At 43.4% G+C, this 57,671-nt stretch carries 47 protein-coding genes (1 of these 47 running past the window's edge); 14 read left to right on the top strand and 33 right to left on the bottom strand.

Annotation, left to right across the window (positions count from 1 at the left end; all coding sequences use genetic code 11):
* The 19 genes from RDN93_RS06805 to RDN93_RS06715 form a co-directional block, all read right to left on the bottom strand.
* On the bottom strand, nt 1-650 hold the start of the coding sequence (locus RDN93_RS06805) for a DUF5689 domain-containing protein (protein ID WP_308744794.1). It extends 736 nt beyond the left edge of the window; the window shows 650 of its 1,386 coding nt (coding positions 1-650); its start codon is at nt 648-650; its stop codon lies off the left edge, out of view.
* Nucleotides 651-696: 46 nt separating this feature from the next.
* Nucleotides 697-3,471, bottom strand: a complete 2,775-nt coding sequence (locus RDN93_RS06800) for a TonB-dependent receptor (protein WP_308744793.1) — start codon at nt 3,469-3,471, stop codon at nt 697-699.
* Nucleotides 3,472-3,589: 118 nt separating this feature from the next.
* Complete coding sequence (locus RDN93_RS06795) at nt 3,590-5,530, bottom strand: fimbrillin family protein (RefSeq protein ID WP_308744792.1); 1,941 nt, start codon at nt 5,528-5,530, stop codon at nt 3,590-3,592.
* A 47-nt stretch (nt 5,531-5,577) separates the two neighbouring features.
* Nucleotides 5,578-7,167 carry a fimbrillin family protein gene (locus RDN93_RS06790; RefSeq protein ID WP_308744791.1) on the bottom strand — a complete coding sequence of 530 codons (1,590 nt, stop codon included), beginning with the start codon at nt 7,165-7,167 and terminating at the stop codon, nt 5,578-5,580.
* Nucleotides 7,168-7,647: 480 nt separating this feature from the next.
* Nucleotides 7,648-10,680, bottom strand: coding sequence for a hypothetical protein (locus tag RDN93_RS06785; protein WP_308744790.1), 3,033 nt, complete (start codon nt 10,678-10,680; stop codon nt 7,648-7,650).
* Between the two features lie 22 nt (nt 10,681-10,702).
* Entirely contained in the window at nt 10,703-13,003 is a 2,301-nt protein-coding gene (locus tag RDN93_RS06780; protein ID WP_308744789.1) for a hypothetical protein, read from the bottom strand.
* A gap of 50 nt (nt 13,004-13,053) precedes the next feature.
* Nucleotides 13,054-13,620 (bottom strand): DUF3575 domain-containing protein, encoded by a 567-nt coding sequence (locus tag RDN93_RS06775; protein WP_308744788.1) that lies wholly within the window; start codon nt 13,618-13,620, stop codon nt 13,054-13,056.
* Nucleotides 13,621-13,627: 7 nt separating this feature from the next.
* Entirely contained in the window at nt 13,628-14,689 is a 1,062-nt protein-coding gene (locus tag RDN93_RS06770; protein ID WP_308744787.1) for a fimbrillin family protein, read from the bottom strand.
* Between the two features lie 5 nt (nt 14,690-14,694).
* On the bottom strand, nt 14,695-15,768 hold the full coding sequence (locus tag RDN93_RS06765) for a fimbrillin family protein (RefSeq protein ID WP_308744786.1): 1,074 nt from the start codon (nt 15,766-15,768) through the stop codon (nt 14,695-14,697).
* 18 nt (nt 15,769-15,786) lie between these two features.
* Nucleotides 15,787-17,010, bottom strand: a complete 1,224-nt coding sequence (locus tag RDN93_RS06760; protein WP_308744785.1) for a fimbrillin family protein — start codon at nt 17,008-17,010, stop codon at nt 15,787-15,789.
* A 45-nt stretch (nt 17,011-17,055) separates the two neighbouring features.
* Nucleotides 17,056-18,387: a hypothetical protein gene (locus RDN93_RS06755; RefSeq protein ID WP_308744784.1), complete on the bottom strand. Its 1,332-nt coding sequence runs from the start codon at nt 18,385-18,387 to the stop codon at nt 17,056-17,058.
* Nucleotides 18,388-18,418: 31 nt separating this feature from the next.
* Nucleotides 18,419-19,720 carry a hypothetical protein gene (locus RDN93_RS06750; protein ID WP_308744783.1) on the bottom strand — a complete coding sequence of 434 codons (1,302 nt, stop codon included), beginning with the start codon at nt 19,718-19,720 and terminating at the stop codon, nt 18,419-18,421.
* On the bottom strand, nt 19,720-20,952 hold the full coding sequence (locus tag RDN93_RS06745) for a DUF3575 domain-containing protein (RefSeq protein ID WP_308744782.1): 1,233 nt from the start codon (nt 20,950-20,952) through the stop codon (nt 19,720-19,722). Before RDN93_RS06745 ends, RDN93_RS06750 begins: the two co-directional genes overlap by 1 nt.
* A 408-nt stretch (nt 20,953-21,360) precedes the next feature.
* The gene (locus tag RDN93_RS06740) at nt 21,361-22,653 is read right to left on the bottom strand and encodes a DUF4010 domain-containing protein (protein WP_308744804.1); all 1,293 of its coding nucleotides are present in this window, start codon (nt 22,651-22,653) and stop codon (nt 21,361-21,363) included.
* A gap of 55 nt (nt 22,654-22,708) precedes the next feature.
* Nucleotides 22,709-23,176, bottom strand: coding sequence for a CYTH domain-containing protein (locus tag RDN93_RS06735; RefSeq protein WP_308744781.1), 468 nt, complete (start codon nt 23,174-23,176; stop codon nt 22,709-22,711).
* Between the two features lie 106 nt (nt 23,177-23,282).
* Nucleotides 23,283-24,335 carry a porin gene (locus tag RDN93_RS06730; RefSeq protein ID WP_308744780.1) on the bottom strand — a complete coding sequence of 351 codons (1,053 nt, stop codon included), beginning with the start codon at nt 24,333-24,335 and terminating at the stop codon, nt 23,283-23,285.
* Between the two features lie 231 nt (nt 24,336-24,566).
* Nucleotides 24,567-24,701, bottom strand: coding sequence for a hypothetical protein (locus RDN93_RS06725; protein WP_308744779.1), 135 nt, complete (start codon nt 24,699-24,701; stop codon nt 24,567-24,569).
* Nucleotides 24,702-24,785: 84 nt separating this feature from the next.
* Nucleotides 24,786-25,902, bottom strand: a protein-coding gene (gene prfB / locus RDN93_RS06720) for a peptide chain release factor 2 (protein WP_308744778.1) whose coding sequence is annotated in 2 segments (ribosomal slippage) — nt 24,786-25,838 and nt 25,840-25,902 — 1,116 coding nt in all. Because the reading frame shifts where the segments join, the coding sequence is not laid out codon by codon here.
* Nucleotides 25,903-25,986: 84 nt separating this feature from the next.
* Nucleotides 25,987-27,798, bottom strand: coding sequence for an AMP-dependent synthetase/ligase (locus RDN93_RS06715; protein ID WP_308744777.1), 1,812 nt, complete (start codon nt 27,796-27,798; stop codon nt 25,987-25,989).
* A gap of 110 nt (nt 27,799-27,908) precedes the next feature.
* On the opposite strand from RDN93_RS06715, the gene RDN93_RS06710 reads away from it, so the two are divergent.
* A complete protein-coding gene (locus tag RDN93_RS06710) occupies nt 27,909-28,976 on the top strand; it encodes a M20 family metallo-hydrolase (protein WP_308744776.1) in 1,068 nt (355 codons plus the stop codon).
* Nucleotides 28,977-29,062: 86 nt separating this feature from the next.
* Here RDN93_RS06710 and RDN93_RS06705 read toward each other — a convergent pair whose 3' ends face one another.
* The 6 genes from RDN93_RS06705 to RDN93_RS06680 form a co-directional block, all read right to left on the bottom strand.
* Nucleotides 29,063-29,419 carry a hypothetical protein gene (locus RDN93_RS06705; RefSeq protein ID WP_308744775.1) on the bottom strand — a complete coding sequence of 119 codons (357 nt, stop codon included), beginning with the start codon at nt 29,417-29,419 and terminating at the stop codon, nt 29,063-29,065.
* A gap of 563 nt (nt 29,420-29,982) precedes the next feature.
* Complete coding sequence (locus RDN93_RS06700) at nt 29,983-30,894, bottom strand: hypothetical protein (protein ID WP_308744774.1); 912 nt, start codon at nt 30,892-30,894, stop codon at nt 29,983-29,985.
* A gap of 14 nt (nt 30,895-30,908) precedes the next feature.
* Complete coding sequence (locus RDN93_RS06695) at nt 30,909-31,646, bottom strand: bacteriocin fulvocin C-related protein (RefSeq protein WP_308744773.1); 738 nt, start codon at nt 31,644-31,646, stop codon at nt 30,909-30,911.
* Nucleotides 31,643-32,023, bottom strand: coding sequence for a DUF1573 domain-containing protein (locus RDN93_RS06690; protein ID WP_308744772.1), 381 nt, complete (start codon nt 32,021-32,023; stop codon nt 31,643-31,645). Before RDN93_RS06690 ends, RDN93_RS06695 begins: the two co-directional genes overlap by 4 nt.
* Before the next feature lie 389 nt (nt 32,024-32,412).
* The gene (locus RDN93_RS06685; RefSeq protein ID WP_308744771.1) at nt 32,413-33,213 is read right to left on the bottom strand and encodes a hypothetical protein; all 801 of its coding nucleotides are present in this window, start codon (nt 33,211-33,213) and stop codon (nt 32,413-32,415) included.
* A gap of 258 nt (nt 33,214-33,471) precedes the next feature.
* Nucleotides 33,472-34,107 carry an HU family DNA-binding protein gene (locus tag RDN93_RS06680; protein ID WP_308744770.1) on the bottom strand — a complete coding sequence of 212 codons (636 nt, stop codon included), beginning with the start codon at nt 34,105-34,107 and terminating at the stop codon, nt 33,472-33,474.
* A gap of 332 nt (nt 34,108-34,439) precedes the next feature.
* On the opposite strand from RDN93_RS06680, the gene RDN93_RS06675 reads away from it, so the two are divergent.
* Complete coding sequence (locus RDN93_RS06675) at nt 34,440-35,798, top strand: VapE domain-containing protein (RefSeq protein WP_308744769.1); 1,359 nt, start codon at nt 34,440-34,442, stop codon at nt 35,796-35,798.
* A 200-nt stretch (nt 35,799-35,998) separates the two neighbouring features.
* Here RDN93_RS06675 and RDN93_RS06670 read toward each other — a convergent pair whose 3' ends face one another.
* The 5 genes from RDN93_RS06670 to dut form a co-directional block, all read right to left on the bottom strand.
* The gene (locus RDN93_RS06670) at nt 35,999-37,129 is read right to left on the bottom strand and encodes an aldose epimerase family protein (RefSeq protein WP_308744768.1); all 1,131 of its coding nucleotides are present in this window, start codon (nt 37,127-37,129) and stop codon (nt 35,999-36,001) included.
* A 179-nt stretch (nt 37,130-37,308) separates the two neighbouring features.
* A complete protein-coding gene (locus tag RDN93_RS06665; protein ID WP_308744767.1) occupies nt 37,309-38,616 on the bottom strand; it encodes a peptidoglycan DD-metalloendopeptidase family protein in 1,308 nt (435 codons plus the stop codon).
* Nucleotides 38,613-39,179: a DUF4292 domain-containing protein gene (locus RDN93_RS06660; protein WP_308744766.1), complete on the bottom strand. Its 567-nt coding sequence runs from the start codon at nt 39,177-39,179 to the stop codon at nt 38,613-38,615. Before RDN93_RS06660 ends, RDN93_RS06665 begins: the two co-directional genes overlap by 4 nt.
* On the bottom strand, nt 39,176-41,020 hold the full coding sequence (locus tag RDN93_RS06655) for a tetratricopeptide repeat protein (RefSeq protein WP_374047368.1): 1,845 nt from the start codon (nt 41,018-41,020) through the stop codon (nt 39,176-39,178). The genes RDN93_RS06660 and RDN93_RS06655 overlap by 4 nt, the downstream gene beginning before the upstream one ends.
* Nucleotides 41,017-41,451, bottom strand: coding sequence for a dUTP diphosphatase (dut, locus tag RDN93_RS06650; protein ID WP_308744765.1), 435 nt, complete (start codon nt 41,449-41,451; stop codon nt 41,017-41,019). Before dut ends, RDN93_RS06655 begins: the two co-directional genes overlap by 4 nt.
* Before the next feature lie 124 nt (nt 41,452-41,575).
* Between dut and RDN93_RS06645 the strand changes: the two genes are divergently transcribed.
* Nucleotides 41,576-42,922 (top strand): deoxyguanosinetriphosphate triphosphohydrolase, encoded by a 1,347-nt coding sequence (locus RDN93_RS06645; RefSeq protein WP_308744764.1) that lies wholly within the window; start codon nt 41,576-41,578, stop codon nt 42,920-42,922.
* Here the strand turns inward: RDN93_RS06645 and RDN93_RS06640 are convergent.
* Nucleotides 42,894-43,907: a GNAT family N-acetyltransferase gene (locus tag RDN93_RS06640; RefSeq protein WP_022041598.1), complete on the bottom strand. Its 1,014-nt coding sequence runs from the start codon at nt 43,905-43,907 to the stop codon at nt 42,894-42,896. The genes RDN93_RS06645 and RDN93_RS06640 overlap by 29 nt on opposite strands.
* A 26-nt stretch (nt 43,908-43,933) precedes the next feature.
* Nucleotides 43,934-44,752, bottom strand: a complete 819-nt coding sequence (locus RDN93_RS06635) for a 1-acyl-sn-glycerol-3-phosphate acyltransferase (protein WP_055256167.1) — start codon at nt 44,750-44,752, stop codon at nt 43,934-43,936.
* Nucleotides 44,753-45,010: 258 nt separating this feature from the next.
* Here RDN93_RS06635 and RDN93_RS06630 point away from each other — a divergent pair, with 258 nt between their 5' ends.
* Nucleotides 45,011-45,514 (top strand): RNA polymerase sigma factor, encoded by a 504-nt coding sequence (locus RDN93_RS06630; protein WP_073346814.1) that lies wholly within the window; start codon nt 45,011-45,013, stop codon nt 45,512-45,514.
* A gap of 41 nt (nt 45,515-45,555) precedes the next feature.
* On the opposite strand, the gene RDN93_RS06625 is transcribed toward RDN93_RS06630, so the two are convergent.
* Nucleotides 45,556-45,834, bottom strand: a complete 279-nt coding sequence (locus RDN93_RS06625; protein ID WP_308744763.1) for a hypothetical protein — start codon at nt 45,832-45,834, stop codon at nt 45,556-45,558.
* Nucleotides 45,835-45,864: 30 nt separating this feature from the next.
* On the opposite strand from RDN93_RS06625, the gene mraZ reads away from it, so the two are divergent.
* The 10 genes from mraZ to murC form a co-directional block, all read left to right on the top strand.
* Nucleotides 45,865-46,335, top strand: a complete 471-nt coding sequence (gene mraZ / locus RDN93_RS06620) for a division/cell wall cluster transcriptional repressor MraZ (RefSeq protein ID WP_308744762.1) — start codon at nt 45,865-45,867, stop codon at nt 46,333-46,335.
* Nucleotides 46,322-47,236, top strand: a complete 915-nt coding sequence (gene rsmH / locus RDN93_RS06615) for a 16S rRNA (cytosine(1402)-N(4))-methyltransferase RsmH (protein ID WP_308744802.1) — start codon at nt 46,322-46,324, stop codon at nt 47,234-47,236. The genes mraZ and rsmH overlap by 14 nt, the downstream gene beginning before the upstream one ends.
* Before the next feature lie 6 nt (nt 47,237-47,242).
* The gene (locus tag RDN93_RS06610) at nt 47,243-47,599 is read left to right on the top strand and encodes an FtsL-like putative cell division protein (protein WP_007756538.1); all 357 of its coding nucleotides are present in this window, start codon (nt 47,243-47,245) and stop codon (nt 47,597-47,599) included.
* Between the two features lie 72 nt (nt 47,600-47,671).
* Nucleotides 47,672-49,801: a penicillin-binding transpeptidase domain-containing protein gene (locus RDN93_RS06605; protein ID WP_308744801.1), complete on the top strand. Its 2,130-nt coding sequence runs from the start codon at nt 47,672-47,674 to the stop codon at nt 49,799-49,801.
* A gap of 29 nt (nt 49,802-49,830) precedes the next feature.
* Nucleotides 49,831-51,279, top strand: a complete 1,449-nt coding sequence (locus RDN93_RS06600) for a UDP-N-acetylmuramoyl-L-alanyl-D-glutamate--2,6-diaminopimelate ligase (protein WP_308744761.1) — start codon at nt 49,831-49,833, stop codon at nt 51,277-51,279.
* Between the two features lie 54 nt (nt 51,280-51,333).
* Nucleotides 51,334-52,602, top strand: coding sequence for a phospho-N-acetylmuramoyl-pentapeptide-transferase (gene mraY / locus RDN93_RS06595; protein WP_308744760.1), 1,269 nt, complete (start codon nt 51,334-51,336; stop codon nt 52,600-52,602).
* Between the two features lie 115 nt (nt 52,603-52,717).
* A complete protein-coding gene (murD, locus tag RDN93_RS06590; protein WP_308744759.1) occupies nt 52,718-54,052 on the top strand; it encodes a UDP-N-acetylmuramoyl-L-alanine--D-glutamate ligase in 1,335 nt (444 codons plus the stop codon).
* A 79-nt stretch (nt 54,053-54,131) separates the two neighbouring features.
* Nucleotides 54,132-55,457 (top strand): FtsW/RodA/SpoVE family cell cycle protein, encoded by a 1,326-nt coding sequence (locus RDN93_RS06585; RefSeq protein WP_308744758.1) that lies wholly within the window; start codon nt 54,132-54,134, stop codon nt 55,455-55,457.
* 54 nt (nt 55,458-55,511) lie between these two features.
* Nucleotides 55,512-56,633, top strand: a complete 1,122-nt coding sequence (murG, locus tag RDN93_RS06580) for an undecaprenyldiphospho-muramoylpentapeptide beta-N-acetylglucosaminyltransferase (protein WP_308744757.1) — start codon at nt 55,512-55,514, stop codon at nt 56,631-56,633.
* A gap of 80 nt (nt 56,634-56,713) precedes the next feature.
* Nucleotides 56,714-57,671: Mur ligase family protein (gene murC / locus RDN93_RS06575; protein ID WP_308744756.1), on the top strand; the 958-nt coding region annotated here is incomplete at its 3' end.

Raw genomic sequence — 57,671 nt, 5'->3', positions numbered from 1 at the left:
TTGCCATGAGCATCTTTCAACGTTTCCTCTCCGAAACCGCCTGTTTTAGCAAATGTATTTTTCCCTCCATTTACAAAATGTACTCCTTCGAGTTGTACAAGACGATAGGTCATTTTGCTTACATCAAGATTCACCACACTTATATCCGTGATAACTTCTGGCTTTACATTATCAGCATATGGCCATCCATTTTTCTTCACCAACTCTTGGAAAGTAGCAAACGTCATACGATAAAGATAAGCGTCCGGCCAGCCTAATTGCTGTTCACCGCCATATACGGATACACACATGCCTTTCAGATTGATGAATACTTCCTGACCACGACGATAGGTAGTGTACACATTCCCTTGATCCAACTGTATCGGTAGGGCAGCCGTAGCATCTTGTACAATAATCTGCTTGTAGATATTACCAGATTCATCATTACCCGTAATATAGGCTTTCACTACATAATCCTCCGTTATCACTATAGGAGTTTCAGCAGTAGCCGCACTATATTTTTCTTTCAATTGTGCTAAAGTCGTATTGGGCTGCGCGCCAGTATAAACCGGTTCGTTCAACGGCGGAGCATCATAGTCACGTTCACAACTGGTTATCAAAACAGCCATAACCAATAGTGGCAAAGTATATATTTTCTGAATTAGTTTCATATCATTGATTATTTATTAATTAGTATATTTACATATCTTGATTTCCTTAGAACCGGTAGCTGACATTCATGAAGCAGTTGATTCCTTGCATATAATAATATTTATTAGGAAGAAGTCTTGGGTTCAACAAAGATTTCTTTCCATTCTTTACCGTAACAACACGTCCTTGCTCATAACCGCCAGTACGCACGTCTGTTTTATTGAGAACGTTGTTCACCGATAAATTAACATTGATAGACTGTCTATGTGGTAAATAGAATATCTTTCCAATAGACAAATCTACAGTGCAAGCACTACCGAAGCGCTCCTGAGCAACCGTTTCCTTATAGTACTGATATTGTACCGGATCGGCCACAGGATCAACTTGGTCATAAGTTTCCGCCAAACGCCGGCTAGGCGATACGTCTACATAGTTACGTCCAAAGGCATTCAAGTTTGCTCCCAAAAACCAATAATCAATAAAATAGCGAACGCCAAAAGTTCCTGCAAATTGAGGCATACCTCCTACATGAAGATTCTTCATGTAGACCGTACTACTTTTATCCTCGTTCTCAGGATCAGCTTCGTAATTCTCAACTCCCATCGGATTATTGCTATAATAATATTCGGATATTGTACCTGCCAAATCAAAACTCCAGTGATTATCCAGTTTATAAGTTGCACCCAACTCAATACCACGATGCACCTTATTCATATTATACAGCACATGATTCAAATACGATGTTCCATTGAAATAACTATTACGATCCATTTGATCATAGAAATTAGTTTGGAACAAAGACACCCGTCCAGTAAGTGAAGGTAGAGAGAATATATAATTAATATCAGCAGAAAATACTCTTCCACTCTTCAAATCCTCTTTTGATACAGAGGTCGTCGTATAATCGGAAATACGAGGAGAAAGATAGACATAATTAGGCAGAGGAGCCTCTGTCCCATAACTGATATTAGCTGTCAGAAAATGTCGGCCATTAATCTTATAAGTAAGTCCGGCCTTTACCGCCATATCAACGAAGGTGTATGTGCTTCCTTTTCCATATGAATCATTGGGATATCGTCCGTTTCTCATCTTTCCATCTCGATAAAAGCTCGTATAGTCTATCTTCATACCATAGTAAGCATCCAATTTGGCAGATGTATACTTATCTACTATCCATCCTCCTGCTTTAAAAATATTCAGATCGAAATTATAACCAAAAATTCCACCTTCATATACTTTACGATCGGGACGGTTCAAATCATTTTGTTTTCTCAACTTATCTCCGTAAAAATCTTGTTCGGCATATTTATCATAATCCCAGACATATGATGCGCCTAAAAGGTCGTTCACCGTTTTAAACTGCCGGGAAAGAGTAGAACGTGCTTCTATACCGGCAGTCAATGTGTGATGGTCATTCAGACGAGCGTTGAAAGTAGAGTTTAGAGTTGTCTCGAATAAGTCACTTCGACGTTCCTCTACCATATATTCTGCAGAACCGTCACCTAAGGCATTTGTCAGATACATATTATCCCAATTGATTTGAGTATAATTTGTATCATTTCTTCTCCAAAGCAGTTCACACTTATCAGCCCCCTCTTGGTTATCAAACCCTTCAACTGCATACTTGAAGTAAGAAGGAAGTTGGCGATAATAATCCGGACGTGGATCCGGAGCGTTATACCAATTCAGAGCAGTATTCCCATAACGTCCATAATGAGTACCTAAACCGGTAGTCAGTGTCATATCGTCATTAATCTTCCATATATGTGAAAGAATTAGAGTGGGATCGAAAGCTTTCACTACTTTCGCATTTCTTTTTTTACCGTCTTGGTATCCCCAGTTCGGATTATAGAGATAATTGTCCAGGTATTCATAAACCTGTTGATAAGAAGCACTCTGTTGTCCGCGCACTACTGGCGAACCGAAAGTTACAATAGAAAGGCTGTGCTTGCCACCTTGCCACTGTTTTTCTGCAGAAAGCGCATAAGAGAAGTTACGGTAGAATGTACCGTCTATTGCTCCTTCATGCGAATACCGACCACCGACAGATGCAGAAAATGCCCATCCATTATCCATCAGACCTGTGGAATATGTGACCATTCCACGCAAATAATAGTTGCGGTTGGTATAAGTAAGTGTAGCTTTAGTGCCCGGAGTATAACCGGATGCGCGCATATTTACATTTTCTGCTCCACCAATAGAACCGTAGGTAAAAGCAGACGGTGCATTATAATTTACTACGTCTCCGTTACGGGTCATATCGTTTAATGCACCAATAGAAGAGTAATTGAATACTCCTCTCAATTGGTCATTGAAATTGACTCCATTGATGTATTTTTTTTCATAAGGACTTTCGTACCCTCTGGCACGGAAGCGCATAGGTGATAACTGATAAGCCGCCTTATTCAGAAACACATCGTTAGAAAGGATTACTTTCGAACTAATCTCTTGCGAAGCGCCTTCTACATCATCATCTACCATGGCTTCATCAACCACACCAATCAATGACAAATCTTCAGTAGCAGTCAACTCGACAACTTCAATGGTGCCGACATCAGTAACTACTCCCTTAGCTATGTCAACTAAAATATTCTTTGGAGCAATGCCTACTGAATTAAAAATAAGTACATCCTTTCCAGGGGATATATTATTAAAGAAGAAAGCTCCTTTCACATCAGTTCTGGTCTGCCTGTTTTCTCCGTTCAGAGTCACAATAACTCCGGGAACGGGCTGCCTGCTTTCCGAACCAATCACACGTCCTTCTATGCCTGTCTCTGACTCCTGAGAAAAGAGGAGAGCCGGGAAAAGGAGTGTTAGTAAAAGCACAAAAGTTTGTTTCATAATTATCAGTTATTCGTTTATGTTTTAAAGATGAGCAGGTAATCCTAACATGTATTACCTGCTTTTCATCCCTCTTATACTTGCAATATTCTTCTGAATATTACATATAATACAAGTATTATTTGCCTACTCCCACAAGTTTAAGATTGTTAATGCGATAACCCTTTTCATTTGCTGTTGTTCCAGCTAATTGAATGAAAGTAATCCCATCCTGCAAAGTCAATTCAACCAATTGGTAAGTTTTAGTTGCAGCAATAGCCTTGCTTTCAACTACAACATCCCCCTTGTCTGTTGATACAGTAATCTTATTTTGATCTACTCCAGATGCTTCCGAAGTAATTCCATAAGAAAACTTCAGATTAGAATAGCCAGTTGTATTCAATTCTGAAATTTTAAAGAAACTTTCCTTCTTACTAGGGAACCAAAGATTTGCAAAACCATCAACCGATCTCACCGAAACATTATTTGCTGAATATTGTAAATCATGAGTATCTGTCCAACCTTTATAATCAGCAACCCATGGCCATTGAGTACCATCTTTTGCAGGTGTACCTAAAGTTTCTTCTAACAAAATGACTTCCTCACCTGGAGTTGGTTCCGGGTCAGGTTCTGGATCTACTGTTCCACCACCTTCACCATTCATACCAACTACCTTTACAGAGTTAATCTGCCAAGTAGCAGCCGCACTTTCTGTACTTACATATTTGAATGCTATTTGAACACTATTTCCAACATATGCCTTCAAATTAATTTCTGCCGTAACATACGTGTAATCATTTCCAGTTCCCCAGGTAGGAATAGTCAATTGATGCCAATCTGTTGTTCCTGCATTTGCAATCCAAACAGACATCTCATTCTCTTTAACAGCACCAAATTTATGACAATGTTCAAATGATAAAGTTGCATCACTTACATTACTTAAATTAACAGCAGGAGAAACTAACCAGCTTTCTGATGCCTTATTCGCATTATTGATGAAAGCACTAGCCTTCATATATTGAGTAGTTATTTGAGTATTCTTATCTGTATAGGTATTCCATTTCCATACATAAGTACTTCCCTCTGGCAGAACTTTGTCATCAATAGTAAACACACCTTGATTTGCATCAAACGGTTCATCCAACAATACTACTTCCGTAGGAGGAGTTACAGTACCACCACCAAAGTCTACATCAATATCACCACCCGGTACTTCAATCCAATCAGTTATAGTAGCAGCTTCCATAACAATTACAGGCTGGCCATTGCTATCACTCAATTTTACCTTATGTACATATTTACGTCCTGCGTCCAAAACATTCTGTGGATAGTCAGCTGTATAAGACTTTCCATTCAAATCAAACACAACTTTTATATCGCTCAACGCTGTAGCCGGTAATACTATTGTAGTAGCAGTAGCACCATCCACATCTACATTAGCTGCAATATCAGCCACAGTTCCAGCATTGCCTAATTTACCATCAGCCAATGTAAAATCAGCCTTTGTATTCATGCCCTTAAATGTTACTTTAAGTCCATTCAATGTAGGAATAGTAGCATCTTTTTCAATATTAAATACAATTTGGCTCAGCATATGAGCAAACTGTAGTTGCGGTTTACTCGATGCACCTTTTGCAAAGCCTTTTGCATTATCTGAGTAAAGAAGATCGATAGCAGGCTGATCGGTCTGAGTGGTAACATCTACCTTATATGTAGTTCCTGCCAAAGAAGTTACATAGGGATAGTAAGCCACAAAGTCTACCGAGCTACCATCTGTCGGGTAATACAAAGCATTATCCGCATTAGAAGCAGTTAGATTTCCATTTTTGTCTGTTGTATGCAACTTATTCACAGCTGTTGCGGCGGACAAGTCTCCGTTAGCAGCTTTCATAAAGATACCTACCTTGTCACCAGCAGTCCACTCGGCATTAGCAGCCCTTGTGTTAAGTCCCTGAATTGAAGAAGTGAAGTTAATGGGCTGACTCCCGTCGTTCCACTCGCTTTTATCATCATTGCTCACGCATGCAGCAAGAGCAAAAAGTGATAATGAACCTGTAAATAAGAATTTCCCTAATTTCATAATTCGTTTAGTGATTAGTTAAACATTGATATAATAAGAACTAAAAATTATTGCCATTTCGATTTATCCAACTTTTTAGCCTGGGCATCTAAAGTCGGGAAGAAAGTAAAGCCTGTAAGTTGTTCCAACTCTTCTACAGATATAGCAGTACTCATATAATCCGTACCAGTATATTGCTTATTATCCATTTTAAAGGCTATCGTATAAAATGTTTTATTAACCTGACGAGCTAAAGCCTTAAAATAGTATGCCGGCACGGCCATTCCTTTCTGACGTTCAATAGTACCACTTGTCGGTGGCATTGCACCGGTAACAACAAAAAGCGTATCTGTTCCACTTACCCATCCACGTACCTTATCTTCAAGACTAGCCCAAATAGTCTGATTCAGTTTCTTTCCAATCTGAGGAGTCATATTTGAATAATAAAACGTTGTCCTATTAGTTGCGGCATCACAAATGCGATCTGCACTTGGCAACTGATGTCCGCGATCATATACCGCTCCTCCATTAAATCCACTTGATAAATTAGCCTGAAGACTGGAAGAAATACTAGGATCGTATCCCCATGCATCTGTCCTATTCGTCCCTTTCTTTATCACGTCCGCAAATAATGGATATGCCACCCAATAAGCAAACTTTAAATCTGTATCATACAACAAACAGTAATTCCGGAGCGATTTTTTACTAACCGGATCTTTCATGGAATTAGGCATATCATGAACAACGTACATAATATCAGGATCATCCAATTGGCTCTTCGTTATTACTGGGGTTTCTCTCCATTTTGCATATTTCGCTTCCGGATCGACTTGCCCTTCACCATTCTTGAAATTTATAGTATATGTATATACACTTCCTTTCTCCAGTTTAGCGTTATTCAATACCTGCTCATGTTTCTTTCCACCTTGCTGAAACACCAGTTTTACATCTGTCAAAGTACCTTCAGGCAAAAGAATAGCCTCTGCCATCAACCCTCCTCCTCTGACCATATGCATATCTACAACACCTTTTGAATCTGCATTGATATTCAAAGAGCCATCCGCCAGCGCAAATTCAGCTGTCGTCTTCACACCGGAAATTGACACATTCAGTCCATCCAATGAGGAACCATCAACGCTCTTTATATTTAACACTAAACGAGCCAATTGATGAGAAAAAGAAAGATTCAAAGCATTGGAACGTTCGCTAATCCCTTCCAACTTGTCTGCATATAATAAGTCAATCGTTTCGGGATCTGCTTGATTCGTAACATCAACTGGATAAATAAAGTTATTGATTGTTTCCTGATGTGGATAATATGCTATAAAATCGACTTTAGTGCCATCATCCGGAAAAGAAAGATAGGTTGATACCGGCAAGAAATTACCATCACCATTTTCTGTAAAGTATTCGACATTATCACCTTCACCAACAATGGAACTTGCACTTAGTTCAGCCCCATTTTTTTTCATATAAACACCGATAGCGTCACTTGGAGACCATGAAGCTCCGCTCGCTCTTGTGTATGTACCCTCAACCACCGAAGTGAAACGCACAAACTGCTGTTTCCCACTCTCTGTTTCTTGCTGCGCTTCCTTACTGCAAGAACCTAAAGCCAATAGTAACACTATGGCATACAAAACATGTCTTTTTCCCATCTGTCTCAATTTAAGTCGTCTATTAGAGCGGGCAAAATAAAGAAGAGTAGATTACATTCTCATTACAAGAACAATACAAGAATAATAATATACAATCCAAACTCTCCCTCTCTAAATACTTCAGTCTACTTTTGTTCGTTTAGAATAACAAATATAGAGACAAATATTTAAATAAGCAATCGAATCCAAAAAAGATTTAATAGAGAGTTGCAAACACTAAAAGTCAATTAGTAGTTAAACTTATAAAATATTAAGCAGAAAGAAATACTAATATTTACCAATATCAAACAAAAAGACAGTTAATCATTGATGCTTATATTCTTTTGAAAGACAGAAAAAATATATCCACCAATGATTAACTGTTATCCTTGCTTACTAAAAAGAAGGAAACCATCCAAATTTTCTCATTAAGAAACTATTTCTACACTGCAACAATTGAAATTCTTCACAACTCTATGAAAAACATTAATATATTGCAATTCAGAACCGATAAGAAGTCCCCACCGAAAATGCAGCATGCACAGGAGTAAGATCACCGCCTGCCAAAATATTCTTAGTATACATACGCATACGGGGTTCTGCAAATACTCCGAACCCTTTAACCAATTTATAATAAAAATGCAAGCCACCTTCTACGCCAAAGGTTGTCTTATTAGGTTCTGAGCCAAATGCCAGAACCGGACCTGCCAGAATTTCTACTCCAAATTTACGTTCAGGATTATAGCCACCCATGAAATGAGTTATATCAAAGAGGTAATCAGCCGACACACTAATCAGTTTACGTGCATCCCCACCGTTTCTACCCGGCAAGGCAGTATAATCCAAACCGACACGTGCTCCGGAACACGGGAAGAACTGCCGTCCCCCCGATACACCAATCAGCACTCCAAGACCTGCATTCGAATCATACTTTACACGATGGACGGGCATATTGGCACCTACATTCCATGAAGCAAAATAATAAGGTTCGAATTCTCTTCTGAGAGCCGCCAGTTCCTTCAATGCCTTACCACCCGCATGACGGAATTCCAGGCCTATCTGAACACTCATTACATTATCCGCTGCCGTAGTACGCGGACCAATATAACCGGACTCTACATTTACGTCTCTATAAGAATAAGGTATACGCGAGAAACGGGGCTCTATAAATAATGCCATATGATCGGAAACATAATATTTGCATTGTAATCCGGCCGTTACACCTGCATATGCCGCTCCCGCCGCACTAACTTTGGCTTTCTCACTCTGCCTACGGACTTTTCCCAGTTCCAAACCAAGCATCGGGACAATTCCCCATCGCCGCTCTTTATCATATTTCCAGAAAGAAAGGACATCAAACATACTTTCCACCCGTATTCCTCCCTGCATCGTCCGCTTGTCAGAAAGGGTTCCATATTCACTCAAGGCCTGTCCCCAACTGCTGATTCCCGCAAAACCGGAAAAACGTACTCCCCAATAAGGTAACAACCACTTACCGACAGACACACTCATCGTCGGACCCGCCGAAGCGAAAGCATCCATAGAACGACTTGGGCCGACCAAAGACTGGAAACCGACTCCTCCACTAATAAATGTATTCCCCCAGATTGTGCCATCCCCGAATCCGCTTTCCGTCAAATTCTTACGTAAAGCCGGACTAAACCGGTAAGATGTTCCCAAAGCAAAAGACAGTTGCAAAGGAGTCCCTTTCGCCCCTCCACGGGAATTCATATAGCGTTTTGTATAAAGCCGTAATTTAGACTCTGCAAAAACATCAAATTGCTCTCCCAGTCTCCAATAAGGGCGTACCCCGCCTTCTCCTCCTACATAAGTTTTCCCTGGATCGAAGCAACGGGTAATGACAGGTCCGGCAAAGACTTCCGTACCGAACTTGCGTTCCGGGTCGTAACCTATCACCCAATTGGATATATCAAACATATAATCCAAAGAAAGGCTCGTAAAAGTATAACGATCAGTCTTGTCATCTGTCGTACGGGTAGCCGCATTATTAAAATCAAGTCCCAGACGTACTCCGGAAAGTGAACTGAACTGACGTCCGACTGCAGCTCCGATTATAAATCCCGGACGTCGTGAAGTAGGCCGGTTCAATTGCTGCGGCATTGTCATACCGACAGCATAAGAGGTATAATAATAAGGTGTAAAATCCCCCCTCAGTTTTGCCAACTGTTGCCATTGCGGACGAGTAGGACGACGCAGTTCAACACCTACACTTACATTCATCAATTTATCCATGAAAGAATATTCATTCACCTTCCCGGAAATCGTCTTCTCCGTAAATGTATAAGGTACAAATGACATACGGGGTTCTACAAAGAAAGCGAGATTCTCTGTCGGATAGTACTTAAATTGAAGCCCGCCGGTCATTCCGGTATACGATTTGGATACAAGCTCACGTTCATCCTGTTTCTTCATTACCCCCAGCTCGACACCGAACATCGGGACGATTCCCCATTTCATCGAACGCACATCTTTCTTAAAAAAGGCGAAAGGATTCAGCATCACTTCAGCCCGTCCACCCGCATACAAAGTCATTCTGTCAATTCCAGTCTTTTGATTTGCTTTCCATACATCATAAGAGCCAAACGCAGACAGACGAAAACCGAATAAATCGAGAAACCACTTACCTGCCGCCACGCCAAAAATAGGTCCTGTAGAGCCTAACAACCCTTGTTCTCTGGCCAATGAGGAATTCTGCGCCTGCAATCCCATCCCCGCACTGACAAATGTATTATCCAGGAAATTTTCATCCCCGGCTTCCGTACTTCCACGCGGAGTAAAAGTACCTAAGCGATAATTCATACCCACCCGGGCATTGAAACCTATATCATAACCATGTGAGTTATTGTTTCCGGAAATATCAATTCCATCTGTATAAAAAGAAACTCCCGGCTCCATGAACACATCCAGACGGGTCCCGGTGGATATTTTCATTTGCAGCCCCAGATGAAAATCAACAGCTTTCTGCTTCTCTCCCGCCAATGAAGCGAGATGCACCCCAAGCCCCTCTACCGTAGAGAGTTCGAACATACGATAAGGGTTATAACCGGCAAAGGCAGTACTAAGATTGAAAATATGATCTATCCCAAGCGTATAGTTAGTCCACTTCTCATTATCACTCTGCCGGTTGGCAGACTGCCAGCTTCCATATAGCCGCATCCCGTTTTTAGAAGAAAAGAATTTTGATGCAGCCAAGCCGATTTCCGGTCCGCCGGAAAGATTCATTCCACCCTGAGGAATGATACGGTTATATCCACCCCAGAAACTGACAAAGAAGTTATCCAAGAACTTTTTATTGACAAACTCCAGACCTTGAGGCTGATAACGTTTCTGCATCGAATATTTCAAAGCGTTGTATTTCACACGATAGGCTGTGTCAGCCTGACTTCTTCGTTGCATAGCGGAATCCTGAGCAGCAGCGGCATCTCGCATTTTTGCAATGGAATCCTGCTGCTGAGCCATTACACTTCCGGCAAGCATTCCACCACAAACACACGTCAATATATATCTTTTCATCACCATTAATTATCTATTTAAGCTACTCATTTCCTCCTGTAGCCATTTCGTCTTCATAACCCATTTTGGCATATTTGAAACAGTCTTCACTAATATCCCCGTCCCATTCGGCTATCGAGATATAGCTGCTGTCTTTCTTGAAACAGTTTGTCAGTGCCTCTTCCGCCTGCATAGCAAAAAAGTCACCTTTCCGGCAATAAAGGACTGCTTTCAAATAAAGTGTTTTCGGATCGTCTGCCGGTAATTCTTCCAGCACTTTCTCTGCCTTCTCATTCCATGCATGTGTCTTCATTGCCAGACACATCACCACGTTATTAATAGGCGAACTATTTCTGACCAGTTCGAATGTCTCTAGTCGACGGGCAATTTCAGCGTCATTCAATCCGCTGGTTACTTTATAATATCCCCCCAGGCAGAAAGCAAATGCTTTTATCTTTTTATTCTTTTCATTATCAGGCAATAACTGAGCCAGACGGCTGGCTTCCGAGAAATCCCCTTTTTTCAGATACATGGCAAGTTGATTGGCCACTATCTCTTCCACATTATCTATTCCGATCACACGTCCGTCAAAAGTACGTTCTACGTTACAACCTCTTACAGAAAAGTCTACCAGTGGTTTCAGCACCTCGGTATCCACCGTATCACGTTTCAGATAAGATACAGCCAGATTATTGGCTGCCAGTACCCACGGTTTTCCGTTAGTCAGTTCTTTCGAATAGTTGTATGCACGACGATAAAGCTCCTCCAACTCATTGGGGTCTTTCACCATGTTAAACAAGTGCCAATATTCATATAAGGCGAAATTTTTCTTTCCCGAACGATAATCAGGATCATTCTGATAACGATTCAGTATTTCTTCTTTTGTCAGCGCACGATAAATTTCAGCAGTATATTCACACTTCATTGAACGCAATTTAGGAAGATGCGCTTTAATAATCATACTATAATAAGGCAGAGCCGCTACTTGCCGATACTGTAAATCCTGATTTTTCGGATACTTTTCAACAATCTCGCGAATGGCAGCAGCTTCATCGGGCAGAGTGTCCTGCTCCAGCAAATCTGCGACTTCCAGCCAGGTGGCTACCCGTGAGTCGTTCGGTGTATAAGTGTACAATCGTTTCATCGTATGCGCCGGAATGACTGAATAGACCAACGAACGGGCATATGCCAGACGACGTTGGGACAAAGCAACGTTAGACGCATAAGACCCTTCCGGAGATGAAACACTATACAGATGGAGTTCTTTCAAAGTAGAGCTTTCCCCATTCACCACTTCCAGCAGCTTTGCCTTCAGCTTATCCAGTTGCACTTCATTGTTCGGGTCTTCAGGATCCAGCTCCGCCTTTCCCAATAAGAAACTCAGAGAAATGTCCTCCACACCAGTCCGGCGTTCTACTTTCGGTTTTTCTTCGTACTTCTTAGGATCCAGTTCATATTGGTCGAGCGAATATTCCAGAAAACGTAACGGACGTCTCGGACTACGTGTAGAAAGTTCCAACAGACGTTCGTAATAAGGACGTGTATAGTCCTCCATCTGCATGAGGGCTAACACTTGAAAATTGTCTTGTGCATTGGAAAGCTTGATTGTATCGTTCCACATATAGGAAGCCTTTTCTGCAGAAAGCGGTTCATTCTCCACTATAAAATTAAACAGTGAATCGTGCTTTATATCATAGCCCATCCGTCTTTCTTGCGTCAGTGCATACTGAGCACCATCATATACACGCGGCAACCGATACATCTCCACTTTCTTTCCTTTGCTGTTATTTATCACATACGGTTGCACAATCATCCGGGCATTGTCTTTGCCAATCATCTGGGGTACAGCGACCTTCGCCCCGTTCAGGATAATCATATCTCCATACTGGTCAGGTGTTTCGGGCATGGACGTCACCTCCGTACGCTGTCCTACAACTGTTACCTGACTAATCATGTGCCCCATATCTACATATGTAGTAATCTCACGCCGGCCATTGATCGCTTCAAATACGGCAGGCGCCGTACTTACTTTAATAACCAACGAACCGGTCTCCGGTAAAGTAATCTGATAAGCTCCTGTAGCATCGGGCACTTCATACATGGCAGAAAGGGTAAGGCTGATATTGTCCTGGTTCAAGGCAGTTTCCATATCTTTTCCTTCCTGAACGGTATTAAAATAATAAATCTTTATGTCGCCAATAGAAGATAGATCAAACGGGACCGGTTTTCTTTTCTTCTCTGACGCTTCTTTGTCCAGTACACGTCCCATTACCAGCTTGGGTGCCTGCGCATTCATCTGAATACAAGCAGCTAAATAACAGATCAAAAGAAAAGCTATTCTCATGGCTCTGCTTATTCTTATCAAACTTACTTTCATATCCACAATCTTACTCTCTATCTAATAATATAAGAAATAGAAACCGCCAGTTTTGCCGGAAACAGTTTATATCCGTGCGCATTCGTCTTTCCCGGATTATTAATTGCATAATCCTCAAAGTTATCATTCTCGAAGTATTGCTGATGCCAGAAATGGACAGCTCCGAAACCAGCCGAAAATTCAAGGTTAAAACGTTTGCCCAGTGCCATCGAATATCCCATCGTTATGCCGATTCCTACTGCATCCCCTTCGTAAATATGTTTCCCCCAATGAATGTCATAATTCGCTCCCAAGGCTGATATACCGATATATTCGCGTACCATAGGACGACCATTGAACCAATAACGGTATTCCGGTTGCACACCGATGATTTTAATATCTGTTCCATAGGGTTTATATCCCCCATAGACACTTAAATCAACGCTGGAACGTTCACCCACTACCAGTTCACATCCCAAGTTGGGTATTCCTGCCAGAAGTGACAAGCCGTTGGTTTTTACCGCCACTTGCTGGGCACACAAGTTCTGTGCTCCTGCAAGAAGCAGAAAAACAAGGGAGAATAGATATTTTACGATTCGTGTCATGTCGTTATTATTGTAACTTTACATTTTCGTCTACAGTATTACCTCCCGTCCAGGAATCCACATTGGCCGGTCCGGAAAACGTGGCATCTTTCGGCAAAAAGTTAATACGCATTAATGTAGTCTTGCCTTTCTTTATTGAGATATCATAACCGTAATACTTGTAATCATAGATAGTATACTCACGCAAATTGTTACCGCCATCTTTTACCTGACAAGTAATCTTCTGTATCAAGGTCTGTTCAGGTGGAAACATAAACTTTGCGACAGACTCTCCCGGAGTATTATAAGTAATTCCGGCATTATTTGTCGAATGAAGACACACCAAATCCTTAGGAGAAAAAGAAAGTGCTCCATCTGTCAAAGCCATCCAGCCGGATTCACCTGTATTGCAATACACAGTTACCGACTGAATCCGATACCCTGCATCACATACCTGCTTACTGGTAGAATAGAAACAGAAATCCAGACGTCCGAATGCATGCTGGAAGTTCAACACGACCGGATTTGTTCCGACTTCCGAATACCATGTCGGTGCTTGACCTGTGAACATATAGTCTCTCGTTTCAGACATATCACGCGGATTCAGTTTCCAAGGTATGGCCCATTGTGCCACTCTGTTCACTTCACGCCATTCCGCTTCTTCTGTATAAGGGTAATAACCATACATCATCAAGCCCGCATTACTCGTATTAGGGAAAGTTGCCAATTTCTCCGTCTGTAACGTTTCATAACCCGGCACATACGTGTAGCAAGCATTAAATAAATTCGGCTGGAAATCACTCTCATTTTTTTTGTTGAACAAGTCACAATCTTCGTTACGCCCACCTTGAATGGCAGGAATCCCAAAAACACCCAATTGCGCATTTGATTCAAAAGCCGTTATCGGTGCACGAGTGCCCGGCCCTGTTACCTCAACCACAACAGAAGCGAAAATGTTGGAGCTGAAAGATACAACAGCTCCACCATTTACATTAGTATTATTTCCTGATTGAGGCGTATTATCGTCGTCTTTACTACACGATGCCAATAAAAACGACAACGCTACGCCTGCTATCATCCATTTATTCATAAGAATTAGTTTACTTCCTGATCAATAGTCTGGTCTGCATCCTTCCATTCTTCCAGTGTAGCATTGATATCAACCACACGCAAACCGTAAATTGTCAATTTAACTTTATAAGCCTTACCTGCTTCAAACGGTGACACCTGACCTTCTGCATTCTTATAAGTAATGGTAACCTCATTCTTCTGCGTTCTCTCCTGACCATTTACCATAGCAGCCAAAGTAACGTTAAGAATATAAGAACCGGATGCTGAAGGCAATAACATTACATTTCCTGCATCTTTTTCTACTTTTGTCTCCAAATCTACATTTGTTGTATATTTATTATCACCGAAATATGCCGGAATTTCCGAAACGATACCTGTAGCAGTCAGAGTTCCTTTGTTAGCCCCTGCAACAGCCAAAGAAGCTCCATTCGAAGAAGTTACAGTGATATTCTTAATGCTCACAGGCCAAACCTTACCATCTTCAACCAGTCCTTCGTCACCGCCAATACCCAAAAGCTGCAATTGGGTCAACAAGTGCTTGAACTTCAACTCCGGTGTAGTCCCCCCTTTACGGAAATAGCGGGCATTGTATCCGGAATAAGTTTTACCATCGGCAGAAAGAACATCTTCTGCTATTGCTTCTCCCCAAAGAATATCTACATTTCCAGCGATATTATAAGTAACAGCAGCACTATTTGATGACAAAGAAGGATTAGTCGGAATCGGACTACAAGCATAGAATGAGAAATTCACATCGCTATTCAAAGGATAAAAATAAACATCATTTTCACCCCCCAGCTTGACTTTTCCGTCCGCTGCCACTTTTCCATCTACATAATTAGCCGGTGAGAACAAGTTACCGGAAGCTGTATTCCAGCCGGTACCTGCATTGTCTAATCCCCACACACGAATCGGAGTATCCTGCCATTTACTAACAACGGCTCTTGTTTGAGTAATAGAGATATTAGAGCCGGCATTCAATGAAACTGCTCCGTCAAAAGGAATATTTACCTCTTCCTTTTGATCTACTACGTCATTATTCGAGCAACCCGCCAATATTGCTGCTGCTCCCAGTATAAATAGATATTTTTTATTCATATTCAGATATTTAATTTATTATTCTGTAAATGTATCGTCTGGATTAATATTGATATCACCACCATTTATCCACTCACCAAGTTCTGCTGTAAGTTCTATTTTCTTAATACCATAAACAGCAATTGTAACATTATAAGAAGTAGATGCAGCGAAAGTTGTAATACCAGCATCAGTGCCATTTTTAGTTACATCACTAGCTTTCAAAGTCAACTCGTATGTTGCTGTCTGCTGTGCAACAGGCACTGTATTACCTGATTCATCAATTTCTTGTTTAACAACAACCTCGATATCGTAAGTTTCAACACCCGGTTCAACCAACAAAGCTTCACCCACAGCGGTCGGAGTTTCTGCATCGGCTGCCGAAGCATAGTACGTTTTGTCTGTTAATGGCTGCATTACGTTACCTTTTCTTTCCTGAAGAGACAATAAAGTACCCTCATCATTTCCATCCCATTGGATACCTTTATTAGCATCGGCAGCATATACGAATACCAACTTTCCTGTAGTTTTTGATTTTACTTTAATAGACTGTACATATACATTCTCAGGTTTAGAGGTACCCATACCTTTGATATTGAATACAAGACGGGTCAACAAGTGTTCAAATTTCATCGAGGGCTGCACATCTCTACGAGCAGTATAAGAACCGAATGCTTTATTTATGTCTTCAGGAGCAAGTTTCGCCTTATCAGCATCAGAAAGCTCAGCTTTTGCAATCATCAAGTCTTGAGAACCATTAATCACAAAAGATTTATATAGCACATTTGTACCATTCATTGCTTCAGTTTTTGCTTCGCCAATTACTGCATCATCTCCATAATAACCAAAGAAATCATAAGCGCCACTACGTGGGAAATAACGGGATTCGTTATTTTTCCATTTAACACCTGAAATCTTAGCGCCGGTTTCAACCGTACCCTCTTCGTCACGCAAAGCATAAGTATTCAAATCTGCAATTCTATCGCTCATTGTTATACCAGTCTTAGAATCCTTCTGACAAGCATAGATATACAATTTCTGTCCACTCCATGTATTAGAGATAGTAGCACCATCACCTCCGACAGTACCGGCGCTTCTGGTAGCATTGACTGTAACAGAAGGAGCAGCGGCATAAAGCAAGATAGCGTCTGCGCTAGGTGTCAGATCCACAGGTTCATTTCCCGGTACACCCTCATTTTCGCTCTGCGAACAAGATGTCAACACTCCGGCTGCCACCATTGCATAAAGAAAAAATCGTTTCATAAATCACACAATTTTAAATTAATAATAATATGTAAGTTTCACTTTTTATTCATCCTCATATTTATCGTCCGGACTAATGTTTATATCTCCCCCGTTCGTCCAGACTCCACTTTCGACAGCAGAGCTGATATCAGACAAACTATTAATTGTCAAATAAATAGTATATGCTTTTCCCGGACTAAAGACCTTGTTATCATTTGTATTTTCCAAGTCTACCTCTACCTCCGTATATAGCGCTCCCGTTAATCCCTGCTCCGCGCTCAAAGTAATTTTCGCCCGATAAGAGTCAGCCGGTGCCACCAATAAACTTGTACCACTATCACGGTCGTTCTCTTTGTCTTTGTCAAGAACATAGCGATAACGCTTTTTATCATCATCCGTCACATTCTCATAGATAGGGCAATCAGCTACCAAGCACCATCCGGAATTTCCAATGAGTTCTCCGTTTTTCTTTTTCAGTTCAAAATACTTATAATCCTCACTATCAAAAGATATCCCTCTCTTGAGATTCGTCATACCATCCGCATCAGGAGCACTCACCGCCACAGTAAACCGTCCTTTATATTTTGAATTCAATTCAACCTTCTTTACTGCCAAAGTCGGATCCAAAGAAGGAACACCATTTCCCTTTTTATTTGAACTATCATCCGGCCTACAAACCACAAACCGGAGAAGAACCAAATGATGCTCAAACTGAAATACCGGATTTAAACCATGATTAGCAGAATATGCACTGAATGCACGACCCAGAATCTTATCACAGTACGGATTGCCCTCGTATTTATCTTTCTGAGCCTCAGGATCCGCCATAGCAGACATGAAATCCCTGCGCCCGTCCAACTCAACATCATAATAGATATGATCTTTCTCACGATGGCACTCACCCATCCAATCATCCAAATAGTAAGCAAAGAAGTTATAAGGCTGATTGGTATTCTTCATATTATAATAGATTTCCTGAGACTTCTCATCCGGATAGAAAAGCAGTAAATTGGAATCCTCTTTCTTCACCCCCACTTCTTTCCCGTGATCGGAAGCCTGTGCATTTGCCCCTCCCGTCCTATGACCATCCAACAAACAGAAATCCTGATTTGCCTCACTCCAGGGGTTAGACAAATCGGTTTGCGGATCCTTATTAAAAGCATACACATAAAATCTTACATTGTCCCAAAAATCCGCATCATTGCCATTATTGACCTCGCCGCTTCCGCGTGTCAATATCTCAAAATCAGACATACCCAAGCTCAACACGATAGGAACCGGTTCCACCAAAGGCGCATCATCATCTGTCGTCAGTTCCCCTACATACGTATCTCCGGAACAATTAAACAACAGTATCGAACAAAATCCGATTAATAAGCATTGCTTAATCTTCATATATATTATCTGCTCTTTTCTCATCATCCCATTATATGTCTACATGAATATCACCTACAACTTCCCATCCACATACACCGTCACTTCCCATTTCAGGATTTAGTCCAACAATACGGAAAGGCGTTTCAATCCTCAATTCAGCCCGGTCTTTCACTTTCTTGCGCTCATTCACCTGCCCTGTCTCTGCCGTAATCTCCTGTTCTTTGATTTGTTTTGACAAATTGGATTTCGCATGAATAGCCCGAACATCTGTAGAAGTCTTCACATACAGAACGATACAACAAACACCCGGTCCTGTAATCGTATAGCTATCCACACCACCTATCAATCCGAATACTTCCAAAGACGCTTTGCATAAAAGAGTCACAACAGGTTTTTCCCCTTCGGTGGATTGGGAAACTTTCTGCTCCGTCACTTTTACAATCACCCTTTTCAGTTCTGAAATATTTAAAATACCAGTAGACAAAGATACTTCCGGCGCGATACCGGCCATTTCTACATAAATATCCTGAATATCCTCTTTAGTCAACTGATTATTATTCTCATCTGCCGCTAATTGAACAGTAAACTGAATATCAATATGTTGGGTAAGAGATGTAAAATCAAAAGGCTGTATATAATTCTTTCCCGCATCCAGTTCCAGATAATCACGGCGGCCCACGAACAGCCTCCGGCCGGCATCCCTTACATAACCGATGCCGGGATTCAAATCCGCCCACTTCCGATTGTCTACCAATACTTTACTCACATCTTTCTGCTCTACAACCGCATGGCGCATTTTAACTTGCTTGACAGGAATAGCATTATCGGATTTAAACTCATCCAAACCATCCAACGATACCCTTTTATCTTCCTCCTCAACCTCTATAACCTTACCATCATTATCTTTCAGGTCATTACCTTTATCGTCTTTCTTCGTTACTTTTACCTTCGGATATTCCGGATCAGTAAAAGCCATCATAAAATACTCTCCACCAGGCAGTTTGATCTCGGATTGGTATTCACCTTCCGGTTCAATATTGTCATCAGGAGTTTCAGTGCCGCTGTTATCATCATGAGTCACAGGTCCGTCTCCGGGAGTTTCCTCCACCCAAAACTTACCGTCTTTATTCGTTTGATAAACCATATGACGGGTATTCAAAATACGGGTTGCCACGAAATACAGACGTTCAGGTGTCTCATCATCCGACAAGTCTAAACCGTTCCAGTTGTATGTAACAGAGAAACCTTCCACTACGTGAGGATGCGTCCCCTCGTCACATAAATCCACCTTCGTACAGCCAACCAGCAATAATGATGTAAATATGATCTGATATATAATAGTTGCTTTCATCATTCTTCACCTCCCGCATTTGTAATTTCCGGACTCTCCTTCCGACTTCCGGAAGATTGTGGATCCACAGCCTGCGGAACAGATGATTCTGACTCCGTAGACTGCTTCTCCCGAACAGGTTGCTGTTCATCTGGGGATTGTTGTTTTATTTGTGTTTCCACACTTTCTTCCGGTTCTTTATCTTTCTTCTTTTCTTTCGCACGTTTCTTTTCTTCTTTGGCAACATTCCCCAAAGAATCCTTCATCAACTTAGCTTGCTCTTTCTCCAGTTTCTGAACCTGTTCCAATGAATCCTTCATCAACCGAGCCTGTGCTTTATCCAGTTTCCGTACTTGTTCCAATGAATCCTTCATCAATTTTTCCTGTTTCTTTAACGAATCCTTTATTTGCGATAAAGAGTCCTTAGCCAGATTCAAAGAATCTTTCTGCAGCTTTTTCAGTTCTTTTATCTTTGTTCTGGCCTCGCCAATGGAATCACGCCTCAACTGCTTCTGCCGCTTAGCTTCCGTCCGGGCATTGATTTTATCGTAATCAATCAACTTATATTTGTTCTTGACTGAAGTTGAGAAACGATAGACAAACGCCACACGCAAGTCACTAACGACCGGGAATGGCACCAGATGCCCGCCTTTACTCTTTTCGGGCAAACGGGGATAGCAATTGCTTTCCTCATCATGCCGGTAAGCATCATACTTAGTATAGACAAACCCTACACTAGCTCCCAATTCCAAATCCACAAAATTCTCACGATAACCATATAAAGGAATACTGAAACCACCCGACACACCAAGTCCCAAAGCAGAACCCTGCATACCGCGCTTGCCAAACTTAAAATTATAATTGGCATAATCAGCATATACGCCCCAATAGTAAGCACGCCAATAACGGGGATGGAAACGTTTGACCGTAAACACCTCTTCTTTTAAACGTTGAAAAAAACCGGCTGAATCCAAATGATGGAAGTTTCGCTGAGTAGTACGGAAATAATTCCGAAACTCCAAGCGGGTATCAAACAGATTATAAACGATACTAGGCTTGTAATTTTGAGAAGTGCTCCAATTACCTTTTACACCAAGACTTAATGTATAATGTTTATAAGGAGAACCGAACAGATCGAATTCGGCAGTAATGTTAGGTAATAACACAAGCCAATCGACCGCATTTGTCTTAAATGCCAGCCGAGACTTGAAAGGCATGATTGAATCTTTATTCTCTACTGCCTTTTTACGCATAGTTGGAGACTGAGCATTACACTTCACTCCTGAAAGGAAAAACAACGAGAATAAGATACAAGACAGTATTTTTATCCAACGGCATTTCCCCTTTTTTACGCATTTTTCTATAAATAACACCTGCTTCCCTTTTACAAGGAAAGCATTATGTTCGCCCTCATTTCCCATAATCCGCGTTCGCGCCCTTATTTTTGTTCATTCGTTTGCATTGTTCCCTAATACAATGCTAATCAGTCGCAAATGTATGGTAAATATTATTATATAACAAATAAAAATTAAGATTTAAAATAAAGAATTTTAAATTATAACTCCATACTTCCTTTTAATTGCACTTTTTCACTCCTGAAAAGTTGCAATTAAAAGAAAAAGAAAGAGTTAATATGAAATATAGGGCTATAAATGTTTTTTCTAAAGATAGAAGAATAATAATAAAACAAGATTACATGCAATCACAACACCGAACCCACCCAGAATCCAGGGACGAAGCTTGCTTCCCTTTCCAGCAAAAAACAGCGCATAAAGCATATTGACCAGTATATTACTGATGATGGCCTGCATACTACAAGCCGTAATAATCAGTACAGCAACACTGCCTGTATTTTGCAACAAGTTCAAAATGAAAGGAGTGATATCACTAAATCCGGATACAAAAGAAAGCAGATTCAATCCGCCCGTACCTGCATAAACTAATGTATAATGAGTCAGAATAGTAAAGACTACAAAAAGTACGGCAAAAATCAACGCCACCTTGAACTCTAACGGATTACTGCTATCATCATCTTCTTCAATAGCCGGCTGATCTTTCGGACGTTTCTGCCGGGAATGGATAAACCATCCCACAACGGCTGCTACAACCGACATAATCAACAGATACGGATAAATAGTAAGAAAGATTTCTCTGCTAAAGATAAGTATCAGTATCATAAAACGCAGGAACATCATACTAATAGCCAACAACATGGCGGCAACATATTCGGTAACTTCCTGCTCAGAGGCTTTCCGGCTCTTACGGGCGAGCACGGAGATAGTGGCAGTACTACTATATAATCCGCCAATAATGCCGGAGACTAAAGTCCCGGATTCATGGAATACATACCGTTTCAGCAGATAAGAAAGGTAGGAGATGCCGGATACCACAACCGTTGCCAGCCAAATAGAATAAGGAGTCAGGTTTATATCAGGAATCAGGTTCTTATTCGGAAGCATAGGCAATATAATACCGCTGATGGCCAGGAATTTCGCCAACGTAATCATTTCATCATTCTTCATGCGTTGGGCAAATTCGGTAAAGGTATGTTTGAGCTCAGTCAACAACAGCACGGTTACTATCACCATAACATAAAACCAGGAAGGCTGCGTAGCTACAATGGGAGCCATACAATAAGTAATCAAGGCAATAATAATAGTCGTAACGCCAAAGACATGGAATTGGGACTGTTTCACATAATAGTTTAATCCCAACAATAAACCCAGCACTGCGCCTCCCCCCATAAACAAACGCATATCGACAGGATCCAGTATATAAAGCAGGTACCCCAGGATACCTATAAAAGTAAAAGTACGGTCAGTTCCGAAAAGAGTAGTCTCCCCCTCACGCTTCAAGCTGATCCGACGTTGCGAGAGTCCGATTAATAAAGAAAACAAAGTCACCAGTATAAAAGTAACCAATTCCCGCGGCACATAATTGTACAACTGTTCCATATCCATACATTGCTCTTTTTAGATAAGAACAAATATACAGTTTATTTGTTAACGTTCACCACGTTTTATACGGTTTTTTCATTAGTTGGGAGTTGTAATAGCGTATATCTCCCGTCACCTCTTCACCGATAAAGTCCGGTTTTACAAAAGCCTCATCCTCAGATTCAAGCTCCACTTCCGCCACGATAAGACCGTCGTTCTCACCATAAAACTCGTCAACTTCAAATATATGTTCGCCGCTGCGCACCAGATAACGGGTTTTATCAATGATACCCGGTTCGCAAAGTTTCATCAGTTCTTCCGCTTCAGACAGAGGGAGTTCCTTTTCCCACTCATAACGGCTGGTGCCGGAAGCATTGGAAGCCCCCTTGATAGTCAGGTACCCTTTATTATCGCGGATACGAACCCGTACAGTCCTCCCGCGAGCACTGCTGATATAACCTTGCACAATGCGGCTTTGCGCAAATGCAAAAGACTTGAAGTCTCCGGAAACCAAAAATTTACGTTCTATTTCTTGTGCCATGACACAAAGATAAATTAAAAAATTGGAAATAGAGAATTAAAAAACGATAGTTTGATATCTCACATTACCCACAAAAGAAACGTAGCACCTTAATTCTCAATTCATTTCAAAACCTCGTCATAAACTCAATTACGATTTTATCCCGCTCCGATTCTTTAGGTACACCGGACTTCTTATAGAAATACTTCTCGAAGTTCAGCCGCAGGTCGGCGATAAAAGCTTTGGATAGACTTAACGTGATTCCACCAGTCACACGATGCCGGGCATAATCATTGATTATCAACGCCTTGGTTGTTTCATCTTTCTTACCGTCACTATGATCCGTCATCATGTCATAACGGGCAAGAAAGGAAATCTTATTAAATACCTTTTTCAACGGCAAATCGTAATTAATGAAACTATTCACTGCGTGCACGTCCTTGAATGCGCCGTGCCCATACATCTTATATAAGTATTCCGCTTCGATATGAAAACGGCTGTTCTGATAATAGATACCGGCATCATACATATTAATCCGTACATCTTCCGGTTTTATCATCTGGGTGCTGAGTGTTACATTCCAGCTCTTATTGAGTAACAACTGCGCTTTCACCGAATAGTTCAACGTCTTATGCCATTCCTTCTGGTTCGTCAGGCCGGAACCGTTGAACAATCCCCCTTCAAGAACAAATGAAACGCCCCCTTTATTGGTATAAGCAGCAGTAAAACCCACATCACGCACATTCCCCACCTGCTTGGCGATAAACGAACGGTTTGCGAAGTATTGCTGATGAGGAGAACGATGGGCATCTATCGTGAAAGGAACCCGCATCTGTCCAATCGTGAAATTCAAGTCTTTCACCGGAAAGACACGCGCATAGGCATCAAGCATCTTGATAGAGCCTTCGTCCGAAAGGTCGATTTCAGCTTTATAAGCCACCAGCGGATGCACATTCCCCGAAACGCTGAAACGCGCATTACGTACCTCGAAGCGACTTTCCTGCGTTTCTGTCTGGTACTCATATTTCCCCCGGATGGTTCCATGAATCTCAGGCAGATAATCTTTAAACTCCATTGTTTCCTTATCCAATTTCTTGCCATCACCGGCATCCTCCTTAGCCTGTCCGAAGACCGATGTCGCCAGCAAAAGTGTAACGACCGTTGTTGTAATTCTACTCATTTCAGTTGTTTGCTACTTAATTCGTGGCAAAAGTACAACTGCGAGGATACACAAAAATGACAATTTGAATACGGATAGATTACAGAAAAGTTACATTCCCGTTACACGGACTACAAATACGTTACAAAACAAAATTCACCACAGATTATATGACTTGCCGGAGTTTCTTAACGAGTGAAACACGAACATTTCAGTCTCTCCGTACAATCTATATAATCTGTAGTGAATCAATCAGCCGAAAAAGGAAAATGCAATCAGCATAATCAGTGCCAAAATAATCAATGAGACAAATACTATTCTGACAACTTTCCGGGCCTGCTCTTCTTCCTTCTTGCTTATTGCTGCTTTTTTCTTACCCTTACCCATAATAGTTAGCTTTAAAGTTCAACGCTAACAAAGTAAGAACAAATCTTTTAACTTTCCAAGAATAACACTTGCTAATTTTGCATTTTATGATTCCTGTGAAGAAAATTCCATCAGATAGGCCTTGATGAACCCGTCTATCTTGCCGTCCATCACTCCGTTCACATCCGAAGTCTGATAGTTGGTGCGATGGTCTTTCACACGGCGGTCGTCAAATACATAGCTTCGTATCTGCGAGCCCCATTCAATCTTCTTCTTACCAGCTTCCACCTTCGCCTGTTCGGCCATACGATGCTGCAACTCCTTATCATATAAGATAGAGCGCAATTGGCGCATTGCATTCTCACGGTTCTTCGGCTGGTCACGGGTTTCGGTATTTTCAATCAGGATTTCTTCTTCCTCGCCTGTATACGGGTCTTTGTACTGATAACGCAGACGCACACCGGATTCCACCTTGTTCACATTCTGTCCACCGGCACCACCGCTTCGGAATGTATCCCATGAGATATTGGCAGGCAGGATATTCACCTCAATGCTGTCATCTACCAGCGGAGTGACGAATACGGAGGCAAAGGAAGTCATACGTTTGCCTTGGGCATTGTATGGAGAAACACGAACCAGGCGGTGTACGCCATTTTCCCCCTTCAGATAACCGTAAGCAAAATCTCCTTCGATATTGATTGTACAGGTTTTAATTCCCGCCTCATCACCTTCCTGAAGGTTGGCAATGGTAGCCTTATAACCGTTCGTCTCGGCATAGCGCAGATACATACGCATCAGCATGGAAGCCCAGTCCTGGCTTTCCGTGCCACCGGCACCGGAATTGATTTTCAATACGCAAGCCATCTGGTCGGCTTCATCGCGAAGCATATTTTTGAGTTCGAGCGCTTCTACAGCTTCGTAAGCTTTCGCATAAGCTGCGTCCACATCTTCCTCAGTCACCAATTCTTCCTTATAGAAATCAAAAGACAGTTCGAGTTCGTCTGCCAGCGTCTTGACTTCATTATAGCCGTCAATCCACTTTTGCAGGTCTTTCACCAGTTTCATCTGGGCTTCGGCTCTCTTCTGGTCATCCCAGAATCCCGGAGCTTGTGTCCTTAATTGTTCTTCTTCGACTTGAATTTTCTTCCCGTCGATGTCAAAGATACCTCCTCAGCGCATCAGTGCGCTCTTTCACGTCTTTAAGTTGTTCAATAGTAATCATTTGATTTACAATTTTATTATTTACAGATTTCAGATATCGGGCACAAAGATAAGCAAAATTCCGCTACTAAAAAGAAACAGCGGACTATGCGTTTTCTTCATACATCTTTTCAATCAAGTCCTTATAATTTTCCGAAACAACCGAACGCTTCAACTTCAACGTATTAGTCAGTTCCCCACGTTCCATGCTGAATGGTTCAGGAAGTAAAGTGAAACGTTTGATTTGCTCGTAATGCGCAAACTGCTGTTGCAAGGTCTCTATCCGCGCACGGAACAAACCTACAATCTTAGGATGCTGCAACAAATCAGCCATATCTTTGTATTCGATGCCCTTCTCCTTTGCATACTCTTTCACATATCCATATACAGGAACAATCAGAGCAGACACAAACTTACGCTGATCGGCAATAATGGCAATCTGGTCGATATACCGGTCGATGACCAACTTCGTCTCTAAGGCCTGCGGAGCGATATACTTACCGTTCGAGGTTTTGAACAAATCCTTGATGCGTTCCGTCAGGAAAAGCTGGCCATTCTTAAAGTAGCCGGCATCACCGGTGTGGAACCATCCATCGGAATCAATGGCAGCAGCCGTAGCTTCCGCTTTCTTATAATATCCCTTCGTGATAGTCTTGCCGCGAAGCAGAATCTCATTATCTTCGCCTATCTTCACTTCTACCCCCGGCAATACGACACCTACCGAACCAATGTCATAACCTACCGGCAACGTACAGGATACAGTAGCCGTAGATTCCGTCAATCCGTATCCGACTATCATATTGATACCTACCGAATGAACAAATTCATTGATTTCATCGGGCACAGCGGCACCGGCAGTCGGAAAGAAGTTACCGTTCTCAATACCGATCGTCTTCTTCAGTAAAGAATAAATAGTCTTTTCGTAGAACTTATACTTCAGTTGGTTCATCATCGGCGGAGTCTTGCCCTGACGCAGATAATCCAAATTATGGATTTTGCCTACCCGGATAGCGTCCAGCATCAACGCTTTCTTCACTCCCGTCGTTTCATTTATCTTCTCCTGTACACCGGCATACACCTTTTCCCAGAAACGGGGAACGCTACACATCAGTGTCGGACGGATTTCCTTGATTGTTGTCTGAATATCCGCCGGGCGAAGATTAATGCAAATCTGCACTCCCTTATGGATGCAGAGATAACACCATGCCTTCTCGAACACATGCGTCAACGGAAGGAAGTTCATGGATACATCCTTATCCGACATCGTTGTCAGACGGTCATCGTGCGTACGGAACTGATCCAGGTAGCAGGAATGATGAAGCATTACTCCTTTCGGCTCGCCCGTCGTACCGGACGTATAAAGAATATTCGCCAAGTCATCATAAGAAGCACGCCCCGTACGCTCTTCCACCGTATCATTATGCGGAAATCCCTCTCCCATTGCCATAAATTCATCAAAATAGATAGAGGATACGTCACGAGGATCCTTCACCACCGAACGGTCAAAGATAATCAGTTGTTGCAGGGAAGTACAGAAACCGAAGATACTGAAAGCAGCATCATACTGGAATTGCTCACCTACAAAAAGATAACGTATTTGTGCATCGTTGATGATGTATTGTGCTTGCGCTGGGGAACTGGTTGCATAAAACGGAATAGTAACAGCCCGATTAGCAAATGCCCCAAAGTCTACATAAAACCATTCGGGTTTATTCTGCGAAAAGATTCCGATATTTTCTTGTTCCTCTACTCCCAGTGCCACAAGTGCGTTGGCTGCCTGCCTCACTGTTCCGGAGAATTGATTCCAGGTAATCGGAATCCATTGTGCTGTCTCGTAGTCACGGTATTTCAAAGCTACCCTGTCGCCGTATTTTTCGGCCTGACGATGGACTAAGACAGATAAATGATGATAAGTCATACTCTTTGTATTAGTAAATATGGCACAAAGGTATTGGTTTTATTTGAAACTATTGCGCAAAACGACTATCTTTGTGCAAATATTATGGTAATGAATAAAAGCTTTGCACTATGAAATATGATATTCCAACCATGACAACAGAGGCTGTAAGCCTCCTCAAATCATTAATCAGTATCCCCTCAATCAGCCGGGAAGAAACGCAGGCTGCGGATTTCCTGCAAAACTATATTGAAATGGAAGGTATGCAGACCGGACGTAAGGGAAACAATGTATGGTGTCTCAGCCCGATGTTCGACCTGAAGAAACCGACTATCCTGCTGAACTCCCACATAGACACGGTGAAACCTGTCAACGGCTGGCGAAAAGACCCGTTCACTCCGCGTGAAGAAAACGGCAAACTGTATGGTTTGGGAAGCAATGATGCTGGGGCCAGCGTTGTTTCTTTATTGCAGGTGTTCCTGCAACTATGTCGTACTTCGCAGAAGTATAATCTGATTTATCTCGCTTCCTGCGAAGAAGAAGTTTCGGGTAAAGACGGAATTGAAAGTGTACTGCCGGGGCTTCCGCCCGTTTCATTCGCCATCGTAGGCGAACCGACGGAGATGCAACCTGCCGTTGCTGAAAAAGGGCTGATGGTATTGGACGTTACCGCAACGGGCAAAGCCGGACATGCAGCACGTAATGAAGGAGACAATGCCATATATAAGGTATTGAACGACATTGCCTGGTTCCGCGATTATCATTTTGAGAAAGAATCTCCGTTGCTGGGACCGGTAAAGATGAGTGTGACTGTAATCAATGCAGGTACGCAACATAATGTTGTCCCCGACAAATGCACTTTTGTTGTCGATATTCGCAGCAATGAGCTTTACTCCAACGAAGAACTATTTGCCGAAATCAAGAAACATATCTCTTGCGATGCCAAGGCTCGTTCGTATCGTCTCAATTCTTCACGAATTGACGAGAAGCATCCGTTCGTTCAAAAGGCTATAAAAATAGGGTGTGTTCCATTCGGTTCTCCTACCCTGTCCGACCAGGCATTAATGTCCTTCCCATCGGTGAAAATAGGTCCGGGACGTTCTTCCCGCTCGCACACTGCAGATGAATATATCATGTTGAAAGAGATAGAGGAAGCTATCGGAATCTATCTGGAGTTATTGGACGGGCTTCTGATTTAACAGAAGCCCATTCATGTTCAAAAATTCAATCCACTAATATATTACATACACTATCTCTTAATATTATCGCCATATTTCAAACATAATTAAAGATAAATGAACTTCTGACGCCCATCATTATCCACGTAGAATGGAAGTTCCTCTTTTCCTCTCGTTAGATTCCTGAGCCATAAAAGTGAACCGGACGGAACACTGACCGTAATATAGTTATACTTAGCCCGTTCACTCAGGATTTTCTTCCATTCGCCATTATCCCAACAAAACAATTCATATTGATTACCCGCTATAATACCATTGTCAGCATTCAATGGCATCATCCGTATCTTTGTAACAAATTGAGGTTTCTTCAACATAAAACGTATAGTCGGGTAAGGCTTCGGAGATGTTTGCGGATTACCGTCGTATTCAGCCTTCCATTTAATCCGTTCCAAAGGTTCATCCATTAATCGGACTTCAGTTTTATCTTCTGATAAAGTATCCCCAGATGACAGTATCGGCAAAGGAGATGCTGGAATGACATTCTCATATCCATATCGAATATCAGTAATAAATTCCAATTCGGACAGGGCGGCATGAGGATATTCATTCGTTGTCTTTACTTGGTAATATTGAAAAACTTCCTGTAACTTTGAAAGCAGTAGATGCCTGAAACAATCCGAAGAACTGTACTACCCCCAACATTGCCTGCAAAAAGCAAGAAACAACAATAATAGTACCTTGTATCAGAATAGCTGTCCTTATCTTCTTACTAAACAATATTCTAGTAGCCTCATACACTGATACCACTAATGACATAAACAACACAAAGTACCATTTGGGTATTATATATGAGTCTGTGAATTGTCGTGAGCAAACAAATATGCTACCTAAACACAAAACGATGAACAAACAGTAGAATATTCTTATCATTGTAATTGAAGAATCATACAAAAAACAGATATTTACATATAACCGTAATGTCAGATTCATCTATCACCTGAGACACCCCACAAGACACTAAAGAAAATCATTCAACATCTGCATTTAATTGTACTATAAGTTCTTTGAGAAATTGCAATTCATTTTGTTCTTTCTGTATATCGGTATTTTCTTGCAAACGTATTTTCTTCCTCCATCTAATTACTTCATTTCTATCCACAACATACAAATGATACAAAGCTGACTTTTTGAGTTGGGAGTTATTTTGAGCCATACTTATAACAGGAAACTTGATATTTTCCAAGAGTTGAGTATTTTGAGTCCGACTTTCAGGATTATCAAAACAAATCAAAGCTAATACAGTTGTATCATTGTTTCCTTCAAATTCTTTCTGCACTTTCTCTAAGAAAGTTAGTCCAATCTTATTTTTTTCTTCATCTTCACCTCCAACATAAACAACAAAGTTCTTATGTTTAAATTTATTCATGATGCTATCTTGAGATGAGGTAAAACTTGCCAAATTCAACATTTCAAAGACTTCCAGTTTCTTGGACCCACTATTTTTAACAAAGTCTAATTTATTCCACTGAGCAAAACCATAAGAAGATACTCCAATACAAACCAATAGATTTACTAATGCCAGCATCACCTTTCTTGTTTTATTAAGTCGGGTATACCACCAACCCAACAGTACAGCTATTATCTGTAAAACAGTATCGGGGAATGAAGGCAATGCGATAATAAAATGCCCCATAAATACCCTGACAATAATATCCGGCACCAAGTCTGCCAATAATACCAATAATACAATTTGGTATGACTTCATCACACCACTATATTTGGTAAGGAAATAAACAGTCACCGCCCAAAAAACTATCCCTCGTATCAATGTCCCCCAATAAAGTGGGGGATTCTCAAAAACATACAACATACGAAATGGTCCAATAGCAAAAGTAAGTATCAGAGATACTGCAAGAATAATTAAAACTTTCTTTTTCATAAGTTATATGCTAATTACCAACAATATCCATCACAAGAATCCAAATAAAATAATCCACACCCAGCCCACTTTGGCTTACAGTTCCAATATCCTTCCACACAATGACTATCCCCCGCACAATCATCCGAGAACATGCCTTCTCCCAAATTAGAATTAGAGTTGCAATTACAATTACGGCCATCTCCCCCGTCTTCACTTCGCGTTTTTACTTGACTAGTCATTTTTTTCTTTCCTTCTTTAATCTCTCCATCTTTACTCAATAATTGATTAGGAGAGAACAATAAGTTTTTAATTAATTTAGGAGACCAATTAAAAGCTTCTTCCCCTTCTTTAATCCATTGATAAACCCAAACTTTAAAGTCATCTTTATACTCTTCCGAACAATCTTTAGAAAAAACATCTGAATATTCTTTTAAAGCAATTAGCAATTTTCCCATATGCTTTTGTTCATCTTCACTCCAATCCAATCTTGCGGCTTCTGTAATCTTGGAAATCCACAAATTCTCCCTTTGTTTTGGAGAAAATGCAATATAAGAAGCCTTTTGATAATCCTGTTCCAAGGACAAGAACTCATCAGCCGACATAGCATTAATTGATTGCTTATTTTCCTTAACCCACGAATCTATTTCCGGATTACAGCTATAAATGGCTTCTTCTTGGTTACAAGATACCAATAATACTAATATTAGGCTTAGCTGCGCTACAACACTAATAAACTTAAATGACAACACATGTGCTTTCATAATAATCATAATCTTTTAATATTTCCTTTTATTTTTAATAACAATACAGGTTCAACGGAATTAGATTCAACATACGCATCTTTAGCAAAAACTCCATGTCGATCTTTCGTATCCAATTCTATACAAACAATAGACTTCTCACCACTTTTTATTGGTTTCTTAGGCCACTTAGGTTTTACACACCCACATGAAGTAACGACGTTATAAATAACTAAAGGAGCATTCCCGTCATTTGAAAAGACAAAATTGATTTTCACAATAGAGTCCTTTTTACAAACAAATTCTCCCAAATCAATTACCTTCTTCAAAAAGCACAATTTTGCTTGATTCTGTGCTGTGAGGCTAAGACTAAAAAGTATCAGCAATGAAAATAAAATTCTTTTCATATATATTTTTTTAATAAAAATCTTTATTTACAAAGATACGGTACATCCAGATATAGAACAAGTAGCCGTTACATTCCAATATTCATATCTTATTAATTATTAGCAATATACAAATACAAAATTCTAAAATCAGCACACAATTGTAACAAGCTATATGACAACTGTTACCTCTGTTACAAACAAAATCGACTACATTTATATTGAAACAACAATCCTCCGTAATACATTCCCCCAGCTACTTTGACCAATAAATAAAACGTAAATGAATGGACCACAATATATCATTATTAAATATAAAGCAAGATACTTTGCTAAATTATTGTTATATACAAACATTATCCAGCAATAAGAGAACCTAATGAGCAACTTACAGGTACTTAAAAAAAGTATTATATTACCTCCCTTAAAAAAGTTTCCAACTCTTTATCGTCAATACTTAAACGCTTTCGGACACGAGACTTCATTGTGCGATAAGTCCCATCCGTAATACAAAATATGGATAATATTTCCTCTTTTGTTTTGTACATCCGAATAAGCACACATAATACAATATCTCGAGGTGGAAGATGACAATCTTGCTGCTCCAACCAAGTAAAAAATTCAGGATCAATCATCCGGCATTCTTCTACCAATAAAAGATAATCTCTTGCAGAGAGTTGGGCAATAGACCGGTTCTCAATAAGCTTGCGAAAGAAAAGAACATCCTTATGTCCTATCGGGGGAGAATCTAGTAGTTGCTGTATTTTTTGAGTTTGAAGAACAGCCTGTCGACGTTCGCCCGCCAATTTCTGATACAACATAACGGAAATTTTAGTAGCAACAGCTATCATTATACCAACCACCAATATAGGAATAGTATAAGAAAATAGCACAGGTGCTGTCTCCATATGAACTTCTTTCGGCATAATCATATAAATTTCATCAGCCGTAATTAAAATAAAAGCAGCAATAAACTGCCAATCTATTACTTCAGAAATATCTATAATACGTTTTTCCTTCACATGAAATGTCCACAATAACGCTCCTACAAAGAGAATTAGCCACATCAAGAGATACATGGAAGACGAGAATGCATCAATATACATTTCTGGGAAAAAAGCCTGGAATAAATAGGTAGCCAGCAGAAACAAACAGCAGAGCAAACCGCCGGACAATAATTGTTTAAAAGGATAAGTCGGAAAATTCATCATTTATTTTATCTTGTGTTCTTGAATCACAAATATAACAAAAAATAGCTTGCATTATCAATCGAATTCAATATTCTTTTCACAAGATAAAAAATCCTCTGTTATCCAATGAGACAACTACAATCTTCACCGCTTCCACCTTTTCCTAAAACACCCGTCCAGAGCACAAAAGTGGGTGAAAGCGACACTACAAACCTCCTATATTTCCCCTGCACGGCTTTCACCTTCATACTGCAAATACATCCCTCATACCAGTTCAATTTACCGCCGCACCAATTCGCGCGACACCCCGTAATACCCTGCCGCAGGCACATAAATCGGCTGCATAAGTTTACCTATATTCCGCAATTTTCCTTCTTCCTGCAATCGTCGGAGATGACGGTTCGCCGTAGTCCGCGTCATGCAGCACACTTCCTGAAAATCATAACGGAGCATTACATCGTGATCGGCAAAATATTCCTTCAACCGCATATCTATCTCTACTTCCGACAAGGATTCCGAGTGGCGCGCATACTTGCTCCGGCTGACCTTGATACCTCTAAGCTCACCCTTCAGACGGGCATCGGGACGGAAACCGATTGTTTTCAGTTCCATTTTTGACGATTTGTTCTTAGTGCTGCGAGTCACTTTCTGTGTGCTTCTCAAGATAGGGGCAAAATAACCGAGCCCTTCAATATGCACTTCACGCCCTTCGCGTAGTTCCTCGCCACAAATTTGGGCAAGCATCTCGAATGCGTTTTTCACATCACCCACAGAAAGGGAACTGCGGTTGTGAATCATCCGGCACAGTTTGTCCATCCCCAGCTTTCCGTTCAAAAAAATGCGGGGATGCAAACCTTTCTCTTCCGAATCGTCGGACTCACCGGGATTCTCATACCAATCGTAAAGTATAGCCATAAGCAGTTAACGTCTTTATAATGAATACTTTTCATGCAAAACCTTTAGATTTATCAATGAACCACTATTGTGGTTCATTCAAACTACTATTGTTATTCAATTAAATAACCTTCGTTATTTAATTAAACTACGTTAGTGAATCATTGACAACTCTACGGCAAAGATACGATAAATAGTAGTGAAAAGGATGATAAAAAGCCGACTTCTTCCGTTAAGGAAAAAATATCTTTTTTCTAGAGAAATACTTGCAAACCGGTACCGTCCTATTGTAGATTTGCAGTATCAGCGCTGATAAACAAACCTATTTTAGTCACTTAAAAACAAAAAAAATAATGAATGCAATGACATTAATGTGGAAACAGATACTGAAAGGACTGAAACTGTTCCAGATGAAGGAGAATAAAGAAGACGCAACAGAGAAAGTGGAGAAAACCCGGACGAAACCGGCAGAATATTGTGGAGACATACATATAGACAGTCTCACGGACACCGAACTGTCTGCCGAGAAGGAGAAAAAAGAGAAAAAGGAAGAGACGGAACGAAAACAACCCGTCCGGCTGACACAAGAGGTACGCGCATTCCTGCAAAAGCAGTATGATTTCCGTTACAACTTATTGACAGAAGAAACGGAATATCGTCCCGCAGGCAAACGTGGTATTCCCTTCGAGCCCGTAGGCAAGCGGGAACTGAACACTTTCTGCATGGAAGCACACGACCAAGGCATACCTTGCTGGGACAAAGACTTGAGCCGTTATATCTACTCCACCTTTATTCCTGAATACCACCCCTTCCGGCTTTACATGGAAGAATTGCCCGATTGGGACGGGAAAGACAGACTGGAGCATTTGGCACAGCGTGTCTCCGACCATCCGCTCTGGGTGAAGAGTTTCCACACATGGCTGCTGGGGCTCGCCGCCCAATGGCTGGGCATGACGGGCATACATGCCAACAGTGTGGCACCTATACTCGTCAGCAGCGAGCAGGGACGGCAGAAATCCACCTTTTGCAAGGCACTGATGCCGCCGGTACTGTCACGCTATTACATGGACAACCTGAAACTGTCGGCACAAGGTAAACCGGAAAGGTTGCTTGCCGAGATGGGGCTCTTGAATATGGATGAGTTTGACAAATACGGGACGCAGAAAATGCCGTTATTGAAGAACCTGATGCAAATGGCGAACCTGAATATCTGCAAGGCTTATCAGAAGAATTTCCGCAACTTGCCGCGCATCGCTTCTTTCATCGGCACAAGCAACCGCTTCGACTTGCTCACCGACCCTACCGGCAGCCGGCGGTTCATTTGTATTGAAGCGGAACATTTTATCAATTGCGAAGGCATGGAGCACGACCAGATATACGCGCAACTGAAAGCAGAACTACTCTCCGGAATCCGCTATTGGTTCACTAAAGAAGAGGAACGGGAATTGCAACGCCACAACACCGCCTTTTATCATCCTTGCCCGGCGGAAGAAGTTTTCCATGCCTGTTACCGGACAGCCGAAGACGATGAAGAAGGAAGCGAACGGCTTTCGGCTTCGGACATATTCAGGAGACTGAAAATGTATAACCCGGCTGCCATGCGCGGAAGTAATCCGGCTACATTCGCACAAGTGTTGCTCGCAGCAGGAGTCACCCGCAAACATACCAAATACGGGAATGTATATCTGGTGAAACCGTTGAAAGCGGCATAAGCCTTAAAAACGGACAAGGGTTCACCCGTAACAAATTGTATCAAAATGGATTAAGCTCCCAATGAAGAAGGTGGAGACGCCAATAAACATCAAAGAGAAAGGTACCGTTTTCACAAACAAAAACAGTGAAAACGATACCTTTCTTCTATGGAATATCTGTTTTTGGGCATCACCCGTTTGCTGTCAAGACAAATATTACATTATTTGTCTACAGAGAACTTAAAGATACATTGACTCATATACTTTTCGCCCGGACGAAGCACAGCCGAAGGCCATTCGGGTTTGTTCGGAGTATCCGGATATTTTTGTGTTTCGAGACATACGGAAGCACGCTGGTTGTAAGTAATACCTTTCTTTCCGGTCAACGAGCCGTCGAGGAAGTTTCCGGCATATACCTGAATTCCCGGCTCGTTGGTATATACGTCCAGCACAATACCCGTTTTCGGTGATTTCAATGAGGCGGCTTTCCGGCTGATATCCCCTTTGGTGTTCAATACCCAGTTGTGGTCATAACCATTGCCGTTCTTCAATTGGACAAAGTCATAATCATTGATGCGCGCACCTACCGGAGTCTGTGTACGGAAATCCATCGGAGTGCCTTCCACCGGAGCTATTTCGCCCGTGGTCATGAATGTACTGTCCACCGGAGTGTAATAATCTGCGTCAACAGTCAGCAAATGGTCGGCATTGCTGCCGGCATCTCCGTCAAGATTGAAATAAGAGTGATTCGTCATGTTCACGATAGTAGGTTTGTCGGTTTCCGCTTCATACCGGATATCAATGGCATTATCGTCTGTCAGTTTCATCAGCACCTTGCAGGTGACATTTCCCGGAAAGCCTTCTTCACCGTCTTTTGCGACATAGGTAAGTTCCACTTCCTGAGGATTCGGCTGTACTGCGTCAAACACGCGGTATTGGAAACCTTGCGGACCGCCGTGCAGGCAATGCCCGTAATTATTGCGAGGCAACTGGTATTCAACACCGTCCAACGTAAACTTACCCTGATTGATACGGTTGGCATAACGCCCGATGCTCGCACCGAAATCGGAAGGTTTGTCGATATAGTCCTGAATAGAATCGAAACCAAGCACTACATCACGCATCTGCCCGTCTTTATCGGGAACCATTACGGAAACAATGCGCCCGCCGAAGTTTGTGATACAAACTTCCATATTTTTCTGATTACGCAAAGTGAACAGCCCGGTTTTCTTTCCATTCACTTCAGCTTGGAATTTACTCTGCAACAAGCCGGAATCCGTTGTCTTTTCGGTCTTCGGCGTACAAGCCGCCATCAGAAAAGCGGCAACTCCCCATACACATAATTTTCTCATGTCCCTTTGTTTTATCGGGAGAACGGTTTTAAAATTCATATCTATTCTATTTAAAGTTTATGCCGCAAATATGGAGAAAAAAAAGGAGTTCTTTTAGCACAAACTATCCAAAATAGGATAAAATAATGCCAAATACCTATCCGGAAAGATATAAATGAGGGGAAGTACGGCCGTCTGTTTTACCGATTGAGCCAAGGTTCCGGATTCAGTTTTTCCTTTTCCCGCCGTAGCTGGAAATGCAATACTGTCCGTCCATTGTCCGTCCCGTCGGAAAAGACTTGACCGATAGATTGCTTCGTTTTCACCGTATCACCAATCTTGACCGAGACCGAAGAAAGGTTGCAATAAACAGAAATGTAGTTGCCGTGACGGATAAGTACATTGAATAACCCGTTCAACTGGAATACAGCCGCCACTTTGCCATCAAAGATGGCACGCGCCTGGGCACCGGGTTTTCCCTGAATATCAATTCCCTTATTATCCAGTTTTACGTTGCGGAGCCCTTCCACTGCATATTGCCCGTAATGGCTGGTAATGATATAAGCACCGGATATAGGCATAGGAAGTTTCCCGCGGTTGGCGGCAAAGCTGCCGGACAGTTCCCGATCTGCCTTGCTCATGGTGTAGGCTTCGAGAGGTTTCGAGTTCGTTTTTGCCGCCGCCCCTGTTCCGGCGGATTGGCTTTCCTTGCCTTCCGCCTTCTTACGTGCAGCCGCTTCACGACGGGCTTCTTCCTGAGCACGCTTGCGGGCGCGCTCTATCTCTTCGGCAATGAGCTTGTCGATACGGTCATTCAGTTGGTTGGCTTCTCTCCGCTTCTTATTTATTTCACTCTGCAGACCTTTCTGTTTCTTCTGCAGGTTAGCAACCAGCGTCCGTTTTTCCTTCTCCTGAGCTTCCAACTTTATTTTTTCGCCCTCTCGTTCTTTCAACAGGCTCTCTTTAGCAGCTTTCACTTGCTGGCGTTCCGCTTTTTTCTTGCGTATCTGCTCCTGCTTCTTCAGAATCTCTTCGCCTTGCAAACGTTGGTAGGTGGCATACTCACGCACATAGCGCATACGGCGATACGTCTGCCCCAAATTCTTGGCAGAGAAGATAAACATCAGTTTTTCCTCTATCGACTTATTCTTATAAAGATACTGTACGGAGGCTTCGTATTTCTTCTTCTTGTCTTTCAAGTCCTTCTCCAATGCCCGCAACTGACGTTCCAATGAGTTCAATTCACGTTCAATGGCTTCCACATCATTATTGATAGCGAGGATATAACGCTTCCGCTCCTCAATCTGCCCTGTCAATGCAGCCAGGCTATTCAACTGGCTGCCTACGTCTTTCTTTGTATCTTTCAATATGGATTCCGACTCGGCAATCTGCTTTTGCAGCGCACCGCGTTTGCTTTCCAACTCACGAATCAACTTATTCGACTGAGCAGAAAGTGGAACTGCCAACCACAGGCAACTGATAAGAATAACAAAGAAACGTTTCATCATAACAAAGCCGTCAGCATTTTTACTAGTTCTTCCAAAGGAACTTGCCTGTATTTAGAAGTCAGTTCCGTAGGAGTCATGGAAAACTCTTTCGTGGAAAACTCATAAAGTTGTACTTTTGCTTTCTCCAGCGAAGGGATACCTACATCTTTTCCCGTCAGTTCCGTCTTGCCGCCGGGCAGGGAAGCATCCATCAATATCTTTTCCAGACGGGAATACTCCGCGTTCTTCGGCAACATTCCTTTCAACTCCTCTTTCGTCGCACGGACAAATCTCCTGTTCATCCGGTCTACCAACAACACCTCGTCAGGAGTAATCTCGATACGGGCAACTTCCGTACGCAGAATAGGCATCAGCAGAGAGACTTGTACCCGTTCGTGAGTTTTCATCTTCATTGTTCCTCCTACGGACATGCTCCCCCCTTTTTTGTTGGGAATAGTCAGTTGAAGCTTGGAGGTCAGATAGCTGGATACGGGAGCCTTCGTTTCCGAAGTCGCCAGGCGCTTCGAACTCTTACAGCCGGCCAGCACGACTACCACCAGCAATAGATAAACTATCCTTTTCATTCGGCAATATATTTCTTCTTTTCTATTTTCTGTTTCAATGTTTTCGACTCACTGCCCATTTTCTGTGCCTGCTTCCAGTATTTCAACGCACCTTCCACATCACCGGTCATAAAGTAAATATCTCCGCAGTGCTCTACAATCACATCACTTTTCTCTCCGTCGCTCTTCATCGCATTATCAATGTAGATACGGGCTTCCGCATAATTTCCCTTTTCAAAAAGAATCCAGGCATACGTGTCGAGATAAGTGGAGTTATTGGGTTCCGCCTTTACGGTCTTGTAACTCATTTCTTCCGCTTTATCCAAATCACGGCGTTCCACCGACAGATAATAAGCGTAATTATTCAGTGCGCCGATATTGGAAGGATTGTACACCAAAGCTGAATCGTAAGCCGCATAGGCCTCTTTCATCTGCTTTTTTGTATGATAAATATCCCCCATTATCGAATAGAAATCCGAGATGATTTCTTTTCTGGTATCGGGAGTTATGTGCTCCAGCGCCCTGTTGCAGACACTTAACACACTGTCTGCCTGCTCCGCCTGATGATAGGCAATAGCCAGATAATAATAAAGGTCCAAAGCATCCGGAGTAGCCTCAATGCCCGGTTCGCACACTTTTATAATCTGCTTGTAATCCTCCTTCTTCACGGCAGCGCTGACCAGCATCAGGCGGGCAGCCTTGTTGGTCGGGTCTAAATCAACGACCTGTTCCAATACCGGGACAGCTTCCTGTTCCATATTCTTCGACAGCAGATACTGCGCATAAAGCATCGGCACCTGCGGGTCATCCTGATCCTGCTTCATCATCCGGTCAAACAAAGCAATCACCTGAGTACTGTCCTTGGCCGAAGACTGCTCGTTCTCCACGATTATCTGACGCATGACGTTGATTTTCGTATCAGGAGTCACTTTCTTGTTCAACAACAATGTATCCAGTTGTTGCTGGTACAATTCTTTCTGCCCGGTCTGTTCATAATAAGAAGCCATTGAAAAAAGAGCCATCGGATTGTCCGGCTCTGCCGCCAACACTTTCTGATATGTCTCGTAGGCTTCCTCTTTCTTTCCATTCTGTAGATATACATCCCCCAGGATTACCTGATAGCGCATATCCATCGGATATTCCTGTACCAGGCTCTCAATCTCCTGAAATGCTTTCTTATCATCTTTCATCTGGAGATAGATACGGAATTTCTCCATAGACAACTGTTCGTTCTTGCCCAAACGCTTCTCCAAACGGTTCAGAGTGGAAATCACATCAGTATACTTTTCCTGACGACTGTAAATGTCAAGCAGACTGAACAAGGGCTCTTGTTTCGCCGGAAAGCGGGTAACCATTCCTTCGAGTAAAACAACCGCTTTATCCAATTCATTCTGCTGCTGATATAAATTGACCAATCCCTGACTATACCAGTAATTGTCGGGTGCATAAGCCACTGCCTTCTCCAACGCATCCTGCCCCTGCGGAACCTGACGGAGAAACATATAATACTGGGAAACCTCGTAAAGCGCGGAAGAAGCATTCGGATTGATATCCAAACAATGCTGCAACAAACCAAAAGCAGCATCGTATTCTTTCTTTTCCTTCATCCGCATGGCTTCCAGAAAGAAATAGTCATATTTGCGCTGTTGTTCCGCCGTTAATTGCGGAACAACAACATTCTCTTTCCGGAGTTTTCTCTTCTTATCCTTCTTTTTCTTTACTTTCTTTGCTACTGCATTCGTACCAAGAGCATATCCCGACACCACAGCCGTGCCGCCGGCTACACTCCCTACCACCTGTGCAGCCATACAGGAAGTAAGCAGCAAAGTACTTAACAGTATGAATGACACTATCCTTTTCATTTTTTTCCTGTATGACCGAAGCCGCCGGCTCCCCGTTCTGTTTCGTCCAACACTTCCACTTCCTGCCATGCCGGCTGCTCATGTTTTGCTATCACCATCTGCGCAATACGTTCACCGTCTTCAATCACAAAAGGCTCAGAAGACAGATTGACCAGGATAATGCAGATTTCCCCCCGATAGTCCGCGTCAATCGTCCCCGGAGAGTTGAGCACGGAAATACCTTTCTTGATAGCCAGTCCGCTACGGGGACGGATTTGTGCCTCAAAACCCTTCGGAAGAGCAATATACAACCCTGTCGGCACCAGGCAACGCTGCAGTGGTTCCAGTGTGACAGGCTCAGAAAGATTAGCGCGGATATCCATTCCTGCAGACAATTCGGTGGCATAAGCCGGAAGCGGATGCTTCGATTTATTGATAACTTGAATATTCATAAATGCATGTTTACTATTTAACGGGCGAAAATACACATTTTGAACTGAAAAATAGTTAAGTTTGCAGTTAAATAATGTACCGTTCCCCAAATTGTAAACCGTAAATAGTCAAATCGTAACTAAAATGATGAATTGGAATCAACTAATATCAGCCAAACGCTTCGGAATGGAAGAATTCCACGAAGAGCGTCAGGAGAACCGCTCGGAATTTCAACGGGATTATGACCGTCTTATCTTTTCCGCGCCTTTCCGCAGACTGCAGAACAAGACACAAGTATTTCCTCTGCCGGGCAGCGTCTTCGTGCACAACCGGCTCACACACAGCCTCGAGGTTTCCTGTGTAGGCCGTTCGTTAGGCAACGATGTAGCCAAAGCCATCCTGCAACGGCAGCCGGAGCTTCAAGAGTCTTTTCTGCCGGAGATTGGTTCTATTGTATCCGCTGCTTGCCTGGCACATGACTTGGGCAACCCGCCTTTCGGACACTCCGGCGAACGGGCGATATCCACTTTTTTCTCCGAAGGAAAAGGGTTGCGTCTGAAAGAAAAACAACCGGACGGGACTCAACTTTCTGCGATGGAATGGGAAGATTTGACACATTTTGAAGGAAATGCGAACGCATTCCGCCTCTTGACTCACCAGTTTGAGGGACGCCGGAAAGGTGGATTTGTATTGACGTATACCACATTAGCATCTATTGTAAAATATCCCTTTTCATCGAGCCTGGCAGGTAAAAAATCGAAATTCGGCTTTTTCGTCAGCGAAGAAGAGAGTTTTCATAAGATTGCGACAGAGCTGGGATTGACCTTGCTGAATGAGCATCCTTTAAAGTATGCACGCCACCCGCTGGTCTATCTAGTCGAAGCTGCAGATGACATTTGCTATCAGATGATGGATATTGAGGACGCCCATAAGCTAAAAATACTCACTACGGAAGAGACAAAAGAGTTGTTAATGGCATATTTCGATGAAAAGCGGCAGGAGCATATCCGGAAAACGTTCCTGATTGTCAACGACACAAACGAGCAAATCGCTTACCTGCGTTCTTCCGTTATCGGGTTATTGATCCGTGAATGTACCCGCGTGTTCCTCGAACACGAACAAGAGATATTATCCGGCACTTTCGAAGGGGCACTTATCAAGCACGTCTCCGAACGCCCGGCAGAAGCGTACAAGCACTGTGCCGAAGTCTCTTTGAAGAAGATTTACCGTTCGCGGGACGTATTAGACATTGAGCTGGCCGGTTTCCGTGTCATCAGCACGCTGCTCGAACTGATGATAGACGCCGTGACCTCCCCCGGAAAGGCTTACTCCGAGCTTCTGATTAACCGGGTTTCAAGCCAGTATAATATAAAAGCGCCTGCACTCTATGAAAGAATACAGGCGGTACTTGATTATATATCGGGAATGACCGATGTCTTTGCTCTTGACCTCTACCGCAAGATTAACGGTAACAGTCTGCCTGCGGTGTAACGACTTTAGGAGTAAACGCCTCATCCTCCTCACAAGGCATTTTCAACGCATCCGGATGACTTTCAATAAACGTCTGGATGTGGCGCATGCGCTTGTCCTCCAATATTTCATCTACAGCAATCAGGATTCCGGTTTCTTCTACATCCCCAAACTCATAGTTGATAGCTGTGCCAAACATACGCATAGTGGGACTCAAACTCATATAAGCATTTACCAACGGTGGAATATTATATCCTAATTTGCGAATCTCACAATTCAGAATCTTATAATCTTCTTTAAACGTATTCTTGCAGAACAACGCTTTCAGTTCTTCTTCGGAAGTTTCCGATTTTAACGGGTCCATTGGAGTCACCAGATGTTCTTTATCACAGAAATGCTTCTTGAGGAAATAAAGAATCATATCGCGACCGCGACGGTGATAACTGGGATACATGGTCACTTTACCAAAGAAGTATTTCACATTCGGCATGACAACAGTCAACGCCCCCAATCCATCCCAAAGATTATCCAAAGCAAACAGACCTTTGCTTCCGGCACGGGTAGACTGGTATTCAAGCGTCACAAACGAGCGTCCCAATTCGATTGTTTGAGGCAGATATTCTTTAATAAAAGTATCCGAAAAATGGAACATGTGGGAAGTAGCCAGAATCGGCGCCCCTTTTTCATCAAAGCGCACATCTGTCCCGAGCAGATACCGATATCCCCCCAGAATTTCTTCCGCTTCCGGGTTCCATACAATTAACTGCTTGTAAGGATGCTCCATTGTGTCGTATTCATCAATATCCATTGACAAACCTGTCCCTCCACCGGCAGCACGGAAAGCTATCTCACGCAAACGACCGATTTCCCTCATCACATTAGGAGCGTTCAGGTGAGTAATAATATAAATCTGATTATTACTCTTATTCGTCATTCGTAAGCGTTTGTCCTCCGTCAACTCTGCCTTCAGCAGTTCCTTGCTTATCGGTTTAATAATATCTTCCATATTCCTTGTTATAGTTGTTCTATCAGTTACAGTTTATATACAATATCCTTTACGTATTCAGCCCACTGTGCAGGTGTTTTCGACTTATCGAAAGTCTGCCAGGGAATAGGTTTACCAAAGGTGACAGTAAAAGTTTTATGGCGGTTTTTAAACATTTCATCCGCAAGATACAACATAGCGATGTTAAACTTAATCCCCAATGCCTTACAAATATTGGCCAGATTGTAGAAGAAATCAGAATTCCTGCCGCCAAAGTGCACAGGTATCACATCACGTTTTGTTTGTACGCTCTTTACCACAAATGTTTTTTTCCATTCCAGATCACGAATCACTCCGTTATAACGACGCGAGCACAACCCGGCGGGAAACATGATCAGTTGATTATCGGACTGGAATCCGGCTTCCACCATTTTCGGAAAGTCCTTCGCCTGCTTCCCTGTTTTATTAATCGGAATACAAAGCGGAGCAAGTCCGCGCAAGTTCATCAGCAGGTCATTTACCAGATATTTCACTTTTCCGTCATAGTGACGCCCCAGCACATAGCCCAGCGCAACTCCGTCTTGTCCGCCCAGCGGATGATTGGAAACGAAAGTATACAGCCCGTCTTTGGGAAGATTCTCAATGCCTTTCACATCTACTTTTGCGTCTAGAAAGCCCATACATGCTTCTAGAAAGTCCACTCCCACCTTGTCTTTCGATTCATCCAGGAATATGTTTATCTCATCCTGATGAACGATTCTTTTTAAATAAGAAGTCACAAACTTAGGGATGTACTTATAGTGCTTCGAAGCCTTCGTCCGAAGTATCTTATCGACATCAATCAAAAATAAAGAGTCATCAGTCATTCTTTTCAAATAAAAATGATGCCACAAAATTAGCGGTTCTTTTTTATTAATTGCAATAATTCGGTAGAAAATGCAGGATTTAAGTTCAGAAGGCAAAAAAATACCACCCAAAAACTATCAAATACCACCTAAAAACTATCCGCGGATAGTTTTCGGGTGTTTTTTAGTCGGATTCCCTCCCGTCCGGTTCTCGAAAATGCCGTAAACTTGCAACATCAAAATTTACGAACGAATATTCACAATTTAAAAGCAACGCATATGAAAAGTTTAAGCTTCAGAAAAGATTTAGTAGGAGTACAGGACGAGCTACTTCGCTTCGCTTATAAACTGACAACCGACCGCGAAGAAGCAAACGACTTGTTGCAGGAAACCTCATTGAAAGCATTGGATAATGAAGATAAATACATGCCTGACACGAATTTCAAAGGATGGATGTACACTATCATGCGCAATATATTTATCAACAACTACCGTAAGGTGGTTCGCGACCAGACTTTTATTGACCAGACCGACAACTTATACCATCTGAACCTGCCGCAAGACGCAAGTTCGGAAAGCACCGAAAGAGCGTACGATCTGAAAGAGATGCACCGCGTAGTGAACAAACTTCCCAAAGAGTACAGAGTTCCGTTTGCCATGCACGTTTCAGGATTCAAATACCGTGAGATTGCGGAAAAGCTGAACCTCCCGCTAGGCACAGTGAAAAGCCGCATCTTCTTCACACGCCAGAAATTACAGGAAGAATTGAAAGACTTCCGCTAAACCAGCCTTAACTATATAACTCTTGATTTCAGAATAAATATTCAGATGTAATTTTTTAGTTGTGTCAATGATTCAAAGGCAGAAAGGTTTCTATCACCTTCTGCCTTTTTTCTTTGCCGCCAAGAAAAAAAAAGATTTATCGCCTGACAATCTATTTTTCCTATACAGACAAAACCTTCTGATTTCCAAAGTCGATTGCCCCACCAGCAAAGCCTTCTCAAAGCACCGTCATTTTCAAGCAAATAGACATTTAACAATCGGTTGAAAACTTCTCCAAAAGTTTTCCATGGAAAATTGTGGGGAATTGTGGGGAATTTCATACTTTTACAGTCGCTTATTATAATAAGGTAATGATACGTTTTTTAGGTAATATTGAAGCCAAGGCGGACACCAAAGGAAGGGTGTTCATCCCCGCCATCTTCAGGAAGCAACTGCAAGCTGCTTCTGAAGAGAGGCTCATCATGCGTAAAGACGTATTCCAGGACTGTCTGACTCTGTACCCCGAGAGCGTGTGGAACGAGGAGTTGAACGAGCTTCGCAGCAGGCTCAACAAATGGAACAGCAAACATCAACTCATTTTCAGGCAGTTTGTGAGCGACGTTGAAGTGGTGACACCCGACAATAACGGCCGCATACTCATCCCGAAACGATATTTGCAGATTTGCAATATCCATGGGGATATACGCTTTATCGGCATTGACAACAAAATAGAGATTTGGTCGAAAGAGCGGGCGGAACAGCCGTTTATGTCACCCGAAGAGTTCGGAGCGGCATTAGAAGAAATTATGAACGATGAAAATAGACAAGATGGAGAAAGATGAACTGACATATCATGTGCCTGTACTGTTAAAGGAAAGCGTTGACGGAATGAATATCCGGCCGGACGGAACGTATGTAGACGTTACTTTCGGAGGAGCGGGACATTCGCGCGAGATTCTTTCACGGCTCGGTGAGGGCGGACGACTTCTGGGATTCGACCAGGACGAGGATGCCGAACGGAACATTGTCGACGACCCCCATTTTATCTTTGTGCGCAGCAACTTCCGTTATCTGCACAACTTCCTGCGCTATCATGACATCGAGCAGGTAGATGCGATTCTAGCCGACCTCGGCGTATCTTCCCACCACTTCGATGATAGCGAACGCGGTTTCTCTTTCCGTTTCGACGGAGAGCTGGATATGCGTATGAACAAGCGTGCAGGACTCACAGCGGCAGATATCGTAAATACCTACGAGGAAGAACGCCTGGCAAACATTTTCTATCTGTATGGAGAACTGAAAAACAGCCGCAAACTGGCTTCCGTCATACTCAAAGCCAGAAGCGGACGCACTATACGGACGATTGGTGAGTTTCTGGAAGTCATCAAACCGCTTTTCGGCCGTGAACGCGAGAAGAAAGAACTTGCGAAAGTATTTCAGGCACTGCGAATTGAAGTAAACCAGGAGATGGAAGCATTGAAAGAGATGCTGCTGGCTGCTACCGAAGCGTTAAAACCGGGCGGCAGACTGGTAGTAATCACCTATCACTCACTGGAAGACCGTATGGTAAAGAACATTATGAAGACAGGTAATGTGGAAGGCAAGGCAGATACCGACTTTTTCGGCAATCTGCAAACCCCTTTCCGTCTCGTCAACAACAAGGTGATTGTGCCCGACCAGGCAGAGATAGAGAGAAACCCACGGTCGAGAAGCGCCAAATTACGAATTGCCGAAAAGAAATAAGAAGAAATGGAAGAAGAAGTAGTAAACAAGAAAACAGAAGAGGGCAAGAAGAAAAAACGCACCTCGCTGAAAAGCATTCTGGGTGGAGATATTCTGGCTACCGACTTTTTCCGTCGTCAGACGAAGTTGCTGGTACTTATCATGGTATTCATCATCTTCTATATCCACAACCGTTATGCCAGCCAGCAACAGCAGATTGAGATAGACCGGTTAAAAAAGGAACTGATAGATATTAAATATGATGCGCTGACACGCAGCTCGGAACTGATGGAAAAGAGCCGCCAGTCACGCATTGAAGATTATATCTCAAGTAAGGAGAGTGATTTGCAGACATCTACCAATCCCCCTTACCTTATTAAATAGGTGGAGAGTTGAAAATTGAGAGTTGAGAGTTTTTAAAAGACAAGCACTGTGGCAGTTAACAAAAAGAATATAATGACCCGTTACTTCTTCGTCATCCTTCTGATGGCGTTGATAGGCGTGGCAATTGTCGTGAAGGCGGGCATCATCATGTTTGCCGAACGTCAATATTGGCAGGACATAGCCGACCGTTTCGTAAAAGAGAACGTGACGGTGAAACCCAATCGCGGAAACATTATCTCTTCCGATGGCAAACTGATGGCTAGTTCCCTGCCCGAATACAGAATTTATATGGACTTTATGTCCGGTGAAAAGGACGAAAAACGCAGAAAGAAGGACCAGGCACGCAGGGATTCCATTCTCAATGCCAATATGGATTCAATCTGCATCGGACTGAACAAAATATTCCCGGACAAAAGTGCAGCCCAATTCAAGGCACATCTTAAAAAAGGACGTCAGGCAAAGAGCCGCAATTATCTGATTTATCCCAAACGTATCTCTTATATACAATATAAAGAGGTAAAGAGATTGCCAGTTTTCTGTCTGAACCGTTACAAAGGAGGATTCAAGGAGTTGGCTTACAATCAGCGGAAAAAGCCTTTCGGTTCGCTGGCTGCCCGTACGCTGGGTGATGTATATGCCGATACGGCAAAAGGAGCGAGAAACGGTATCGAGCTTGCTTTTGACACGATTCTGAAAGGACGGGACGGATTGACGCACCGTCAGAAAGTAATGAACAAATACCTGAATATCGTAGATGTGCCGCCGGTTGACGGTTGCGACCTGATTACTACCATTGACGTAGGCATGCAGGATATTTGCGAGAAAGCATTGGTAGACAAGTTGAAAGAGTTGAATGCCAGCGTAGGCGTAGTTGTATTGATGGAGGTAGCTACCGGAGAAGTGAAAGCCATCGTCAACATGATGCAAGGTAAAGACGGCGAATATTACGAGATGCGTAATAATGCCATCAGTGATATGCTTGAGCCGGGTTCCACTTTCAAGACTGCTTCTATCATGGTAGCTCTTGAGGACGGGAAAATCACTCCTGATTATGTAGTGGATACCGGCAACGGACAAATGCCGATGCACGGCCGTGTGATGAAAGACCACAACTGGCACCGCGGAGGATACGGAAAATTAACGGTTACCGAGATTCTGGGAGTTTCTTCCAATGTCGGTACATCTTATATTATAGACCATTTCTACGGCAGCAATCCGCAGAAGTTCATTGACGGATTGAGACGAATGAGTATCGACCAGCCTCTCCATCTGCAAATTGCGGGAGAAGGCAAGCCGAATATTCGTGGCCCGAAAGAAAGAAGCTATTTCTCCAAGACTGCTCTCCCGTGGATGAGCATCGGCTATGAAACGCAGGTTCCGCCGATTAACATTCTTACATTCTATAACGGAATAGCGAACAATGGGGTGACAGTACGTCCGAAGTTCGTAAGAGCCGCCGTGAAAGACGGAGAGATAGTGCAGGAATATCCGACAGAAGTTATCAATCCAAAGATTTGTTCGGACAAGACATTGGCACAAATCCGTGAGATTCTGCGGAAAGTGGTAGGCGAAGGACTTGCCAAACCTGCGGGAAGCAAGCAGTTCCACGTCTCCGGAAAGACCGGAACGGCACAGATTTCACAGGGAGCAGCCGGATACAAGACAGGAAGAACGAACTATCTTGTCAGTTTTTGCGGGTATTTCCCGTCGGAAGCGCCTAAATATAGTATGATTGTCTCCATCCAGAAACCGGGTTTGCCGGCATCGGGCGGTTTGATGGCAGGTAGCGTATTCAGCAAGATTGCCGAAAGAGTGTATGCCAAAGACCTGCGTTTACCGCTTGCCAACGCAATTGACACGAATGCCGTAGTCATTCCGAACGTAAAAGCCGGAGAAATGAGAGAGGCACAACGCGTACTGGAAGATCTGAACATTCAGGTACAGGGCAAAATTGCTGATGCCGGAAAAGAAGTCTGGGGAAATACCCATTCGGCTCCTCAGGCGGTGGTTCTTGAAAGCCGGAGCAATATGCAGAATTTCGTTCCGAGCGTCATCGGCATGGGGGCGAAAGATGCCGTATACCTGCTGGAAAGTAAAGGATTAAAAGTCCATTTGATTGGAGTCGGCAAGGTGAAAAGCCAGTCGATAGCCAACGGGACAATAGTAAAGAAAGGACAGACGATTACCCTTTCAATGCATTAAAAGTAAAATCAAGTATTAAAAAAGAGACTATGTTACTAAACAAGTTACTGAAAGCAATTCAACCGGTGCAGATAACCGGAAATTCAGACATAGAAATCACCGGAGTCAACATTGATTCCCGTTTAGTCGAAGCCGGACAGTTGTTCATGGCGATGCGCGGCACGCAAGCCGATGGCCATGCTTATATCCCCGCCGCCATCAGCAAAGGAGCTGTCGCCATCCTTTGTGAAGATATGCCGGAAGAGCCCGTGGCAGGAATTACCTATATACAAGTTAATGACAGCGAAGATGCAACAGGCAAGATTGCCACTACATTCTATGGCGATCCGACTTCCAAGCTCGAACTGGTCGGCGTCACCGGAACGAATGGCAAGACAACAATCGCCACCTTATTATATAACACATTCCGTTATTTCGGATATAAAGCGGGGCTTATCTCTACCGTCTGCAATTATATCGACGATGAAGCCATACCGACCGAGCATACCACGCCCGACCCTATCACACTGAACCGTCTGTTGGGACGAATGGCGGATGAGGGGTGCAAATATGTGTTTATGGAAGTCAGTTCACATTCAATTGCGCAGAAGCGTATCAGCGGGTTGAAGTTTGCGGGAGGTATCTTTACCAACCTGACCCGCGACCACCTCGACTATCACAAAACGGTGGAGAACTATCTGAAAGCCAAAAAGAAGTTCTTTGACGATATGCCGAAGAATGCGTTCAGCCTTACCAACCTCGACGACAAGAACGGACTGGTAATGACGCAGAATACGCGTTCCAAAGTATATACCTATTCATTGAGAAGCCTCAGTGACTTTAAAGGCCGGGTACTGGAATCTCATTTTGAAGGAATGTTGCTTGATTTCAACAATCACGAACTGGCTGTCCAGTTTATCGGCAAGTTCAATGCTTCCAATTTACTGGCCGTGTTCGGAGCTGCTGTTCTACTTGGCAAGAAAGAAGAAGAGGTACTTGTTGCTCTCAGTACACTTCATCCCGTGGCAGGACGCTTTGATGCTGTTCGTTCACCGAAGGGCGTTACAGCGATTGTGGACTATGCCCATACTCCGGACGCGCTTATCAATGTGCTGAATGCCATCCACGGAGTGCTCGAAGGAAAAGGAAAAGTCATCACTGTGGTAGGTGCGGGCGGCAACCGTGATAAGGGTAAACGCCCCATCATGGCAAAAGAGGCAGCCAAAGCCAGCGACCGCGTCATCATCACTTCGGACAATCCACGTTTTGAAGAGCCGCAGGATATTATTAATGATATGCTGGCAGGACTCGACGCGGAGGATATGAAGAAGACACTAAGCATCGCCGACCGTAAGGAAGCAATCCGCACGGCTTGCATGCTGGCAGAAAAAGGAGACGTAATACTCGTTGCCGGAAAAGGACACGAGAATTACCAGGAGATAAAAGGAGTGAAACATCACTTCGACGACAAGGAAGTACTCAAAGAGGTATTCCAATAACGTCGCCTGCATAGTAAATTGTAAATAGTAAATTGTAAAACAGTAAATTTCATCATGCTATATTATCTGTTTGAATGGCTGCATAAGCTCAATTTTCCCGGAGCGGGAATGTTTGGTTACACCTCATTCCGTGCTTTGATGGCTGTTATCCTCGCACTGCTTATTTCAAGTATATGGGGAGATAAATTTATCAACCTGCTGAAGAAAAAGCAAATCACGGAAACACAGCGTGACGCGAAGACTGACCCGTTCGGCGTCAACAAGGTAGGTGTGCCGAGCATGGGAGGTGTCATTATTATCATAGCCATTCTCATTCCCTGCCTGCTGTTGGGCAAGTTGGAAAACATATATATGATATTGATGCTGATAACCACCATATGGCTGGGCTCACTCGGCTTCGCTGACGATTATATCAAAATCTTCAAGAAAGATAAGGAAGGACTGCACGGCAAGTTCAAGATCATCGGTCAGGTGGGTCTGGGATTAATTGTCGGGCTTACCTTATATTTAAGCCCGGACGTAGTAATCCGCGAAAATATCGAAGTACATACTCCGGGACAGGAGATGGAAGTGATACACGGGACGAATGACTTGAAATCGACCCAGACGACGATTCCTTTCTTCAAGAGTAACAACCTCGACTATGCCGATCTGGTCGCTTTCATGGGCGAACACGCACAGGCAGCCGGATGGATACTGTTCGTCATCATCACCATCTTCGTAGTTACCGCCGTTTCCAACGGTGCGAATCTGAACGACGGAATGGACGGAATGGCGGCAGGAAATTCCGCCATCATCGGTGCCACACTTGGAATATTAGCCTATGTGTCATCGCATATCGAATTTGCGAGTTATCTGAATATCATGTATATCCCCGGCTCGGAGGAACTGGTTATTTACATCTGTGCCTTTATCGGTGCGCTTATCGGTTTCCTTTGGTACAATGCTTATCCGGCACAGGTTTTCATGGGCGATACCGGCAGTCTGACAATCGGCGGCATCATCGCCGTATTCGCCATCATTATCCACAAAGAGCTGCTGATACCGATTCTTTGCGGTGTATTCCTTGTGGAGAACCTGTCGGTCATCCTGCAACGGGCTTACTATAAGGCGGGAAAGAGGAAAGGAGTGAAACAACGGCTGTTCAAACGGACACCGATTCACGACCACTTCCGCACTTCCATGAGCCTGATAGAACCGGGATGCACAGTGAAGTTCACCAAACCCGACCAACTGTTCCACGAATCAAAAATTACCGTCCGCTTCTGGATTGTAACGATTGTACTGGCAGCCATAACGATTATAACGCTAAAAATCAGATAGGATTAAGGCACGGATTAAAAATATAGAGAGTATTAACCCGATTATTAACTTTTAAAGGATGTGCACAACTAATAAAGCAATTCAGCATATTGGAAACAAGAGCACATTATTGTAGATGAAAAGAATAGTAATTTTAGGAGCTGGCGAAAGCGGCGCAGGTGCAGCCGTACTCGCTAAAGTCAAAGGATTTGAGACGTTTGTTTCGGACATGTCCGCCATCAAGGACAAGTATAAGGAACTTCTCGACAGCCACAACATCGCCTGGGAAGAAGGACACCACACCGAAGAACTCATTCTGAATGCCGACGAGGTCATCAAAAGCCCCGGTATCCCGAATGACGCCCCGCTCATCCTGAAACTGAAAGCTCAAGGTACTCCGGTCATATCAGAGATTGAGTTTGCCGGACGCTATACGAACGCCAAGATGATTTGTATCACGGGCTCGAACGGGAAGACGACCACAACTTCCCTGATTTACCATATCTTCAAGAGCGCAGGCCTGAACGTAGGTCTGGCAGGCAACATCGGCAAGAGCCTCGCTTTGCAGGTAGCCGAAGATCATCATGATTATTACATCATCGAACTGAGTTCTTTCCAGTTGGACAATATGTATAACTTCCGTGCGAACATCGCCGTATTGATGAACATCACCCCGGATCACCTCGACCGTTACGACCATTGTATGCAGAATTATATCGATGCCAAATTCCGCATCACTCAGAACCAGACTCCGGACGATGCCTTCATCTTCTGGAACGACGACCCTATCATCAAACGCGAACTGGCAAAGCATGGCCTGAAAGCCCATCTGTATCCTTTCGCCGCAGTGAAAGAGGACGGAGCTATCGCCTACGTTGAAGACCACGAAGTGAAAATCAACGAACCGATTGCTTTCAACATGGAGCAGGAAGAACTGGCCCTGACGGGACAACATAACTTATACAACTCCTTGGCAGCCGGTATCTCAGCCAACCTGGCAGGTATCACCAAAGAGAACATCCGCAAAGCCCTCTCCGACTTTAAGGGAGTGGAACACCGCCTGGAAAAAGTAGCACGTGTCCGCGGAATTGACTTTATCAACGACTCGAAAGCCACGAACGTCAACTCCTGCTGGTATGCCCTGCAAAGCATGACCACCAAAACAGTATTGATTCTCGGCGGCAAAGATAAGGGAAACGACTATACGGAAATTGAAGAGCTGGTACGCGAGAAGTGCTCGGCACTCGTCTATATGGGACTGCATAACGAGAAACTTCACGAATTCTTCGACCGCCTCGGCCTGCCCGTGGCAGATGTGCAAACCGGCATGAAGGATGCCGTAGAAGCCGCCTACAAACTGGCAAAGAAAGGAGAAACCGTATTATTAAGCCCTTGCTGCGCTTCTTTCGACCTCTTCAAGAGCTACGAAGATCGCGGCGACCAGTTCAAGCAATGCGTGAGAGAACTTTAGATAACGTTTAACGGATTAGTGATTAGTGATTAACGGCTAACTGTTACTCACTTATCACTAACCACTAATCACTAACGAAGTGGATTTATTAAAGAACATATTCAAAGGCGACAAGGTAATCTGGATTATCTTCCTCTGTCTCTGCCTCATCTCGATTGTCGAGGTATTCTCGGCAGCATCGACATTGACTTACAAAAGTGGCGACCATTGGGGGCCGATTACGCAACACTCCATCATCCTGATGGTGGGTGCCGTGGTGGTGGTATTCCTGCACAACGTACCCTACAAATGGTTCCAGGTATTTCCGGTCTTCCTCTACCCGATATCCCTGGTGCTGCTGGCATTCGTCACGCTGATGGGTATCATCACAGGCGACCGTGTCAACGGGGCAGCCCGCTGGATGACCTTCATGGGATTACAGTTCCAGCCTTCGGAACTGGCAAAGATGGCTGTCATCATTGCCGTCTCCTTCATCCTGTCCAAACGGCAGGACGAATATGGAGCCAATCCGAAAGCCTTTAAATATATCATGATTATCACCGGACTGGTCTTCCTGCTCATCGCACCGGAGAACCTTTCGACAGCCATGCTGCTGTTCGGTGTGGTATGCATGATGATGTTCATCGGACGGGTATCATCGAAAAAGCTGTTCGGTATGCTGGGAATACTGGCACTTATAGGCGGCATAGCCGCAGGAATACTAATGGCCATCCCCGCTAAGACACTGCACAGCACCCCCGGTCTTCACCGCTTCGAGACCTGGCAGAACCGCGTTTCCGGTTTCTTCGAGAAAGAAGAAGTGCCTGCCGCCAAATTCGATATTGACAAAGACGCACAGATCGCACATGCCCGCATCGCCATTGCCACCAGTAATGTAGTCGGCAAAGGGCCGGGCAACTCCATACAGCGTGACTTCCTCAGCCAGGCATTCTCCGATTTTATCTTTGCCATCGTCATCGAAGAGATGGGACTGATAGGAGGCATCTTCGTCGTATTCCTTTACCTATGGCTATTGATGCGCGCCGGGCGAATCGCGCAGAAATGCGAACGGACTTTCCCCGCTTTCCTCGTCATGGGTATTGCCTTGCTACTGGTGTCGCAGGCGATACTGAATATGATGGTTGCCGTCGGGCTGTTCCCCGTTACAGGACAACCGCTACCTTTGGTCAGCAAGGGAGGAACAAGTACATTAATCAACTGCGCCTATATCGGAATGATATTGAGCGTAAGCCGATATACCGCTCATCTGGAAGAACTGAAAGAACATGACGCACAAGTCCAGTTGCAGATAGCAACAGATGCGGCAGCCAATTCCGAAGCACAAGCTGCGGCCGAACCGACCGCTCCGATCCTGAACAGCGATGCCAAGTTCGAAGACGAGAACGATATGAACAAGAAGGGCTAATGAATGATGAGTGTACCGGAAAAGGTGAACAACGGATAGAAAGAAAGGAATAGGATGGAAAAAGAACTTAGAATTATTATTAGCGGTGGAGGTACGGGAGGACATATCTTTCCTGCAGTCTCTATTGCGAACGCTATAATGGAACTGCGTCCCGATGCAAAAATACTTTTTGTAGGAGCCGAAGGACGTATGGAAATGCAACGGGTTCCCGATGCAGGTTACCGGATTATCGGTCTGCCGATAGCCGGTTTCGACCGCAAGCATTTATGGAAGAATGTATCGGTAGTAATCAAGCTGCTGCGCAGCCAGTGGAAAGCACGCAGCATTATCAAGAACTTCCGCCCGCAGGTAGCGGTGGGCGTAGGCGGTTATGCCAGCGGCCCTACCTTAAAGACTGCCGGAATGATGGGTGTCCCGACCCTGATACAGGAACAGAACTCGTATGCCGGAGTAACCAACAAACTGCTGGCACAGAAAGCCCGGAAAATCTGCGTGGCCTATGACGGAATGGAAAAGTTCTTCCCCGCAGACAAGATTATCATGACGGGAAATCCGGTACGGCAGAATCTGACAAAGGCGATGCCGAGCAAAGAAGATGCATTGCGTTCCTTCAACCTGCAACCGGGCAAGAAAACAATCCTCATTGTAGGCGGCAGTCTGGGGGCACGCACCATCAACAACACATTGACGGCCGGACTGGCGACTATCAAAGCCAACAGCGACGTGCAGTTCATCTGGCAAACGGGGAAATACTATTATCCGCAAGTGACCGAAGCCGTGAAAGCGGCAGGAGAGCTCCCGAATCTGTATGTTACGGATTTCATCAAGGATATGGCAGCCGCCTATGCAGCCGCCGACCTCGTTATCTCCCGTGCAGGAGCCGGTTCCATCTCCGAATTCTGCCTTTTGCATAAACCGGTTGTCCTCGTGCCTTCGCCCAATGTGGCAGAAGACCACCAGACCAAGAATGCACTAGCCCTGGTAGACAAGCAGGCAGCTATCTACGTCAAAGACAGTGAAGCAGAAAGCACCCTGATGGATGTAGCCCTGTCCACCGTCAATGACGGACAAAAACTAAAAGAATTAAGCGAGAATATAGCCAGACTGGCTTTACCCGATTCTGCGAGAATCATCGCGCAAGAGGTGATAAAGCTGGCTGCATCAGCAACCGACTAATATCTCTGTCATTCAAAGCAGAGACTACGGACTAACATATTATAAACATAGATTAGAGAATATATTTAGCAACTGAAGAAATGAATATCGAAACAATAAAATCAGTCTACTTCGTAGGTGCCGGCGGCATCGGTATGAGTGCGCTTGTCCGCTATTTCCTCTTCAAAGGAAAAGTAGTGGCAGGATACGACCGTACCCCTACTCCATTGACTGAAACCCTGATCGCCGAAGGCGCGCAAATACATTACGAAGAAAATGTCGACCTGATTCCCGAAGCCTGCAAGGACAAGGAAAGTACCCTCGTCATATTCACACCCGCCGTTCCGCAGGAGCACGAAGAATTGGTCTATTTCCGCAACAACGGATTCGAAATACAGAAACGGGCGCAAGTACTGGGCACAATTACCCGTTCGAGTAAAGGACTGTGCGTAGCCGGTACTCATGGCAAGACCACCACTTCTACCATGACCGCCCACCTGCTCCACCAGTCGCACGTAGAATGTACCACCTTCCTCGGAGGAATCTCTAAGAATTACGGAACAAACCTGCTGCTTTCCCAAGAAAGCCCCTACACGGTTATCGAGGCCGATGAGTTCGACCGTTCCTTCCACTGGCTGTCGCCCTATATGTCCGTCATCACCTCGACAGACCCCGACCACCTCGACATCTACGGAACAGCGGAAGCCTATCTGGAAAGTTTCGAACACTACACCACCCTTATCCAACCGGGTGGCGCACTGATAATCCGCAAAGGTATCTCCCTGCAACCGAAAGTGCAGCCCGGCGTACGTGTCTACACCTACTCACGTGACGAAGGCGACTTCCACGCAGAGAACATCCGTATCGGCAACGGAGAGATATTCATCGACTTTGTAGCCCCGGACACCCGCATCAACGACATCCGACTGGGAGTCCCGGTAAGCATCAACATAGAGAACGGAGTAGCCGCCATGGCACTGGCACACCTGAACGGAGTGACTGCCGAAGAGATAAAAAGAGGTATGGCAAGTTTCCGCGGAGTAGACCGCCGGTTCGACT

The sequence above is a fragment of the uncultured Bacteroides sp. genome, from assembly GCF_902491285.1.
Taxonomy (GTDB): Bacteria; Bacteroidota; Bacteroidia; order Bacteroidales; family Bacteroidaceae; genus Bacteroides.
This window is presented reverse-complemented; position numbering and strand designations above follow the sequence as displayed.

What these genes read in the sequence shown, in the direction of transcription:
- RDN93_RS06800 (WP_308744793.1), bottom strand. Translation starts at nt 3,471, where the DNA reads ATGAAACAAACTTTTGTGCTTTTACTAACACTCCTTTTCCCGGCTCTC.
- RDN93_RS06795 (WP_308744792.1), bottom strand. Translation starts at nt 5,530, where the DNA reads ATGAAATTAGGGAAATTCTTATTTACAGGTTCATTATCACTTTTTGCT.
- RDN93_RS06790 (WP_308744791.1), bottom strand. Translation starts at nt 7,167, where the DNA reads ATGGGAAAAAGACATGTTTTGTATGCCATAGTGTTACTATTGGCTTTA.
- RDN93_RS06785 (WP_308744790.1), bottom strand. Translation starts at nt 10,680, where the DNA reads ATGAAAAGATATATATTGACGTGTGTTTGTGGTGGAATGCTTGCCGGA.
- RDN93_RS06780 (WP_308744789.1), bottom strand. Translation starts at nt 13,003, where the DNA reads ATGAGAATAGCTTTTCTTTTGATCTGTTATTTAGCTGCTTGTATTCAG.
- RDN93_RS06775 (WP_308744788.1), bottom strand. Translation starts at nt 13,620, where the DNA reads ATGACACGAATCGTAAAATATCTATTCTCCCTTGTTTTTCTGCTTCTT.
- RDN93_RS06770 (WP_308744787.1), bottom strand. Translation starts at nt 14,689, where the DNA reads ATGAATAAATGGATGATAGCAGGCGTAGCGTTGTCGTTTTTATTGGCA.
- RDN93_RS06765 (WP_308744786.1), bottom strand. Translation starts at nt 15,768, where the DNA reads ATGAATAAAAAATATCTATTTATACTGGGAGCAGCAGCAATATTGGCG.
- RDN93_RS06760 (WP_308744785.1), bottom strand. Translation starts at nt 17,010, where the DNA reads ATGAAACGATTTTTTCTTTATGCAATGGTGGCAGCCGGAGTGTTGACA.
- RDN93_RS06755 (WP_308744784.1), bottom strand. Translation starts at nt 18,387, where the DNA reads ATGAAGATTAAGCAATGCTTATTAATCGGATTTTGTTCGATACTGTTG.
- RDN93_RS06750 (WP_308744783.1), bottom strand. Translation starts at nt 19,720, where the DNA reads ATGAAAGCAACTATTATATATCAGATCATATTTACATCATTATTGCTG.
- RDN93_RS06745 (WP_308744782.1), bottom strand. Translation starts at nt 20,952, where the DNA reads ATGCGTAAAAAGGCAGTAGAGAATAAAGATTCAATCATGCCTTTCAAG.
- RDN93_RS06740 (WP_308744804.1), bottom strand. Translation starts at nt 22,653, where the DNA reads ATGGAACAGTTGTACAATTATGTGCCGCGGGAATTGGTTACTTTTATA.
- RDN93_RS06735 (WP_308744781.1), bottom strand. Translation starts at nt 23,176, where the DNA reads ATGGCACAAGAAATAGAACGTAAATTTTTGGTTTCCGGAGACTTCAAG.
- RDN93_RS06730 (WP_308744780.1), bottom strand. Translation starts at nt 24,335, where the DNA reads ATGAGTAGAATTACAACAACGGTCGTTACACTTTTGCTGGCGACATCG.
- RDN93_RS06725 (WP_308744779.1), bottom strand. Translation starts at nt 24,701, where the DNA reads ATGGGTAAGGGTAAGAAAAAAGCAGCAATAAGCAAGAAGGAAGAAGAG.
- RDN93_RS06715 (WP_308744777.1), bottom strand. Translation starts at nt 27,798, where the DNA reads ATGACTTATCATCATTTATCTGTCTTAGTCCATCGTCAGGCCGAAAAA.
- RDN93_RS06710 (WP_308744776.1), top strand. Translation starts at nt 27,909, where the DNA reads ATGAAATATGATATTCCAACCATGACAACAGAGGCTGTAAGCCTCCTC.
- RDN93_RS06705 (WP_308744775.1), bottom strand. Translation starts at nt 29,419, where the DNA reads ATGGATGAACCTTTGGAACGGATTAAATGGAAGGCTGAATACGACGGT.
- RDN93_RS06700 (WP_308744774.1), bottom strand. Translation starts at nt 30,894, where the DNA reads ATGAAAAAGAAAGTTTTAATTATTCTTGCAGTATCTCTGATACTTACT.
- RDN93_RS06695 (WP_308744773.1), bottom strand. Translation starts at nt 31,646, where the DNA reads ATGATTATTATGAAAGCACATGTGTTGTCATTTAAGTTTATTAGTGTT.
- RDN93_RS06690 (WP_308744772.1), bottom strand. Translation starts at nt 32,023, where the DNA reads ATGAAAAGAATTTTATTTTCATTGCTGATACTTTTTAGTCTTAGCCTC.
- RDN93_RS06685 (WP_308744771.1), bottom strand. Translation starts at nt 33,213, where the DNA reads ATGATGAATTTTCCGACTTATCCTTTTAAACAATTATTGTCCGGCGGT.
- RDN93_RS06680 (WP_308744770.1), bottom strand. Translation starts at nt 34,107, where the DNA reads ATGGCTATACTTTACGATTGGTATGAGAATCCCGGTGAGTCCGACGAT.
- RDN93_RS06675 (WP_308744769.1), top strand. Translation starts at nt 34,440, where the DNA reads ATGAATGCAATGACATTAATGTGGAAACAGATACTGAAAGGACTGAAA.
- RDN93_RS06670 (WP_308744768.1), bottom strand. Translation starts at nt 37,129, where the DNA reads ATGAGAAAATTATGTGTATGGGGAGTTGCCGCTTTTCTGATGGCGGCT.
- RDN93_RS06665 (WP_308744767.1), bottom strand. Translation starts at nt 38,616, where the DNA reads ATGATGAAACGTTTCTTTGTTATTCTTATCAGTTGCCTGTGGTTGGCA.
- RDN93_RS06660 (WP_308744766.1), bottom strand. Translation starts at nt 39,179, where the DNA reads ATGAAAAGGATAGTTTATCTATTGCTGGTGGTAGTCGTGCTGGCCGGC.
- RDN93_RS06655 (WP_374047368.1), bottom strand. Translation starts at nt 41,020, where the DNA reads ATGAAAAGGATAGTGTCATTCATACTGTTAAGTACTTTGCTGCTTACT.
- dut (WP_308744765.1), bottom strand. Translation starts at nt 41,451, where the DNA reads ATGAATATTCAAGTTATCAATAAATCGAAGCATCCGCTTCCGGCTTAT.
- RDN93_RS06645 (WP_308744764.1), top strand. Translation starts at nt 41,576, where the DNA reads ATGATGAATTGGAATCAACTAATATCAGCCAAACGCTTCGGAATGGAA.
- RDN93_RS06640 (WP_022041598.1), bottom strand. Translation starts at nt 43,907, where the DNA reads ATGGAAGATATTATTAAACCGATAAGCAAGGAACTGCTGAAGGCAGAG.
- RDN93_RS06635 (WP_055256167.1), bottom strand. Translation starts at nt 44,752, where the DNA reads ATGACTGATGACTCTTTATTTTTGATTGATGTCGATAAGATACTTCGG.
- RDN93_RS06630 (WP_073346814.1), top strand. Translation starts at nt 45,011, where the DNA reads ATGAAAAGTTTAAGCTTCAGAAAAGATTTAGTAGGAGTACAGGACGAG.
- RDN93_RS06625 (WP_308744763.1), bottom strand. Translation starts at nt 45,834, where the DNA reads ATGAAATTCCCCACAATTCCCCACAATTTTCCATGGAAAACTTTTGGA.
- mraZ (WP_308744762.1), top strand. Translation starts at nt 45,865, where the DNA reads ATGATACGTTTTTTAGGTAATATTGAAGCCAAGGCGGACACCAAAGGA.
- rsmH (WP_308744802.1), top strand. Translation starts at nt 46,322, where the DNA reads ATGGAGAAAGATGAACTGACATATCATGTGCCTGTACTGTTAAAGGAA.
- RDN93_RS06610 (WP_007756538.1), top strand. Translation starts at nt 47,243, where the DNA reads ATGGAAGAAGAAGTAGTAAACAAGAAAACAGAAGAGGGCAAGAAGAAA.
- RDN93_RS06605 (WP_308744801.1), top strand. Translation starts at nt 47,672, where the DNA reads ATGACCCGTTACTTCTTCGTCATCCTTCTGATGGCGTTGATAGGCGTG.
- RDN93_RS06600 (WP_308744761.1), top strand. Translation starts at nt 49,831, where the DNA reads ATGTTACTAAACAAGTTACTGAAAGCAATTCAACCGGTGCAGATAACC.
- mraY (WP_308744760.1), top strand. Translation starts at nt 51,334, where the DNA reads ATGCTATATTATCTGTTTGAATGGCTGCATAAGCTCAATTTTCCCGGA.
- murD (WP_308744759.1), top strand. Translation starts at nt 52,718, where the DNA reads ATGAAAAGAATAGTAATTTTAGGAGCTGGCGAAAGCGGCGCAGGTGCA.
- murG (WP_308744757.1), top strand. Translation starts at nt 55,512, where the DNA reads ATGGAAAAAGAACTTAGAATTATTATTAGCGGTGGAGGTACGGGAGGA.